The following is a 55,080-nucleotide window of genomic DNA, read 5'->3' on the forward strand; positions in this document are numbered from 1 at the left end:
CTGCTGGCAGCCGCACAGGCCGCCGGTGTGGATAAACTCGTCTTCTCCTCGACCTGCGCGACCTATGGCCTGCCGCAGGCGGTCCCGATGGACGAGACCCATCCCCAGGCGCCGATCAACCCTTACGGGCGCAGCAAGTTCATCGTGGAGCAGATGCTCGGCGACCTCGACGCTCATGAAAACATGCGCTCGGTCGTGCTGCGCTATTTCAATGCCGCCGGCGCCGATCCGGAAGGACGCATCGGCGAGTGGCACTCCCCCGAAACGCATGCCATCCCGCTGGCGATCGATGCAGCGCTTGGACGGCGCGCGGATTTCAAGGTGTTTGGCTGGGATTACGACACCCGCGACGGCACCTGCGTGCGCGACTTCATCCACGTCATGGATCTGGCCGACGCGCACACGCGCGCGGTCCAGTACCTACTCGATGGGGGCCAAAGTACAGCGCTCAACCTCGGCACCGGAGACGGCACCACGGTCAAGGAACTCCTGTCGACCATCGAGGGAGTGTCCGGAAAGACTTTTCCTGTCGAATATGTGGGGAGACGTGAGGGTGATTCGCCTATTCTTGTCGCCGACAACGAGAAAGCCCGTACTGTTCTTGGCTGGCAGCCGCGGTATAATCTGACGGGCATTATCGAAACGGCTTGGAATTGGCATATTTCCGATGGGGGGCGCGAGCGGTCGGCGGCTTAGCTCTCCAACCAACCGAGAGGTGGACCGATGCTAGGTTTTCGGACCAGAAACCCCGACCGGGACCGCGAGACCGACGCAGCCCGCATCCAGAAGCTGCGCCAGGCCCTGTTCGATGTGCGCAGTGAGCTGGAAGGAGAGAAGGTCGGTCTCCAGGGGCGCTACGAAACCGCCTCGGCGGACGCCGCGTTTTCGCAGCAGGCCATGGAAGAGGGCCGCGGCAGTCCCGAGATATCGACCCGCATCGACGACCTCACCACGTCGCTGATCAACTATTCCCGCCGCATCGCCACACTTGACCGGCAGAGCGCCTTCATCGGCGAAATGCTTGTTAAACTGGAGGGTTACCCAGGTGGCGGAGAGGCCCGCCGGCGCCAAGCCGCCCCGCGGGAGGGCTCGGGTTAACACCGCTCATAAAAAGTTACCAGCTTGATAAGAGGATTATGATCGGGCGTCACATTCTGATCTCCTGTCTGGCGTAGTGCAGCGCAACATTCGCACTGACCGAAGACACGGCACCATTGGGTGCAGTCAGGAGACAAGGTGACAGACCGCGTGATTTTTGTACCGGCCGCCCCGGCCCTTTCGATACGTTCCTCCCTTGGGCATTTCTTCGTTGGCGCCTGCGCCATCGTGGCGATCGCGGGTGTGACCACGTCTCCGGCCGGTGCCGAGACCGCCGCCAAGCCGAAATCCTTCGTCGAGAATTTCGACAAGCTCGACCGCAAGCGCTGGTTCATTTCCGACGGCTGGACCAATGGCGACCATCAGAATTGCACCTGGTCCAAGGAGCAGGTCTCGGTGGGTGGCGGCGTTGTCAAGCTCGGTTTCGCCAAGCAGAAGCTGAAGGACCGCGACTATATCTGCGGCGAAATCCAGACCAACAAGCGTTTTGGCTATGGCGTCTATGAAGCACGCTTCAAGGCCGTCCCGGGTTCAGGGCTAAACACTGGATTTTTCAGCTATATCGGCCCGGTCCACAAGCAGCCGCACGACGAGATCGACTTCGAGGTGCTGGGCAAGGACCCATCCAAGGTGCAGCTCAACCAGTACGTCAACGGCAAGAGCGTCGGCGGCGAAAAGTTGGTTGACGTTCCCGGCGGCGCCGAGCAGGGCTTCAACGACTATGCCTTCGTCTGGGAGAAGGACCGCATCCGCTGGTATCTGAACGGCGAATTGGTCGGCGAGGAAACCGACCCGGCGAAACTGCCGAGCCACCCCTCGAAAATCTATCTCAGCCTGTGGGGTAGCGACACGCTGAAAGACTGGATGGGCACGTTTGCCGACCCCGGCACAGGCGTCGCGGCGGAGATCGACCGCGTCGCCTTCACGGCGCCGGGGGAGCCATGCCAGTTCCCGGAATCGGTCGCCTGCAAGGTGGAACTCAACGTTTCGCAGTAGCGCTAGCCAGGCCGTCCGCAAATCACGCCAGCGCGGCCATCTTCGGCATCGCGTCAAATTGCTACATCGCAGCATATTTTGTTGCGATGCAACATGGCCTGTAATAGCCTCCTGTGAGGGGCCAGAGACCAAAGCTTTTATGCTGCACATTCTGTACCTTGTTCATGACCTAGCCGAGCCTGCGGTGCGCCGCCGGGTATTGATGCTGCAAGCCGGAGGCAGCCGCGTCACGCTGGCCGGCTTCCGGCGCGGCGACAACCCGCTGGCGGCGGTCGAAGGGGTGACGCCGCTCGATCTCGGCGCAACGCGCGACGGCAAGTTCGCTCAGCGCCTCAAGGCCGTCGGCCATGCGGCGTTCTCGCTCGCCGCCACGTTGCGCGGCGTCTCCAGGCCAGACGTCATCGTGGCACGCAACCTCGAAATGCTGGCGCTCGCCAACCGCGCCAGCACGCTGTTTGGCGGCGACGTGCCGATCGTCTACGAATGCCTCGACATTCACCGGCTGTTGCTACGCGGCGATGCGGTCGGCAAGACGCTGCGTCATGCGGAGCGACGGCTCGGCCGCAAGGCTCGCCTTCTCATCACCAGTTCGCCGGCCTTCATCGAAAACTATTTCCTGCCTTACGGACAGATCGACACGCCGGTCCTGCTTCTGGAAAACAAGGTGCTGACGCTCGGCCAGAAGATGCACCGGCCGGCGCGGCCGGCCGAGCCTCCCCAGCCGGGTATGCCATGGAAGATCGGCTGGTTCGGCGCCTTGCGCTGCCGCCGCTCGCTGGAATTGCTGGCGCAGTTTTCGCGGCGCATGGAGGGCAGGTTCGAGATCGTGTTGCGCGGCCGGCCCGCTTACACGGAGTTCGCGGATTTCGACAGCTTCGTCGCTGCCGAACCGTTCATGGATTTTCATGGACCTTACCGCAATCCGGAGGACCTCGCCGATATCTACGGACAGGTGCATTTCTCCTGGGCGATCGACTTCTTCGAGGCGGGGCTGAATTCAAGCTGGCTGTTGCCCAACCGGCTCTACGAAGGCTGCCGTCACGGCGCGGTCCCGATCGCCATGCGCGATGTCGAGACCGGCCGCCTGCTGGCCCGCCACGCAATGGGCGCGCTGCTTTCGGAACCATCGGCGGATGCGCTGGTTTCGTTGATCGGCGGCATCAGCGCGGACGCCTATCGCGGCCTTTCGCGTTCGGTGACGGCCGAAGATCCCAAGAACTGGATCTGCGACGAAGACGACTGCCGCGCGCTGGTCGCAAGACTTGCTGCACTGGCGGGCGGACCGCGCCAGGCCGCACCGATCCAGGTGGCGGCATGACAGAAACGAGGACAATCCCGATGGGCTCCGACAATTCGGCGAAAAAGCGCAGCATGGTGATCGTTCCGTGCCTCAACGAAGCCAGCCATATCGGCATGCTGATCGAGCGGCTGGGCGGTGCGGTCGAAGCGCTCGACATGCAGCTGATCGTCGCCGATGGCGGCAGCACCGACGGCACCAGGGAGATCGTCCGGCGCATCGCCGAACGGAACCCCCGCGTCTTCCTGCTTCACAACGACAAGAAGATCCAGAGTGCGGCGATCAATCTGGCGGTCGAGGAATTCGGCGACGGCCACGACTATTTCATCCGCATCGATGCGCATGGCGACTATCCCGCCGACTATTGCGAACGGCTGGTCGAGGAGGCGGTCGCCACGGGCGCCGACTCGGTCGTCGTGGCGATGGCGACGGAAGGCTTCGGGCTGTTCCAGAAGGCCACCGCCGTGGCGCAGAACTCGCCGCTCGGCAATGGCGGCTCGAAGCACCGGAAGGGGGCGGCGGGCCACTGGACCGACCATGGCCATCATGCGCTGATGTCGATCGCCGCTTTCCGCGCCGTCGGCGGTTACGACGAGAGCTTCAGTCACAACGAGGATGCAGAGCTGGACTACCGGCTCTGCGCCGCCGGTTTCCGCATCTGGATGACCGACAAGACGGTGATGACCTACTATCCGCGCGCTTCGGTCGGCGGGCTGTTTCGCCAGTATCTCAATTATGGCCGCGGCCGCGCCAAGAACATCCTCAAGCACCGGGCTGTCCCGAAACTGCGCCAGATGGTGCCGCTTATGGTGGCGCCGGTGGTGGCGGGCGCCTCGCTCGCCGTGCTCAGCTGGGCGGCTTTCGTGCCTGTCGGCGCCTGGATGGCTGCCTGCGTCGGCTACGGCGTCTGGATGGCCGTCGGTCACCGCAATCCCTACGGGCCGCTGGCGGCCTTTTCGGCGATGGTCATGCACTTCGCCTGGTCGGCGGGATTCTGGATGCAACTGCTCGATTTCCGCAGGCGGGAAACCACATGACCGGCATTTCCAAACGCCAAGCCACGGGGCTGCGGGTCGACATCGGCATCTGCACCTACCGCCGCGCCGAACTTGACGACACGCTGCGCTCGGTGGCCGGCCTCAAGGCGCCTGTGGGGGTGACGGTCAGGGTGATCGTCGCCGACAACGACGTGGAGCCGAGCGCCAGGCAGCGTGTCGAACGGGCGCGCGCCGATGTGCCGTTCGAGATCGTCTATGTGCATTGCCCGGCATCGAACATATCGATCGCCCGCAATGCATGCCTCGACAATGGCAGTGGCGATTTCCTGGCCTTCGTCGATGACGACGCGACCTGCTCGGCCGAATGGCTGTCGGAGCTGCTCGACACGGCCGAAGAAACCGGCGCCGATGCGGTGCTGGGCCCGGTGCGCGCGCTATATTCCGACGCCGCACCCGCCTGGATGAAGCAGGGCGACTTCCATTCGACGCGCCCGGTCTTCGTGGGCGGCGAGATCCGCACCGGCTATACCGGCAACGTGTTGCTGCGGCGCACCGCGAAAGCCATTGCCGGCCGGCGTTTCAACCTGTCGCTGGGCAAGACCGGAGGCGAGGATACCGAATATTTTTCCCAGCTGCATGAAGCCGGCGGCCGCATCGCCTTCGCGCCGGAGGCCTGGGTGTTCGAGCCGGTCGCCGACGACCGAGCACGGTTTTCCTGGCTGACCAAGCGCCGGTTTCGCGTCGGCCAGACGCATGGCCGGCTGCTCGCCAGCAAGGTCTCGGGAGCGGCTGTCGCGCGGGAGTTCTGCCTTGCCGGCGGCAAGACAGCCTATTGCCTCGCGCTCTCGGCGCTGACGGCGTTTTCGCCCAGCCATCGCAACCGCTACCTGCTGCGCGGTGTCATGCACGCCGGCGCGGTGAGCGGGCTCGCCGGGATGAGCGAAATCCAGATGTACGGCCAGTTGGGGTCCACCACGCGATGAGCGACCAGCAGCCCGATGTGACTTTCGTCATCGCCGCCTACAACGCCGAGGCGACGATCGCGCGCGCCATCCAAAGCGCCTTGGCCCAGCAACGCGTCAGCGTCGAGGTGATCGTTGCCGACGACCGTTCGAGCGACCGCACCGCGCAAGTGGCAAGCGCTTTCGGTGATGAGCGGGTTCGGGTGGTGACGCTGCCGCAAAACCGTGGACCAGGCGGCGCCCGTAACGCGGGCTTTGCCGCGGCGCGCGGGCGCTGGATCGCGGTGCTCGATTCGGACGATACGGTGCGCCCGCACCGTCTTGCCGCGATGATTGCGCGAGCTGAAGCGGCCGGGGCCGAAATCGCCGTCGACAATCTGAAGGTGGCGAAGGACGGCGACGCGTCGCGCGCGACGATGTTCCCCAAAATGCTGCTGGCCAGGTATCCCGAAATCACGCTCGCGAATTTCATCGCCTCCAACATCATGTTCGAGTCGACGTTTTCCTTCGGTTACATGAAACCGATCTTCCGCCGGCAATTCCTCGAAAGGCACGGCCTGCGCTACGACGAGACGCTGCGCATCGGCGAGGATTATGTCCTGCTCGCGTCGGCGCTGGCGAAGGGTGGCCGCTGCGTCGTCGAACCGGAAGCAGGCTACGTCTATCACATTCGCGACGGTTCGATCTCCCGGGTGCTTGAGCTTCGTCATGTCGAGGCGATGCTCGCAGCCGACGCGGCCTTTCTGCGCGACCATCAACTCGACGCGGCGGCACGTGCGGCACAGGCGAGGCGAACGCGAAGCCTCGAGGAGGCAGCGTCGTTTCTGACGCTTGTCGATCACCTCAAGGCGCGTTCACCGCTGAAGGCAGTAGCAACGGCCCTGCGCGACCCGGCGGCGCTACGGCATCTGAAGATGCCGATCGCGGCGCGGCTGCGGCGGCTGGCGCCACAGCTTTCGGCGAGGAAACAAAACCACCAGGCCGGATGACAGCCGGGAAACGGAAATTGGGCGGGTATAAAATCTCAACAGGGATGTGTGCGATGAAAAAAGTCAGAAAAGCAGTGATACCGGTGGCCGGACTTGGCACCCGCTTCTTGCCGGCGACCAAATCGATGCCGAAGGAGATGTTGACGATCGTCGATCGCCCGGTGGTGCAATATGCCGTCGACGAAGCGCTTGAGGCCGGCATCGAACACATCGTCTTCGTCACCGGCCGCAACAAGACGGCGATCGAGGACTATTTCGACATCCAGCCGGAACTTTTCGGCACGCTGACCCGCTCCGGCAAGGTCGAGCAGCTCGCCTCGCTGGAAACGATGCTGCCTCAGGCGGGCTCGATGAGCTACACCCGCCAGCAGTCGCCGCATGGGCTGGGCCACGCCGTGTGGTGCGCCCGCGACATCATCGGCGACGATCCGTTCGCACTCTTGCTGCCCGACATGGTTTCTTTCGGGCCGCGCGGCTGCCTTGCCGGCCTGATGGAGCTCTACGACAAGGTCGGCGGCAGCAACGTCATCGCGGTGGAACAGTGCGATCCGATGGAGACCGGCAAATACGGCATCGTCGGCAAGGGTGCGGCGGTCGGCAACGGCTTTTCGGTGATGTCGATGGTGGAAAAGCCGGCGCCTTCGGCGGCTCCCTCCAATTTCTACATCAACGGCCGCTACATCCTGCAGCCGGAGATTTTCGATATTCTGGGCACCCAGGAACGCGGCGCCGGAAACGAGATCCAGCTCACCGACGCCATGCTGAAGCTTGCCGCCAAGCAGGAGTTCTTCGCCTATCCCTACGAGGGGCGCACCTTCGACTGCGGCTCCAAGGAGGGGTTCATTCAGGCGAATGTGGCATTTGCGCTGGCCCGCAGCGACATCGGTAGCCTGGTGATCGACCCGATCAAGGAGATCGTTTCGTCCTACGAGAACCGCAGGCAGGCTGCCTGATCGGCGAATATCCTGCGGCTTCAGGACGGCCGGATCCGGCAACGAATCTTCCATTTTGAAGCTGCGAACGCATTGTCGCCCCATCGTCTTGATAGGGCGACACCGCGTTTCATGAAAGCGCCAGCCCGAATGGCGGGCAAAAATAAAGAAATTCGGCGAGATCGATGAACCAAAGAAATCTTCCCCTCAACGGCAGACTGGCAATCCCGTCCGCCGGCAATGGAGACCCTGACGGGTTCATCGATCTCGAGCGGCTGTTCCAGATGGCGATGCGGCGCGCTCGCGTCGTTGCGCTCTGCGCCGCCATCGGCGTGGCGCTTGGCGTCGTCTACCTGATGTTCGCCGCGCCCAGCTACACCTCGGGAACGCGGATTCTGCTCGACGAAAACCTGACCAAGTTCGCGCAGGAAGAGGCCGCCACAGCGGCCAGCAACATGAAAAGCGACGCCAATCTTTTGACCGAGGTGGAAATCCTGAAGTCGACGCGGCTGGCGCTGGTGGTGGTCGACCGCGAAAAACTCGACGACAACGAAGCCTTCATGAACCCTCCGCAATCGCCGATCGGCTGGTTCAAGTCGCGGCTGAAGGCGGTGGTCGGGCTGTTCGACTTCTGGGCGCCGGAAGTCTCGGAAGCGGCAATCAAGAATGGCCGCAGGGCCAAGGCTGCCTCATTGCTGCAGCAGGGCCTCAATGTCGAGCGGGTCGGACGCAGCTTCGTCATCGACGTATCGTTTTCCTCGCATGTCCCGCAACTCGCCGGCAGCATCACGCGCGCCTACGCCAATGCCTACCTTTCGGACCAGCTCGACGCCAATTTCGACGCCACGCAGCGCGCTACCGTGTGGCTGCAGGGGCGGCTGACGGAACTGCGCGAAAATTCGCAGGCCGCGGCGCTCGAGGTCGAACAGTTCCGCGCTGCAAACGGCCTGACGGCGGCGCGCGGCGAGCTGATTTCAGAACAGCAGCTGGCCGACCTGAACAGCCAGCTCATCCTGGCCCAGGCCGATACGGCGAGTGCCTCGGCGCGTTACACCCAGTACAAGTCTATCGTCGACAGCGGTGCGGCCAACGCGGTCAAGAATGCCACGATCTCCTCGAAGGAGGTCGGCAATTCCGTCATCGACGCGCTGAAGACGCGCTATCTCGGCATCACCAAGCGCGAGCAGGAGATCAGCAACCGTTTCGGCGAGGATCATGAGCAGGCCGTCAGCCTGCGGCGCGAACAGGAGGATGTGGCGCGCCAGATCTTCCAGGAGCTGACGCAGCTGACCGAGAGCTACCGCAACGAATTCGAGGTGGCTCAGTCGCGCGAGGCGTCGCTGCGCGAGAACATCAAGAAGATCGCCGGCCAGACCTCCGAATCCAGCCAGGCGCTGGTGCAGTTGCGCGATCTGGAGCAGAAGGCGTCTGCGCTGAAGACGCTCTACGAAACCTATCTCGCGCGTTACGAGGAAGCCTCCCAGCAGCGCTCCTTCCCGATCGCCAAGGCGCGTGTCATCTCCGAAGCCGGCGTTCCGACATCGCCATCCAGCCCGAAGAAGTCGATGGTGCTGGCGTTGTCGATGGTGCTCGGCCTGATGGCCGGCGCGGGCATTGGCGCCTTGCAGGAGTTTCGCGAACGCTTCTTCCGCCTCGGTGAGGAAGTGCGCGACCAGCTTGGCCTGAAATTCCTCGGCTACCTGCCCATCATCGGCGGCTCCGCGCTGGAAAAGGCGAGGAGCCAGAGGCGGGAAGCGGTTGCCGCAGGCGACGACGAGCCGGCCTTCAAGAGCATCATGCGGGTGGCGATCGACGCGCCCGGCTCATCCTTCGCCGAAACGCTGCGCAATGCGCGGATCGCCGGCGATGTCGTGCTGCAGGGCAAGGCCAGCAAGGTCATCGGCATCGTTTCCGTGTTGCCGCATGAAGGCAAATCCACGGTCGCCGCGAATTTCGCGGGGCTGCTTGCCGCCAACGGCTCGAAGACGCTGCTGATCGACGGCGATTTACGCAATCCGGGCCTGAGCCGGATGCTGTCGACAGAGCCCGAGCAGGGGCTCGTCGAAGCGATCATGGGCGAGGTGCCATGGCCGAGCGCGGTGAAGGTCGACCGCAAGACGCGGCTGGCGATCCTGCCGGCGCTGGTGCGTGGGCGCATCTCCCACACCAGCGAGCTCCTCTCCTCACCGGGCATGCGCAAGATCATCGAGAACGCCCGCGAAAAATTCGACTACATCGTCGTCGACCTGCCGCCGCTGGCCCCGGTGGTGGACGCCAAGGCATTCGCGCATATGGCCGACGGCTTCATCTTCGTGACCGCATGGGGCGCGACGCCCCGGGCGCTGGTGCGCGCCGTAATTCAGGCGGAACCGCAGATCGCCGGGAAGGTCCTGGGCGTGGTGCTCAACAAGACCGACATGAAGCAGCTCGGTCGCTACGGTTCATTTGGCAGCTCCGAGCAGTATATCGAAAAATACGCCGGCTATTACGTCGACAAGTCGGCGATAGCAGCCAAGAGCTGAACTACATCGCGTCGCGCCGAATGGGATTCGGCGGCCACGCTGTAGTTTGTTGTTTGTGCATGTCGTTTCTCCCGAAACCGGGGACACTTTCGGGCGACATGCATTAGCCACCGTCACACCGTGAGAATGCGGCCCTTGTTGCCCCAGATGCGGGCAGCGCTCAGCCGCCCCGTCCGGTAGGCGCCGGTGTCGAGGTTGAGGCGCCGGCCCTCCAGCCGGGCGCGTTCGACCGGCGTGTGGCCGTGCACGACCCACTTGTCGAGCAGATGCGCGTTGTCGAGAAATTCCGAGCGGATGAACAGGAGGTCGTGATCGACCTGCTTCTTCAGCTCCACGCCGGGCCGGATGCCGGCATGCACAAACAGATAAGCCGGTGAATCCACGAGGATGGGCAGCGACCGGAGAAACGCCATATGCGTCGCCGGGATGGCGGCGCGGATCACTTCGACCTGCTCGTCCGGCGAGCAGACGCGGCTCAGGTGATCGTAGTCGATGCCGTAGGACCGCAAGGTTGTGTCGCCACCCATATCGTTCCATTCGCGCAGGCTCATGCTGCGGTCCAGCGCCTCGAGCATCATCAATTCGTGATTGCCGGCGAGACAGATGCGCTCGAACCCCTGCGGTGGTTCCGTCAGCAGATGATCGACGACCTGTGATGATGCAGGCCCGCGGTCGACGTAGTCGCCCAGCATGATGATCAGCTTGCGCGCCTCGATGCCGGCGGCGTCGGTGGCAATCCTGCTCTCGAGCGCCAGAAGCTCGTCATGGCAACCGTGCACGTCGCCAATGGCGTAGACCGCGAGGCCGGTCATGTCGAGTTGCAGCCGCGCCCGTCTGGAAGGCGCCGACGACCTGTCTCGTTTGAGGAGGCCGGACAGTTTCTTGATCAAGAAATGCTTCTCCTGGCAAAACGCCGATCCCTCCCCGCAAGCCTTTTATGACAGCCGGACGCGCACCGGTAGGGTGGCCGTCGAAATCGCGGCGTCGCAGAAAAAGAATCAGCCGGCGCAAGCGCCGGCTGATTGATCTTCAAGAAGAGGATTTCGGCAATTATCCGACATGCGCCGGCGGTTCGATCAGCTTGCGGTAAAGATGCCAGGTCGCATGGCCGAGGATCGGGATGACGACGGCAAGTCCGGCAAACACCGGAATGGAGCCGATCACCAGAAGGGCGGCCACGATCAGGCCCCAGATCGCCATGGTGACCGGATTGGTCATCACCGCCTTTGCCGAAGTGTAGATCGCGTCATAGGCGCCGATGTCACGGTCGAGCAGGATCGGAAACGCGATGACGGTGGTGGCAAGCACCACGATGGCGAAGATCAGGCCGACAAGATTGCCGACGATGATCAGCATCCAGCCGCGCTGGGTGCCGAGCACTTCGCTGATGAAGCTGCTCAGCGATTCGGGCGGTGTCGGGCCGAAATACCACTGGTAGATGCCTTGCGCGGTCAGCAGCCACGCGACGAAAATGGCAAGCAGGAACAGCCCGACCGCGGCGATCGACGGCAAAGCCGGCGATTCCCGCACCTCCAGGGCATGCCACCACGAGGTGTCGAGCCCGGCCTCGCGCCGGCGGCTGATTTCATAAAGGCCGAGGGCTGCGAAGGGCCCGAGCAACGCAAAGCCGGACATCAGCGGAAACAGCAGCGGCAAGGCGTTGTTGCCCGACGTCCAGGCGGCGAGAACGACGCCGACCAGGGGATAGATCACGCACAGGAATACGTAATGGGACGGCTTTTCCCAGAAATCGTCGAACCCCTTGTGGAGCGCGTCGATCAGATCGGCGACGCCGATTTTGCGCACCTTGGGGTGGGCCAGCGTGTCGCCAGCCCCTGCAATCACGTGAAAGCCTGCCATGACCATTCTCTCCTTAGGGTTGGAGCGGTCGCGAGCCACGCCAAGCCGTCAAAAACGGCCGGGTCACGCGGAACGCGACCTGCATTGCAAGGGCGATGATACACAGTCCGAGACAATTTGTCGCGCCTTTCGGCGACCTCTCGCGAAGCCAGGTGATCGCGACAGGCCGCCGGCAAAAACACGCAGCTTTGGAGCGAAGTTTGTTAGAGCAGTTCCGGTTCCTTCAGAACCGGTAACTCGCTCTAACTATTTGTTTAGGAGCATTTATGCGGACGCCAAATGATTCCATTTGGCTGCAAAATGCTCTAGCCGACAGTCAAACCGGAACGACGTGCAGGTCGCGCGGCAGCGACGAGAGGATTTCGGGGCCGTCCTCGCGCAGGATGACGATATCCTCCAGGCGGATGCCGAAGAGGCCGGGCAGGTAGATGCCGGGCTCGATGGAGAACACCATGCCTTCCTCCAGCACCGTCTCCGACGTCGCGGTGATGTAGGGCGGTTCGTGGCCGTCGATGCCCATGCCGTGGCCGGTGCGGTGGACGAAATATTCGCCGTAGCCTGCGTCGGAAATCACCTTGCGCGCGGCCGCATCGACATCCCTGGCCTTGACGCCGGGGCGTGCCGCCTTCAACGCCGCCTGCACCGCGCGCTCGACGATGGTGTGGATCTGGCCGTAACCCTCGGGCGGGCGCCCGACCGCCGCCATGCGGGTCATGTCGCTGGGGAAGCCATCCTTGCGGCCGCCGATGTCGATCACCACCGCGTCGCCCTCGGCCAGCTTGCGTTCGCCGGTCTGATGGTGCGGAAAGGCGCCGTTCGGACCGGCGCCGACGATCCAGAATGCCGGTGCGGCTCCTTCCGACGAGAAATGCGCTCGGATTTCGGCGGCAAGCTCACGCTCGCTCATGCCCGGCCGGATCGAGGCGAAAGCCTTCTGCATGGCGCGGTCGGCGATCGCGGCGTTCATCTTCAGCCTGGCGAACTCGCCGGCGTCCTTGCGCATGCGCAACGCCCCGATTGTGTCTGCGGTGAAAGCGTGTTGCACACCCGGCAGCGCGCCGAGCAGCAACAGCGCGTGGTCGGCGCGCATGGTCTCGTCGAGCGCCACTTTCGCCACGCCGAGCGCGTCGATGTCTGCAAGCGCCGCCGCCAAAGCGGCGTCCGGCCCGTCGGCGTCGTCCCAGTTGTGGAAGGAGATGTCGGTCGATTCGCGCGTGCCTTCGGCGTTCAGCGCCGGCATCAGGAACGTCTCCTTCTCTGCCGCGATTAGCAGCAGGCAGGGCCTCTCGTCCGGATGCGGATGGAACCCAAGCAGCCAGTCCATATGCGAGCCCGGCGCTATGGCGACGAGCCCTGTTTCGGTCGCCTGCATGCGGGTCCGCAACGCGGCAAGACGTTTCTGGGTGTCGGCGGCCATCGGCAAGCTCCTGTGGAATTTTCTGCGGAAGGCTTCGCTCAGGCGGCGAAGCGGAAGGACGGGCTTCTCCTTAAAACCTTGGTCGCGCAGCGCACAGCCCCCATGGCGACCGTCAGCTTGGTCCAGCCATGTGCCGGCACCGGCTCGAAGCCGAGGCCCCGCCAGAGTGCGGCATTCTCCGCGTCGAAATCGGCAAGCGCAGGCTCCGCATCGGCATAATGCGGCAGCCAGACCAGCGGCCGCGACCGCCCTTTCCGTATCTCGTTCTCGAGCACGATATTGTTGTAGAGCCGCGCTCTCAATTGCCGGTCGCGGATCGCTGGCACGAACGGCACCGGGTTGCGCTGAACCGCGAAACCGAGGAACTCCAGCCGTTCCGCGGTCTGGCCGAGCCGCTTGCGTGTGGAACCGAATTCCTCGGCGCGCCCTCCCGGCCCAAGCATGGCGTCGGCCACCAGGATCAGGGGCCGCCCATCGGCTGATTTTTGCCCGGTGAGCGCGACGAAGCGGTCGATATGGCCGCCATACTGGCGCATCCGGTAGGGATCGTTCCAGGCGCCGGCGCGGGGCGGCTCGCGTGTCGGTGCACCGTAACCGTAGCCCGCGACATGAAGCGGCCGGCGGTCGATGGCCGACAGCCTCTCAAACGCCAATTCGGTGCTCTTCTCGCGGTCGATGATCGCCTGGGTCAAATCGATACTGTCCTGGCCGGTCAGCCGGAAGTCCGGCCCGACCAGAAGGTTGCCGCCGGCAAGATGCATCGCCGCCCGCTCGACTGGAACGCTGGTGGCGCGAGACAGCCAGGCGGCATGGTCGCCTGGATTCTCACAATCCTGCTGCAGATATCTCGCGCCGCCTTCGCCGTGGACGACAAGCAGCGGATCCTGCATCCAGAAATCCGCGGTGTCGGCCGCAGCACTCAGGCCCGCCTCGACGAACACCGTGCGGCAGGCAAGGCCGAGCCCGTCCAGCCAGCGCTCGATGTTGCCGCGTGTCGCCGCTGTTCCCAGCACATGCAGGGCCACATCTTCCGGCAGCGTCCTTGCAAATTTGCCGAGCGCTGCGAGCAGCGCGCCGAGCAACGGATCGCCCCCGAAGCAGCCCGGCACGACGGCGATGGCGATCTCCTCGATGGCGCCGCCGCAATCCGCCACCAGCCCTTCAGGCGCAAGCTCGCCTCTCATCGCCGCGCGATCCGGCGTGCCCGGACTTCGTCCTTGAGGTTTTCGAGGAAGGGCGTGCGCGCCAGGCGCGCCGGCGTGATCGCATGGGCGGGGCGCGCGATGCTCCCGTCACGCAGCGCCGCCAGCAACTGTCGCGCATCCGCCTGTTTTTGCGAGCGTTTTTTCGCTTTCAGAATGTGTTTCAGTTCGTCGCGCCGTTCTTGCGCCAACGCTGTTGTCAAAAGAATCGTCGACCAGCTGCGGCGGCTGAAATGGAGCGCCGACGCCGACGCTCCCAAAAGGTCGCTTTCGGCGGCCGGGATCACGCCTTCTGCCGTCAGCGCCTGCAATGTCGCCTCGATATCGACCAAGGCCTCGGTCAGCGGCCGGAAACCCATTTCGGCCGGCGCGTGGGTCACCGCGACATCGGCGTCGGCGCTGCGCGCGCCGCTGCGGTATTCCTCATAGATCCTGCCCACCCCGACCATGCCGAAATCGGCGCATTCGGCGGCGCGCAGCGCGCCCATGCTGGCGGCGCCGGAAACGGCGACGCCCAGAGACAGCGCGTAGAGAATTTCCTTATGCCAGACCGAAGGGGCGTTCTCGAAGAAGCCGTCGATCAACCCGATCTGCGATGGCTTCTCCAGGGCAGCGGCAAGCAGGTCGCCGCAGGCGGCCGGCGGGCGCATGTCGAAGCCCACGAGTTCGTCGGCCGCGAAGCCATACAGGCTGGGACCGGCAAACACGACGACGCTCATGCCTCGTCCTCGAGCAGCCGGGCGATCATGCCGGCGTCGGCCGTCACCAGCCCGTCGTCGAACACCGCCATCAGGCCGGGAACAAGCACTTTCACCACATGCACGCCCTCATTCCCGCCGGAGAGCGGGAATATGAACACGTCTTCGGCGCCGGCCGCGCAGACCAGTTCGGCGGCAGCGTCGAATGTGGGCGCTTTGTTGGCCGGGAAGCGCGTTGCGAAAGCGCCGATCGACGGCGCGTCGGCCGGCGGTGCCGAAATGGTGCGGGCGAACGGCGCGTAGTCCGGCAGGTCGATGTCGTCGCGTGCGCCGGAAATGTGGGTCAGCCGCGACTGCACCGCCTCCAGAAGCGCTGCGAGCGCTGCCTCATGCGCGTCGAAGCGGCAGCCGAAACCGGCGGAATAGCGGCTGCCCGGCCCCTTCTCGCCGGCCACGTCGCGCGGGATGAAACAGCCGGCGACCGGCAGCGGCACTTTTCCGGAAAGGTCGAAGAACAGCGGCTCGAACCCTGCCGCCACGCATTTCGCGACCGCCGCGTCGAGGCCGGCATGGCTTCCCGGATGGTGGCGCAGCGGCCGCGCGAAACCGTCGAGCGTGCCGAACGCCTCCAGCGGCGCCAGCCCATCGTTTTCGACCGCCTCCAGCAGCGCATGCAATGCCGCCCGCTCGAAGCCGGTCGAAGCGCCAAGCCCGATCGAGGAGATGCGGAATGCGTCGCGATCCCATGGCGCATCGATGCGCATGTCGAGGCCGACAAGCTCATAGGGCGCAAAGACGCGGCCGCCGGTCTTCCATGATTTTCCTGGGACCCAGGCGCGCTCGCGTTCAGGGTCGAACGCGTCGAAGAGGCAGCCGCTCAGCCGGTCGAGCGGGACCGCCTGCTCACCGGCACCGGTAAGTTCGGCCAGCGAACAATAGCGCTCGACCAGCCTCTCCGGCCGTTCGGCGATAGCCGATTCCGCGGCTTCCATCACCGCCGAGATGCGCGCCTGGTCGTGGGTCAGGCCCTTGCCCTGGTTGAGCGCCAGGGTGCGGGAATTGGGCTGCACGGCAAACCAAACCGGAAGGCCGATCGTATCCAGCCCGGTCAGGTCGCCGACGCGGGTGATGCCGAGTTTTCTCAGGAATTCGGGCGCAAGACACCGGGCGACCGCATCAGCCAGCAATGTCATGCTCTCCATTCATGAAAAGGACGCGGCTTGGCCGCGTCCTTTTTACTATCATGCAAGGCTTCCGCTCAGTCCAGAAGCGCCTCTTCCAGTTCCGGCGTGGCGCCCTCCAGCTTGGCCAGTGCACCCTTGATCGGCTCGACCCTAGAGCGAATCGACTGATAGAGATCATTATCGACATCGGCGACGAAGCAGAAATCCGCTTCCGAGATTGTCGTGCCGGCGGCGATCGCCATGCCGAGCGAATCGAAGAAAGCGTCGTCATCCGGCATTGACGCGCCGCTGACCTTGCCGAGATCTGCGATCTTCTTGGTACGGCTGGCTAGCATACCGAACACTTCGTCGTAGCTCATCTTGCGCGCCTGCCCGTAGTCCTCGATCGCCTTCCTGGAAATGCGCACGATCTTCACCGGGTTCGTCTTGATCATGACGATCCCGCTGTCGCGGTCGCCGATCACGTACATCTTTGCGTGGTTCAGAATTTTGTTCACGATTTCATGCCTCCTCTGCCTCTCCGGATCGGTGTGGAACGTGCCTAGTTTCGGTGTGAAATTTCAAACAAAGTCATACAGAACGCAGAAACGTGTAGGCTAGGCTCGAAAACCATCGGTTGCAATAGCAAACAATGCGCGCGGTCGATGCCGCGCCCATCGTCGTGGTGAAGTTACTTCACTTGTCGAAGTCGGCTTCCTCATCACCCGAGGGGCCGGTGTTCAGTTTGATGAGTGCATCCTTGATTGGGTGGAGTTTGTGGCGAGTAGATTGATAAAGCTGATTTTCAATGTCAGCCACGAAGCAGAATTCCGCATCGGAAATGGTTGTACCGCTAGTTACCGTCATTCCGAGTGTCTCGAAAAAGTCAGAACCTTCGGGCACCGGTGGCGGATTGGCTTGAGCCAGATTGATGATCTGCCGCGTACGGGCTGCGAGCAATCCAAAGATGTCTTCGTACGACCTTTTTTGCGACTGAGCGTACTGCTCGATCGCAGCTCTCGTCAAACGCACGACCTTCACCGGATTTGTCTTGATCAGGTACAGCCCACTTTTGCTGTCGCCGATAACAAAAATTCTTGCATCACTCATGTAATTTTCCCCGCTTATTTGATCCCCGCCATCCGGAGACCTTCCAGAAACAGTTCCCTGTCGGCTTGCAATTTGAACGGTGGTATATCCGCTAACGAGTGCGCAGTGCTGCCGGGATAATTCTCTATTATTCTCTTGCCGTATGCCTCGGCCTCGGAAATATTCCCGGAAAGTGCATGACATGCAGCAAGCAACCGGATAGCCGACTCATCCGATTTCATTTGGCCGCACATTTCTATGGCACCACGGAATTCCCGTCTGTTGATCAGAATACTTGCACCGGCCCACCAATAGTGATCCGGCGCCAGCGGATTAAGTTCGATGGCCCGTTCAAAACGCTCCCAGCCGGCATCCGCCTCGCCCATCAGTGAGAGGGCGTCTGCATACTGAACGAGGAAATCCGGAGCATGCGGCGTGAGCGTTTCGGCAATGGCAAAACTTTCGGCCGCACCGTCGAAATCGCGCTGGTAGAGCGCCACCACGCCATCCATCCAGTGGCCGGCGCCGGCGCCGGGATCGAGCGAGACGGCGGCGGCCGCCTCGGCGCGCGCCTTCAACAGCAGGTCCGGGTCGTTGCCGCCGAGCATCAGCCATTCCAGGTGGAAGGTCTGCGCGATCTTGGCCCGCGTCGCGGAAAAATCCGGATCGGTAGCCGCGGCGTCGCGAAACGCCGAACGCGCGCGCCTGAGGCGCGGCAGGTCGCAATTCTGCAGGCTGATCTGCCCTTCGAGATAGCGCAGATAGGCGGCGCCGTCGTGCTGGCGCCGGTTGTCGTCCAGCCGGTCGCGTTCGATCGCATGCGCCATCGAGGCCGCCGTCTGGTGGGAAAGCAGGCGGAAGGCAAGCGCCAGCTTCTGGTCGTCGGCCGGAAACTCGCCGGCCCAGATGATTTCGCCGCTGTCGGCCCTGGCCAGCCGGCATGACAGCGTGCTGGTGCCGGGGATCAGCATCGCGCTGACCGCATATTGCGCATCGACCTGGCGTAAATCCGCCGCGCCGCCGGGTTTGACGATCTGGAAACTCGAATGCGGCGCGATCACCCTGAAAGTGCGATAGCGCGACAGCTCGTTGGCAACTTCGCGCACCAGTGCCGGGATCAGCTCGGAACTCGCGCCCACGCGCGGCAGTTCCGGCGGCAGGAAGGCGACACGCGGCTGGGAATTGGAGCTGCGCTCGGGAGACACCACCGGCTCGCTGTGGGAGTGCGCGGCGGCGAAGATGCGGCGCGCCACAGCCGCCGTTTCGGCCGAGGGCTGCGCGGAAAACTCCCGCTTCAGGAGATCGGTGAGATTGTCATAGAGACGCCGCGCCTCGTCGAACATGCCGTTGCGGCCATAGGCCTCGATGAGCGTGCGATAGGTCTGCTCGCGCTCGGGCTCAGTGGCCAGCGCGCGCTCCGCGATGGTCCTGAGATCGGCCTCCTTGGCGCGCCCGTAGCGGGTGATCTCCAGCAGCGCCGTCGCAACTGTCGAAAAGAAGCGGTCCTTCAGCTTGGAGCGTTCGCTGAGCAGCCACAGTTGAAACTCGCCGTTCGCATCGCTGCCTCCGGCAAGCAGCTCGCCGTCGAAAATCTCGATCGCCTGCATGAGGTCGGCGACAGCCTGCGATTGCTGCAGCTTGAGGAAGGCCGCAAGGTCGGAATCTTCCGCGCCTGGGCCGGCTATCAGCAGCGGCCCCTCGCTTTCGAGCAGCGGACGCTCCGGCGGCCAGGCACGGCGAATGCGCACCAGAAGCTGGCGAAGATTGGCGAAAGCCTCGTTTTCGCCGGTGTTTTCCCACAGCAGCGAGGCCGCCTTCTGGCGGGTCAGGCGGCGCGAGGGCGACAACAGCGCAAGCGCGATCAGCTGGTATCCCTTGGCAGGAAAGGCAAAGCCCGCCTGCGGCCTGTTCGCAGCCGGAAGCCCAAAAAGCTTCAGCAAAAATGCCCGCCCATCCTGCATTTCGAACCGGTTCTGGTTATGTGAAGCTAGGACGATTTCCCGCCCGCCGCTTGCCGGCGGTAACCAGTGTAGTCGTTCCTCGTCCGTTAAAAAAGCCATTCGACAACTCAACCCGGAACTGAATTTTTCGCAATGCCGACTGCCGGTAGGGAAGGGTCGGAGTCACGAACGTGTCACGTCGGTTGGCGTGTTTCTCAGCCAATCCGTGACGGCGGGCGAAAGTTCGCCTGCGCCCTATTGCGCGGGTCACGGCAGGGAGTGGGAATGGGTAGGGAGGTTCTGGCGCTGGCATGCCCCGATTGGCGCGAGGCATCGCTTGCCATCGATGCGCGGAACGGCGAAATCGCCTATGCCAACTGGCGTGCCCTTGCGCTGCTCGATGCGCGGGCGCCGATCAGCGTCTTCGGCAACCGGCTGATTTTCACTGATCCGCGCCACAACCAGCAGTATTTCACTGGCCTCGAGAAGCTGAGGACATCGCTGTCCGAGGAAGAGGTGTTCATCATCACCGGTCATAAGGAAGCCGACTGGTTCGCGGTCACCATCCATAACCCGCAAGGCCTCTACCGCGAGGTGCTGCACCGCTCGCTGGAAGCGGCTGGCACGTCGCCGGACATCATCTTCGTGGAAATAGGCCGCACGAAGCAGGCGGCGAGTGCCGCGCAGATCGCCGCCTTCTCGGAAGCGCTGAAACTGACACCGGCCGAGGCCGAACTGGTCTTCCTGCTGGCGCAGGGCCAGACGCTCGCCGACATCGCCGAACGGTGCAAGGCAGCACTTTCCACCGTCCGCCAACGGCTGAAGGCGGTGCTGGCGAAATCCGGCTGCCGGCGTCAGGCCGACCTCGTCCGGCAGATCGTCTCGCTCTGCTAAGCATTTTGCAGCCAAATGGAATCATTTGGCGTCCGCATAAATGCGGCAAAACGAATAGTTAGAGCGGTTCCGGTTCTTTCGCTCTAACAGCGCCTGCGACGACCAGAAAACCTCAGTTCGAATAGCGACGGCGAAACGCGGCGGTCGTCCTGTCGGGCACCGGCTCGACATAGCTTTCGGACTTGTGCGCATCGTGGCGTGCGACGGCGCGGCGAACCAGCGGCGCGACGCTGCGGCCGAAACCCGCCAGTTCCTCGGCCGTCTCGAAGCCGTGCAGGTGAAAATCGGAAACGCCGATGTCGACGTAATCCAGGAACGCTAGCGCCACCTGTTCGGCGGTGCCGACGATGGTCGTTGCAGCGGGCTGCGAGGCTGGCGATGGGGCCGTGGCCTGGAGGCGAAACCGTTCGGGATTGGTGCCGCCCATGAAGGGATCGGCAGCGATGAAGCCCGGCCGTCGCTGCCCGTTGCCGGCCGTGCGGTCGAGTTTCGCCCACGCAGCCTCGCGTGTTGCCGCCACCACCGGGCGCAGCGGATAGGAGAAACGGATCGCGTCGGCGCGGCGATGGCAGGCGGCCGCGGCGCGAACCCGCGCGATCGTCTGGCGCGTTTCGTCGACTGTCGCGGCCGGCAGGGCGAAGATATCGGCATGGCGCGCGGCGACCTTGATCGCGGTGCCGGAAAGGCCGGCCAGCGAGAATGGTATGCCGCCGCGCTGGAACGGTTTTGCCGCCGTGAAGGCGCCGGAAACGCTGTAGTGGCTGCCTTCGTGGTCGATGGGCTTTTCGTTGGTCCACAGCCGTTTCAGGAGCACCAGATATTCGTCGACCCGCGCCAGGCCCTCTTCATGGCCCTCGACGCCATCGATCCTTTCCGGCTGGAACTCGACCGCGACCCGGCCACCGCTCAGCTGGTCGAGTGTCGCGAGGTGCTGGGCGGCGACTGTCGGCGCCACCGCGCCGATGCGGTGATGGAGGAAGACGCCGAGGCTCGCGGTGCTGTGAACGATGAAGGACGCCAGCGCTGCGATGTCCTGGCCTGCCGCCAGGCCGCCGACCGCCAGCCTGTCGATGCCGGACGCCTCCGCGAGCTGGGCAAGCCGGCGAAGACCCTCACGGTCTATCGCGGCGTCTGCTTCATTTTTGGAAAGCGAGAGGTTTGCGGTGTGTCCGATGAATTCGATATGCATTGCATTCTCCTCCATTTGGGCTTCGCCCGGTGCGCTGCCGCGCTTGGCACCTCTGTCGCCGGCCCTGCGATACGCAGCGGCCGAAGGCCTCAGTGGCCGATCAGCCCGAACACCAGGGCCGCTGCAAATCCGATCGCCAGCAGGAAAGTCAATCTGCAGGCGGCGTCGTGCAGGGTGGAAACGCGGGAGCGGGCCGCAACCGGACGCCGGGTAGTCGTGTGGGAAAGAAACGCCATAAGCACCTCCGAACTCCCTTTAATCTACCAATTTAATAGACATTGTCGATTTCAAAATTCGCGGCCTCTCCGGTAACCCATTCCTCGGGGAGAGCAATGCACGGAAATGGAATCCGCCCCGGACCGGTTTTCGGCGTGGGGCGGATCGGCAGTTTTAACGGAATCAGCGCTTCAGGTTGACTAGGATGACGCCGCCGAGCGCCAGCACGCCGCCCAATATTCCAACCGCGCCGGGAACCTCGCCAAGCCACAGGAAGCCCATCAGCGTGGCCACCGGCGGCACGCAATACATGAAATTGGAGGCACGCGAGGCAGGCAGGCGCGACAGCACGATGGCCCAGGAACCGTAGGCGACGAGGCTTGGCACGATGCCGAGATAGACTGCGGCAAACAGCGCCTCGCTGTTGGCGGCCGCCAACTGGCTCAACCCGTTGGGCAGCACGGGCGACAGCGCTATCGCACCGATGACCATGTTCCACGCCGAGACCGTGAGCGCCTTGTGACGCTTGAACAGGGGCTTTTGGACCACGGTGCTGAAGCTGTTGCAGAAGGCGGCGCCAAGCACGAGGAGCGCGCCGTAATCCACCTTCAGCCCGCTGCCTTCACCGAGCGCGATCAGCCCGATACCGGCGAAGGAGACCAGGGTTCCAATCCAGGCAAGCAGCGGAAACCGTTCGCCAAGCAGCATCATGGCCAGTGCGGCGGTGATGATGGGATTGACGTTGATGATGAAGGAAGCAGCGCCCGCCGAGACGGTCATTTCGCCGAAATTCAGCAGCACCGTGTAGAAGCCGACAAAGACGATACCGCCAAAGGCAAAGCGCCAGATTTCATGAAGCGCCGGCAAGGCCGGACGCGTGACGGCGAGGAAAAGGGCTGCCGGCGCCGCGGCGATGGCAAAACGCACGGCGCCGAGTTCCGCCGGACCGAATGCGGTCAGTCCCGCCCGGATCGCCGGGAAAGCCGAGGCCCATGCGATGACCGTCACGCCGACGGCAATGGCGGTCGCCATGTCGAACGACCGTGCGTCTGGCGAAACTGCGGCGGCATTTGCGGTCATGGAAATCGTCCTCGAATGTCGATTTCCGGACTAGGCGCTCCGCTGAGCTGTTTGACAATCGATTAATTCGATGCTCAGCTGTGAACATGGATCACACCTCCTCACCAGTCCTGCCGCTCGAAACATTGCGCGCTTTTGAAGCCGCGGCGCGCACCGGAAGCTTCTCGTCCGCGGCCGAAAAGCTGAACGTCACGCATGGTGCGGTCAGCAGGCAGGTCGCCAAGCTGGAAAGCTGGCTGGGACTGCGGCTGTTCGACCGCCGCGCCCGCGGCGTGGCGCTGACCATCGAGGGTCAGCGGCTGTTCCAGCGCACCTCCGAAGCGTTCGCGCTGATCGCCGATACGTCGGACCGCTGGAGCGAACCGCGCGGCGCGGCCGTCGTGCGGGTCAGTTCGATCCCGTCGGTTTCCGGCCTGTGGCTGATCCCCCGTCTGTCGCGCTTCGAGGCAGGGCCGACACCGCTCAGGATCATCCTGCATGTCGACCACCGGCAGACCGATCTCGGCGACGAGGGCATCGATCTGGCCATCCGCTGCGGTCGCGGTGCGATCCCCGGACGCATCTCGCTGAAGATGTTCGAGGAGTGGTGCTTTCCGATCGCCTCGCCGGGACTTGCGGCAAAGATCGGCGACGGCCCGCCGGCTCGGCTGCTCGACCATCCGCTGATCCATGATTCCGACGCGTCCGGATGGCGGGCATGGTTCGCGGCCCACCAGATCGACTACCGGCCGAGGCCGCAGGACCGCCGATTCGAGGATTACAATCTGGTGCTCGACGCGGCCACCCATGGCCTCGGCATCGCACTCGCCCGGCCGCCGCTGGCCGAAGAGCTGCTGATGGCGGGCCGACTGGCCAGCGTCGATGCAAACACTGTGCTCAACCCGGTGTCCTACTGGCTCGACCGCCCGGCGGGCCAGCCGCGCCAGGCGGCAATGGAGCTGGCGCGACGGATCGGCGCCGAGGCGGGCCTCGACCCGCGCAAGCTGGAGAACTTTCTCACCACCGGCTGACAGCCAGCTACTGCGGGTGCCGCACGCGGATCGCGTGCGACGCATCGGGCGGCCGGTCCTTGCCAACCGGCTGCCCAAATTTTTCTAATGGCTCATGCCAACTATCATCGTTTGTCGCGGCCGCCGGGTAGCGATATCAAAATGACGTTCACCTTGCGATTAAGTCTTTGTAATCGCTTCATTCTGAGGATCGTCATGAAGAAATTCCTGCTCCTTGCATCCATCGCGGCCTTGCTTGCGCCGGGCTCGATGCCGTCGGTTCATGCAGCCGCCGCCCTCACCATTCCCGGCGCCTGGGAAGAGCCTATCGAGCCGTTTCGCATCGTCGGCAACATCTATTATGTCGGCACCAGGGGATTGGCCGCGTATCTGATTGCCGACGGCAAGCAGGCGATCCTGCTTGATGGCACCCTGCCGCAAAATGCAACGCTGATCGAAGAAAGCATCGGCAAGCTGGGTTTCAAGCTCGGCGACATCAAAATCATCCTCGCCAGTCATGCGCATCTGGATCACGCCGGAGGCCTGGCGAAACTGAAGCGCGACAGCGGGGCCATCTTCTATGCCAGCGCCGGCGACCGCCCGGCGCTGGAGAGCGGCAGACACGATGGCGAGACGAACTACGCGCAAGGCGTTTTTCCGCCGGTCAAGGTGGATCGCGACCTGAAGGACGGCCAGGCCGTCACGCTGGGCGACATCCAGCTTACAGCGACGCTCACTCCCGGTCACACGAAAGGCTGCACGACCTGGTCGATGTCGGTGACCGAAAACCAGCGCGTGCTGCAGGTCGTCTTTCCCTGCAGCCTTTCGGGCGGCGGCAACATACTCGTCGGAAACAAAGCCTATCCCGGCATCGTCGACGATTACGAGAAGAGTTTCGCCAAGGTGGATGGGATGAAGGCCGATATCGTGCTGACCAGTCACCCCGAGGCGGCAGATATAATCGGCCGTGCGAGTAGGCAACAAGCTGGCGATGACAACGCGTTCGTCGATCCCGATCTGTTGCAGACGATCGTCGCCAAGTCCCGTGCCGATTTCAAAGTCGAACTGGCGAAGCAGCAAAAGAAGAAGAAACGAAACTAGCCGGGGCTGGTCCGGATCTACGCCGCGATCCCCGCCCCTGCCGCCAGCCGCTTGGCAAGGCCGGCGCACTGGACGCGGATGTCGGGTATGGCCTCGATCTCGAAAAAGGCGCCACGCGTCAGCGGCCCGATCGCAAACAGGCGCTCCGACGGCTGGCCGTCGGAGCCGACGATGGCGCATTGAGGCGTAACGTCGAGGCCGATGCGCAGCGGGTCCGGCCTCGCCAGGCCGCGATCGATCAGCGAACGCACGATCGGATTGGACCCTGCGGCAAGATCGGTGGTGATGCCGGTGCAGTCGTAGATACGCGCCACCGAAATCGTCTCGGTCCGCGGCCCGTGGCGGCGGCGGATCGTCGCTTCGAACCCGTCGCCCCGCCGCTTCGCCTCGACCAGCTTGCCGGCGACGAGTTCAAGCTCGCCTTCTGCCACGGCGCGGATAACACGCTCGTGCAGTTCCGGCGGCATGCGGTGGCGGTGGATGTCCCACCAGGCGCGGGTATGGTCGATGAAGCGGCGTCTAGCGCTGTGCGGCCAGCTCTGCCAGATGCGCTGGTTGAATGGCCGGATGCCGTCGACGACATCGCGCCAGTCGCCGCCATTCCTTTCGGTGTCGCGCACCAGCCGGCGAAACCAGCGCACGAAGTAGGAAAGGTCGGTGCCCAGCGGCACATCGGCGGCATCCAGCCGGATCGGCTTGCCGGCCTGGTGGATCGACGGCACGAGGCCGCGCCGCGACAGGGCGACGATCCGGCCGCGGTGCCCGCTGGCGGTCAGCGACAGGAAGGCGTCGACCATGCTAAGGCCGGTGCCGAGGATCAGCACCGTGCTGTCCGGGTCGACCGGCGTATCGTCCGGTGATCCCGGCCGGACGGCGAGCGCCTTCTCCACGGAAGGCTGCTCTTCGTGGCCGACGGCGAGCACGGCAACGTGCCCCACGACACTGGCGCCGTTGGCGAGCTTGACATCGACGCCGGCCGCGGTGGTCGTCACCGAAACGCATTCTTCGGAAAGCAGATGGATGCGGTCCTGCCCGCCGTCGCCGCCGCGCAGGTCGGCAAGCACTGTCGCCAGATATTCGCCATAGAGGCTGCGCGGTACATAAACGCGCGGGTTTTCGGTTGTCGCCAGGCCGCGCCCGATCAGCCAGCGCAGGAAATGCTCGGGATCGTCGGCATAGGCGCTCATGCCGAGCGCGCTGACGTTGAGCAGGTGATCCGGCAGCGCGGTCGAATAGGCGACGCCCTGTCCGAACACCGGCCGCTTCTCGATCAACGTAATGCGAATATCCGCATCCCGGTTGCGCAGCAGATGCGCCGCCAAGAGCACGCCGCTAGCGCCACCGCCGATAACGATGATCGCCAGCCTTGTCGAGGCGCGTTCATTCATCGTCCGCACCGGCCTTGTGGAGTGGAGGAAAGCTGGCGGTCAGATCTGGTACTTTATTCCAGCCAGCATGTCGTCGTTGGCCGCGTCGCGCATCTGCGCAAGGCTGCGGTTGTCGAGCACCTCGGCGATCGCCTGGCGCACTTCCAGCATCATGTGACGGACTTGGCATGTGGCCTCATCGCAATCTTCACATGGTTGATACTGCGTGCGGCTCGCGCAGGGAATAGGGGCGAGCGGTCCGTCGAGGACGCGAACGACGTGGCCGATCTTGATCTCGGCCGGCAAGCGGGCGAGCCGATAGCCCCCGTCCTTGCCCTTCCGGCTCTGGACAAAGCCGGCATTGCGCAATTCGCCGAGAATGGCGTCGAGAAACTTCTTGGGGATATTGTTGGCGACAGCGATGTCGTTGACGAACGCAAGTTGTCCGGCTGGCAATTCCGACAGATGCACGAGGGCCTTGAGCCCGTATTTGCCTTTTTTAGTGAGCATGCTCGAGACAGTTCATGTGACCTGCGACCAAGACGCCTGTGACGACCGTTTGTGCGCAAATGATGGCGGAACGCACGCTCCAGATCGCCATGGTTACCGAAAATTTGCTCCAGCGACATGGTATTAATGACCAAACTCGTTGATTTTTCGTCACTTTTTCGGCGCGAACGCGGCCAGAACCCGTTCCGCGTCAGCCTAATGGACGATAACAGCGCTGGCTTGGCATAAAATTCCGGCCTTGACCCCTAAAAGGCGGTCAGCTTTTTACCCAAACGACAATCAGGAGCAAACGGCGGGATGTCAGGCGCCGGACGCCGACTTCGAGAAGATGCGGGCGCGGCGTATCTGCACGAAACCGCGGTCGTTCGACCCGACCTCGGTCTCCGGCGGCACATCGAGTTCAAGCGCGTGCTCGCTCTCGGTCAGGGCAAGGATGCGCCGTGCATCCGGCCGGTCGATGACGCGAAGCACCCTGGCGGCAATGCCGCTGCCGGTGTTGCTCCATTCGAGGTCGCCGGGACGCAGGTAGACTTCCGCCGGGCCGTCGGCAAGATCGGGCGCCGCAAGCTGCGTGCCGCCGAGATCGGCCTTGCCGGACAGAACCTCAGCCGGCAAACGATTGGCGTCGCCGAGGAAGGAAACGACAAACGCCGAGTTCGGCGCGCGGCATACCTCCTGCGGTGTGCCCTGCTGGACGATCCTGCCCTCGTTTAGGATCACCACGCGGTCGGCGAGGTCGAGCGCCTCTTCCTGGTCGTGGGTGACGAACAACGTGGTGATGCCGAGCTCATCATGGATTTCGCGCAGCCAGCGGCGAAGATCGCGCCGCACGCTGGCATCCAGCGCGCCGAACGGCTCGTCGAGCAGCAGCACCTTGGGATCGACGGCGAGTGCGCGCGCCAGCGCCACGCGCTGCCGCTGGCCGCCTGAAATCTGCGACGGAAAGCGTTCGCCGAGCCCCTCCAGCCGGACCAGCCGCAGCAACTCGCCGACGCGGGTCGAGATTTCAGCCTTTTCCCGCTTCACCTTAGAGACCTTCATGCCGAAGGCGATGTTCTCAGCAACCGTCATATGCGGAAACAGCGCGTAATGCTGGAACACGAACCCGACGCCACGGTCGCGCACCGGAATGTCGGTGGCGTCCTCGTCACCGAAATAGATGTGGCCGCCATCGGCATATTCGAGGCCGGCGACCATGCGCAGGATGGTCGTCTTGCCCGAGCCGGACGGCCCGAGCAGCGCCAGGAGCTCACCGCTTTCGATGTCGAGCGAAACGCCGTGCACGGCGCGGAACGTGTCGAACGTCTTGACCACATTGTCGAGGCGGATTTTCACTTCAGCGTCTCCGCTTTCAAGGTTTGGGGTGCGGCGAGCGTCGGCCGCCCTGCCCGTCCGGCGCCCTGGCGCTCCAGCAGCACCTTGGCGAACAGGGTGACGACGGCGAGCAATGCGAGGATCGAGGCAGCCGCGAAAGCGCCCGCCGTCTGGTAGTCGTGGTAGAGCAGTTCGACATGCAGCGGCAGCGTGTTGGTCTGGCCGCGAATATTGCCCGACACCACCGACACTGCGCCGAACTCGCCCATGACGCGGGCGTTGCACAGCACCACGCCGTAAAGCAGCGCCCAGCGCACATTGGGCAGCGTCACCGAGAAGAAGGTGCGCCAGCCGCTGGCGCCGAGCGAGGTCGCCGCTTCCTCGAGATCGCGCCCCTGCGCCTGCATCAGCGGGATGAGTTCGCGCGCCACGAAGGGAGCGGTGACGAACATCGAGGCAAGCACGATGCCCGGCAGCGCAAACAGGATTTTCACGTCGGCGGCTTCCAGCGCCGGGCCGAACAGCCCCTGCAGGCCGTAGACGAAGAGATAGGCGACGCCGGCGACGATCGGCGAGATCGAAAACGGTATCTCGATGACGATCAGCAGGAAACGCTTGCCTCGGAAATCGAACTTGGTGATCGCCCAGGCGGCGGCGACGCCGAACACCGTGTTGACCGGCACCGCGATCAGCGCGGTGACGACGGTCAGCATGATCGCATGGCGCGTGTCCGGGTCGGCGATGGTGGCGAGGAAGACGCCGATGCCGGCCGAGAACGCTTGCACCGCGATGACCAGAAGCGGCGCCACCACAACCAATGCGGTCAGCGTCAGCACCACCGCGAGCAAGCAGCGGCGAAAGGCCGGATGGTCGCCGACGCGCGGCGGCTTTTTCTTCTGGGCCATCAGTTCCTCGCCGTGTAGCGCAGTGCGCGCGCCTGCAGGAGATTGGTGACGGCCAGCATCATGAAGGCGGCGATCAACAGCACCGAGGCGATCGCGGCGGCGGCCTGGTAGTCGTATTCCTCCAACCTGATGAAGGCGAGCAGCGCGGTGATCTCGGTCGACATCGGCTGGTTGCCGGCGATGAAGATGATGGCGCCGAACTCACCCAGGCTGCGGGCGAAGGAGAGCGACAGGCCGGCCAGAAGGGCCGGCGCCAGCAGCGGCAGGATGACCCGCATGAAGATCGAGCCGTCGCTGCCGCCGAGCGATTGCGCCGCTTCTTCCAGGGCGGGGTCGAGGTCCTCCAGCACCGGCTGCACGGTGCGCACGATGAAAGGCAGGCTGGTGAAGCTCATGGCGATCATGATGCCGAGCGGCGTGTAGGCGACCTTGATGCCGGCAAGGCCCGCCACCGAGCCGAACCAGCCGTTCGGCGCGAACAACGCGGTGAGCGCGATGCCGGCCACCGCGGTCGGCAGCGCAAAAGGCAGGTCGACCAGTGCGTCGATGAAGCGCCGTCCCGGGAAACGATAGCGCACCAGCACCCAGGCCAGCGCCATGCCGAAAACCAGGTTGAAGGCGGTGGCGGCAAGGGCGGAAAGCACGGTGACGCGGTAGCTCGCCACCGCACGGTCGGAGGAGACGATGCGCCAGTAATCCTCGGGGCCGAGGCTGGCCGCCTTGAACACCAGTGCGCCGAGCGGCAGCACGACGATGATGGCGACGTAGACGAGGGTGATGCCAAGCGCCAGCGGCAGCCCGGGCAGGACGCGGCGGCGGGTCATGACGAACGGTCTACGCGGTTGAGGGCTCCCAAACAGCGAAGCGCTCTACGTTGCCCCCCTCTGTCCTGCCGGACATCTCCCCCACAAGGGGGGAGATCAGCCTTCATCGAGGCTTTCGAAAATTGTCGGCGTCTCAGAACGGACGACAAGATAGATGACAGCCAATCTCCCCCCTTGTGGGGGAGATGTCCGGCAGGACAGAGGGGGGCAGCATGGAGCACCACGGTTGGTTATACCTGCAATATCAAAACGAAAACCGGCGGGCTCATGCCCGCCGGCCATCAAGCCGAAACGAAGCGTCAGGTCAACGCGAACCGTAGATCTGGTCGAGCAGCCCGCCCGAGGCGAAATGTTCCGCCTGCACCTTGGGCCAGCCACCGAAGACGTCCTCGACGGTCACCAGGCGGACCTCCGGAAATTTGTCCTTGAAGGTTTCCGCCACCTGTTCGTCGCGCACGCGGTTGCCGTGCTCGGCCGCGATCTTCTGGCCTTCCGGCGTATAAAGGAAGTCGAGATAGTTCTTGGCGAGATCGCGAGACTGGTGCTTGTCGACCACCTTGTCGACGATGGCGACCGGAAATTCCGCCAGCAGGCTGACCGACGGCGTCACCGCCTCGAACTTGTCCTCGCCGAACTCCTTGCGGATGCCGGTCGTCTCGGACTCGAAGGTGATCAGCACATCGCCGATCTCGCGCTCGACGAAGGTCGTCGTGGAGGCGCGGCCGCCGGTGTCGAACACCGGAACATTGTCGAAGAGCTTGGTGACGAACTCCTTCACCTTCGCCTCATCGCCCTTGAAGGCCTCCTTGGCGTAGGCGGTGGCGGCCAGATAGGTGTAGCGGGCGTTGCCCGAGGTCTTCGGGTTGGGGAAGATCACCTTGACATCGTCGCGGACCAGATCGCCCCAGTCCTTGATGCCCTTCGGATTGCCGGCGCGAACCAGGAAGGACGGCAGCGAATAGAAGGGAGATGACTTGCTGGCGAATTCACCCTGCCAGTCATCCGAAACGAAACCGTTCTTCACCAGGAAGTCGATGTCGGTGATCTGGTTGAAGGTCACCACGTCGGCTTCGAGGCCTTCGACGATGGCGCGCGCCTGCTTGGACGTGCCGGCATGCGACTGGTCGATGGTGACGCCCGGATGGGCTGCGATGTAGGCCTTGTTGACGTCGGCGAACAGTTCACGCGCCACGTCGTAGGACGCATTGAGTAGCTTGTCGGCCGACCACGCGGAGACCGGCGCTGCCAGCAATCCGACGAGCGCTGCGCCGGCGATAAGGAGACGTTTCATCTTGAGAAAACCCCGCAATTGAAATTCTGCGGCGAAGCTAGTCTGGCGGACGGTGAAACGACGAGGCATGCGGCTGCCTCGTTTTGAAACTATCTAGAATATTTTCTTATCAATTATTGCCAATTCGGAAAACGAATCCGAGCCGACGATGGAGCGACAATATCTTTCTAAGCCGCGCGCCTTCCCGGCCGCAAAAGGGGCCGGGAAGGCGCCGTTTCAGGCCACGGCTGCCTTCTCGGCGCGCAGCAGCATGCCGAAAAGGTCGCGCGGCTCGTCGGGATCGGCCAGAAGGTCGAGCTCGCCGTAGAGCCCCGTGCGCTGGAGCTGGTCGCGCACGTAGCGCAGCGCCGAAAAGTCCTCGATGGCGAAGCCGACCGAATCGAACAAGGTGATCTGCCTGGTGTTGGTGCGGCCCGCCGTCTTGCCGGTCATCACCTGCCACAGTTCGATGATCGGGTGGTCGGCGTCGAGCTGCTGGCTTTCGCCCTCGATGCGCGTCTGCGGCGGATATTCGACGAAGATGCTGGAGCGCAGCAAGATGTCGCGATGCAGCTCGGTCTTGCCAGGGCAGTCGCCGCCAACCGCGTTGATGTGCACGCCCCAACCCACCATGTTGTCGGTGAGGATCGTCGCGGAGCGCTTGTCGGCCGTGACCGTGGTGATGATTTCGGCGCCCTCCACGGCTTCCTGCGCGCTGGCGCAGATCTTGATGTCGAAGCCGAAGCCGGCGAGGTTTTTCGCGCATCGGTGCGAAGCCTCCGCGTCGATGTCGTAAAGGCGCAGCCTGTCGACGCCGAGCAACGCCTTGAAGGCGATCGCCTGGAATTCCGACTGGGCGCCATTGCCGATGATGGCCATGCAGCGGGCATCCTTCGGCGCCAGATATTTCGCGGCGACGGCGGAAGTCGCGGCGGTGCGCAGCGCCGTCAGGATGGTCATTTCCGAAAGCAGCATGGGGTAGCCGCTGCCGACATCGGCGAGCACACCGAAAGCGGTCACGGTCTGGAGACCTTCACGGGTGTTCTTCGGGTGGCCGTTGACATATTTGAAGCCGTAGAGCTGGCCGTCGCTGGTCGGCATCAGCTCGATCACGCCGTCCATGCTGTGGGAGGCGATGCGCGGCGTCTTGTCGAACAGCTCCCAGCGGCGGAAATCCTCCTCGATATAATCAGCGAGATCGACCAGAAACTGGTCGACGCCGATCGCCAGCACCAGCTTCATCATATGGTCGACGCTGACGAAAGGAACGATGTTGAGGTTTGCCGTCATGGTCAGTAGCTCCGTGTCGGGCGGTCCATGATCCGCCGGCCCATCAGGCTTGCGGTCAGGTCGACCATGAGGGTAGCGGTGCGGCCACGCTCGTCGAGGAAGGGGTTGAGCTCGACCAGGTCGAGGCTGGTGACGAGGCCGCTGTCGTGCAGCATCTCCATGACCAGATGCGCCTCGCGGAAGGTAGCGCCGCCCGGAACCGTGGTGCCGACCGCAGGCGCGATGGAAGGATCGAGGAAATCGACATCGAGGCTGACATGCAGCATGCCGTTCTCCGCGCCGACGCGCTCGAGGAATGCGCGCAGCAGGGGCGCAATACCGTGTTCGTCGATCATGCGCATGTCGTGCACGGTGACGCCCGCCTTGCCCAATGCGAGCCTTTCGGCCTGGTCGACGCTGCGGATGCCGAGCGCGCAGATGCGCTTGGGATCGACCTGCGCCTTCAGGCTGGGGAAGTAACCCTCGAAGCCTGCCTGCCCGCTGGCATAGGCCAGCGGCACGCCATGCAGATTGCCGCTGGCGGTGGTGTCGAGCGTGTGGAAATCGGGATGCGCATCAAGCCATAGCACGAAAAGCGGCCTGCCCAGATCGGCCGCCCGGCGCGCGATGCCGGCCAGCGTTCCGGCCGAAATGCTGTGATCGCCGCCGAGGAAGATCGGCATGGCGTCGGCGCTCGCCGAATAGGCTGCTTCGGTGAGCGCCTCCGTCCATGCGGTGATCTCCGGCAGCGCCTTCAGCGCGGCATTGCCATGCGTGACAGTGCGGAATGCGGCGGGGGTGACAGTGCCGAGGTCGGTCAACGTGTGCCCGAGTTCGGTCAGCGCCGACGCCAATCCCGCCGTGCGCAGTGCGCTCGGCCCCATGTCACAACCCATCCTGCCGGAGCCAGCCTGAATCGGCGCTCCCAATATCGTGCAATGCATAGCCACATCCCGCTTGAGAATTGAAGCGGCATTCGACCCTGAATCGCTGGCGGAATGAACATATCAAATTGGCAAATCTATCGAAATGGCTTATCAATACGGCGGTATGGTTTTCCATTATGAGAGATCATGGACGCCCTCGACGAACAGTTGATCACCCTTCTGCGCCATGACGCGCGGCGCAGCATCTCCGATCTCGCCATCGACGTGGGTGTGTCGCGGGCCACCGTCCGAGCCCGCGTGGAGCGCCTGGAAAAGACCGGCGTGATCATCGGCTACACGGTGATCCTGCGCACCGACGCCGTCGACCAGAGCGTGCGTGGCATCATGATGGTGGAGATCGAAGGCCATGCGGCAGACCGTGTGATCCGCGCGCTCGGCGGATTTTCGGAGGTGTCGACGATCCACACCACCAACGGCCGCTGGGACCTGGTGATCGAACTCAGCACGCAGACACTGAGCGAGTTCGACGCGGTTCTGCGGCGTGTCCGGCTGATCCCCGGCATCACCGGCAGCGAAACCAGCCTGCTTCTGGCGACGCCGCGCAGCACCAGGGCGCGGCTTTGAACAGAGAACGCGGCGATTAGAGCATTTTGCGGGCAGGTGGAATCAAACCTGAATGCATTCCGCTCGAGGGGGTGCTGAGGTTCAGGTCAGGCCGAGGCGAAAATGGTGGATTTCGAGAACCGGAGCGCAGCGTACATTTGGGTACGTGAGCACCGGAAGCGCAGAAAGCCGCCATTTGCAGACCGGCATCACCTGAATATCAATAGCCCTAAGCGGGGTAGTCGACCCTGACGAGATAAAGCCCGTCCGGCGGCGCGACCTGTCCGCAAGCCGCGCGGTCGCGAGCCTCAAGCGCCTCTTTCAAGTCGGCGGCGGTCCAGCCGCCCTCGCCGACGCGCTTCAGCGAACCGACCATCGAGCGCACCTGATTGTGCAGGAAGGAACGCGCCGAGGCGCGTATCTCGACCGCATCGCCCGAGCGCATGACGTCGAGCCGCTCCAGCGTTCGCACCGGGCTTTGCGCCTGGCACTGGGTCGACCGGAACGTGGTGAAATCGTGCCTGCCGATCAGAATTTTCGCCGCCTCGTGCATGGCTTCTGCATCGAGCCGCTTCGGCACCCACCAGGCCTTCTTCCGTTCCAGCGTCAACGGCGCCCGCCGGTTGACGATGCGGTAGAGGTAATGGCGGGCGGTCGCTGAAAAGCGCGCGTCAAAATCGTCTGATGCAAAGGAAACAGCGGTTATCGCCACCGTCTCCTTCGCCACCTGCAGATGCGCGTTGACGGCATCGCGCACCTTGTCGACCGGCCAGTTCCTGTCGAGATCGACATGGCCGACCTGGCCGGTCGCATGCACGCCGGCGTCGGTACGCCCGGCGCCGCGCAAGGTGATATCCTCGCCGCAGAAAGCCTTGAAGGCCTGCTCGAGCGCCGCCTGCACCGAATGATTGCCGGCCTGCCGCTGCCAGCCGGCATAGGCGCTGCCGTCATATTCGATGTCCAGGCGATAGCGCGGCATGCGGCGTCGCTGATCGAGCGGCTAGGCAGCGAGCGCGGAACTGAACGCCGAGGCGTAATCCAGCCTGCCGGCTGCCGGCGCCTCGCCCCAGGCCAGCGCCTGCAGCGCCACGCCCTGGTAGGCGCTTTCGAACCCTGCCGCGCGTTCGTGGGTGTAGCCGAAACGTCCATAATAGGCGGGATCGCCCAGCACCACCGACAGCGTCTCGCCGGCATCCTTCAGCCTGAGATGCGCTTCGCGGATCAGCGCGCCGCCGATACCGGTGCCGTGGAACGACGGCTCTACAGCCAGCGGCGCCAGCGCGACGGCGGCAAATTTCTTACGGCCCTCGGTGACGTAAAGGCGCGAAAACAGGATGTGGCCGACAACCTGGCCTTCTTCCTCGGCCACCAGCTCGACGATCGCATCGCCGTCCGTGATCAGGGCGTCGACCAGCCCGGCTTCCGACTCTTGCCCGAATGCATGTTCCTCGACGAGGCGGATCGCCTCGCGGTCCCTGGGCGTCGCCGCCCTTATCGACATCATGCTCATGACAGTCTCATTCCTTTTTCCAGTTTCGTACCGCGCAGGAACTCCTGTGCGCTAGCGGGCCTGCCGCCCGCCCGTTGAACTTCGACCAGCCTGACCGCGCCATTTCCACAGGCGACCGTCAGTTGGCCATCGATAATCTCCCCGGGATTTCCGTTCCCATCGGCCAGCGTTGAACGCAGGAGCTTCAGGCGCTCCGTCTTGCCGCCGGCCTCTATTTCAGACCACGCGCCCGGAAAGGGCGACAGTCCGCGAACATGGTTATGCACATCCTTTGCAGGAAGGCTCCAGTCGATCCGCGTCTCTGTTTTGTCGATCTTCTTGGCATAGGTAAGGCCGACAGGGGCCTGCGGCACCAGCGTCATCTCGCCGCGCTCCAGTTCTGCCAGAGCCTCGACCATCAAACCGGCGCCCGTGTCCATCAGGGCGTCATGCAGTTCGCCGGCCGTCATGTCGGGTTCGATCGCCACGCGGCGGGTCATCGCCACCGGGCCGGTGTCCAGCCCTTCCTCCATCTTCATGACCATCATGCCGGTCTCGGCATCGCCCGCCATGATGGCGCGCTGGATGGGAGCCGCCCCCCGCCAGCGCGGTAGCAGCGAGGCATGGCCATTGTAGCAGCCGAGCCTGGCGCCTTCGAGAATGGCTCTGGGCAGGAGCAGCCCATAGGCGACCACGACGGCGACGTCGGCATCCAGGTCACGGAAAGCCACCTGCTCCGCCTCGCCCTTCAGCGATACGGGTACGCGCACCTCGACGCCGAGCCTTTCGGCCTCGCGCTGCACCGGCGACGGCGTCAGTTCCAAGCCGCGCCGGCCGGCCGGCCGCGGCGGCTGCGTGTAGACGGCGGCGATTTCATGCCCGGCCTCGGCGATGGCGCGAAGCGTCGGCACCGAAAAGTCCGGCGTTCCCATGAAGATGACGCGTAGGGGCATTGTCTTCCCGATTTCAGCTGGCTTCGGCGCGATGCGCCGTTTACGCCACCGGTTCAAACGGGTTTACGAGCTTCAGGTCAAGCCCGCCGGGCTTTACCCCACCATGCGGGTCGGCGGCTTGTCCTTGGCGAGCTTCTTGAATTTCTTCATCACCATGTCGCGCTTCAGCTTCGAGATATGGTCGATGAACAGCACGCCGTTCAAATGGTCGATCTCGTGCTGCAGGCAGGTCGCCATCAAGCCGTCCGCCGCGATCTCCTGCGCCTTGCCGTCGCGGTCGAGATATCTCACCCTGACCGACGCAGGGCGCTCGACTTCCGCATAATAGTCGGGAATGGACAGGCAGCCCTCCTCGTAGACCGAACGTTCGTCCGAGCTTTCGAGGATTTCCGGATTGATGAAGACATGCGGCGCCGGTTCTTCGCCCTCCTTGGCGAGGTCGATCACCAGCATGCGCAGCGGCTCACCAACCTGGATCGCTGCAAGGCCGATGCCCGGCGCATCGTACATCGTGTCCAGCATGTCGCCGGCAAATTTGCGCAGTTGGTCGTCGACCCGCTCCACCGGCTTGGAAACCTGGCGCAGGATCGGATCGGGAAGAATGATGAGCGGCTTGATCGACATGACGCTCACCTAAGATTTCCTGACAAAAGCGTCAACCGGCCCGAGTGTTTGCTGTTCACGTTTTGATCTGTCACGGCAGGCCGAATCGGCTATGCTTGAGCAATGAACGATATTTTCTCCATCCTCGCCGAACCGGTTGCCCGCCTTGGCGCCACTACTGTCACGCTCGGCCAGATGCTGGGTTTCATCGCTGTCTTGTTCGTGACCTTGCTGGTGGCGCTGGTCGTGGCGCTGTGGCGCGCCGCCAAGGCGCGCGCGGTTGCCGCCACTGAGGCCGCCGACCACGCCCGCGACACCGAAGCCCGCATGGCCGGCATCCTGCAATCGCAAGCCGAGATGCAGGGGCGACTGGGTGCGGTCGCCGAAGTGTTCGGCGCGCGCCAGGCCGAGCTGACGCAATCGATCGGCCAGCGCCTCGACGCCATGACCGGCCGCCTCGGCCAGACGATGAGCGAGCAGACGCGCTCCACCCATGAAAGCCTCGCGAAACTGCAGGAGCGGCTTGCCGTCATCGACACGGCGCAGACCAACATCCAGTCGCTTGCCGGGCAGGTGGTGCAGTTGCAGGCGATCCTTTCCAACAAGCAGACGCGCGGCGCCTTCGGCCAGTCGCGCATGGAAGCGATCGTCGCCGACGGCCTGCCGCACGGCGCCTACGAATTCCAGGCGACACTGTCCAACGGCAGCCGGCCGGACTGCCTGGTCAAGATGCCCAACGACACGCCCTCGCTGGTGGTCGACGCCAAGTTTCCGCTGGAAGCGTGGAACGCCATCCGCGCCGCAGAAGGCGAGGCCGCGCAGAAACTTGCCGCACAGGCGTTTCGCCGCGATGTCGAAATCCACATCCGCGACATCGCCGACAAATATCTGATCTCCGGCGAGACCCAGGACACGGCGTTCATGTTCGTACCGTCGGAATCCGTCTTCGCCGAGATCCACGAAAATTTCGAAGCCATCGTCCAGCGGGCGCACCGGGCCCGCATCGTCATCGTGTCGCCGTCGCTTTTGATGCTGTCGATCCAGGTCATCCAGGCGATCCTGAAGGATGCCCGCATGCGCGAGCAGGCGCATCTGATCCAGGGCGAGGTCGTGCGCCTGATGGAGGACGTCTCGCGCCTCGACGAGCGGGTGCGCAAATTGCAGAACCATTTCGGCCAGGCGTCGCGGGATATCGACGACATCCTCGTCTCGTCGTCCAAGGTCACCAAGCGCGGCCAGAAGATCGAGGCGCTGGAGTTCGGCGCCGCGCATCCGGAGGGCGAGGATCCGCAGCGAGGCGCCGCCGCGAAGATCGAGACGGTGCGCGCAGCCGACTCCAAGACCGGGCAGTTACGGCTGCGAGTTGTGGAAGAAACCGAATAGCACAGCGGCAATGCTGGCGGTGGTCAGCCGCATCCCTCTCAGCCGGGTTCGCCCAACGGTTTCTGCAGCAACCTTCCAGGCTGCCGTTCGGCCATAGCTGCACTCTTGATCACGCGACTACACAAGGCCATCACGTTGCACACATGGGAACGTGTTTGGCCTGTGATCGCCCGCTTTCCTACGCTCCGGACACGCGAACGGGCAGAGCGTCTCGTCGCGTCAACCACTCAAGTCTGGGAGGACCTAGCATGAGGACGATCATCACCGCCGCGTTTGCCGTCATTGCCCTCGGCGGCATTGCCTATGCCGGCGAAATGGAAGGAACAGTAAAGGAAGTCGACAAGGAAAAACACATGATCATGCTGGAAGACGGCATGTCGGTCACCACCAACATGGACGTGAAGCTCGATGGCATCATGGCTGGCGACAAGGTCAAGATCACCACAGACGACAACAAGATGGGCACCAAGGTCGAGAAGATGTAATTCGTCTCACCACACCGGCCGGCTTTCGCTGTTGCGGAAGCCGGCCTTTTCGTCTGGACGGCGCAGCAAATGCCTCTTGAACCGGCGAATTTATTGGGCATGATTCGTTTCGCCAATCGGAGGAACGAATCATGGCAAAAGGTGCGATGAAACCGAACAAAGAGGCCAAAAAGCCGAAGAAGGATGCCAAGAAGCCCGCAGCGGCTGCCAAGGCGGCTCCTGCTGCGGCGGCAAAGAAGGCGAAGTAACGCCGGCGGCCTCAAACACAAGCAGTCTCGTCCGGTCGCGAGACTTGCGACCGGATTTTTTATTGAACGGCCGGCCACCTGTCCCATATATCAGGCGCAAGGACGGCCTTGCGTTTCCCAACATCCGGCCGGGACGACCCGCCAAGAAAGCGAGTCTCATCATGGCCTGGATTTATCTCTTTTTCGCGGGCGTCTTTGAAATCGGCTGGGCGATCGGCCTGAAATATACCGCCGGCTTCACCCGTCTCACGCCGACCCTGCTTACCGTGGCGAGCATGATCGTCAGCCTTGGCCTGCTCGGTCTGGCGCTGAAGACGCTGCCGGTCGGCACCGCCTATGCCATCTGGACGGGCATCGGCACGGTCGGCACCGCGCTCCTCGGCATCTGGCTGCTCGGCGAACCGGCAACCGCGGCGCGGCTTGCCTGCATCGCGCTCATCGTTTCGGGCATCGTCGGGCTGAAACTGGTCGCCTGAAACGCCAAAAACACCGCGGCCGACTGGCAGCGGTGTTCCAATTCGAAAATCATTGACCTGGAACGGCGGTTACTTGCCGCCGAAACCCGGAGGTACGCGGCCGACACGCGCCTTGCGGGCTGCGTAACGCGCATCGCGCTTGGCCTTGCGCTCGGCCTCGTCGGCCAGCAGGCGCGAGATGCGCTCGTTTTCCTCGGCTTCGCGCTGCTTGGCTTCGGCCTGCGCGGCTTCCTCGGCGGCGATCCGCGCGGCTTCCGCGGCGGCTTCGCGCTCGGCGCGCTCTTTCGCTTCGCGGGCAAGCCGCTCCTGCTTCTGCTTCAGCTTCTCGGCTTCGCGGATCGCGCGCGCCTCGAGGATCGCCTTGCGTTCAGCCTGCTTGGCCAGCACGGCCGGATCGTCCGCCGCAGGCTTGGCCTTGAATTTTTCGAGCATTGCCCGCTTCGCTTCGTTCGCCGCACCGCGGCGTTCGAAAATGTCTTTTTCCCTGTAGATAGCCAAATCTCAATTTCCCTAGAGTCATATCGCGACGCTTACATACGCGCGGAAGCCAAGAGTTCAAGCGCCAAATCAGCACAGCTGCCATGATTTCAAGTGCTGTTGCGATCCGGAAACGCCGGCAAGCACCCCGGCAAGACCGAAATCGATATGCACTGTTCACAGGCTGGCATCTGGAAGCCGCCTCTTGTCGACGCTACCTGTAGCGCCAACCACCAATCAGGACGAAACAATGGAACTCGGCCTCTACACTTTCGCCGACGTCAGCCCGATGCCAGGAGCCGACGCGATCGACCCGCACCGGCGGCTGCGCAACCTGATCGAGGAAATCGAACTCGCCGACCAGATCGGCCTCGACGTCTTCGGCCTCGGCGAGCATCACCGCCCGGACTATGCCGCTTCCGCGCCGGTCGTGGCCCTCGCGGCGGCCGCCGAACGCACCAGCCGCATCAAGCTCACCAGCGCCGTCACCGTGCTTTCTTCGGACGACCCGGTGCGCGTCTTCCAGCAGTTCGCCACGCTCGACCTGTTGTCCGGCGGCCGCGCCGAGATCATGGCCGGGCGCGGCTCTTTCATCGAGTCGTTCCCGCTGTTCGGCTACAACCTTGAGGACTATGACGAGCTCTTCGCCGAAAAGCTCGACCTGCTTCTGGCGCTGAACGAGAGCGAGCGCGTCACCTGGTCAGGCAATCACCGCGCCGCGATCAACGACCGCGGCGTCTACCCCCGCCCCTATCGCGGCAAGCTGCCTATCTGGATCGCTGTCGGCGGAACGCCGCAATCCGTGGCCCGCGCCGGCGCGCTCGGCCTGCCGCTGGCGCTCGCCATCATCGGAGGCGAGCCGGCCCGTTTCGCGCCGCTCTTCGACCTCTACCGCGAGGCCGCCAGGCGCAGCGGCCAGGATCCGCAAAAACTGGCGACCAGCATCAACGTCCACGGCTTCGTCGCCGAAACCACCGACAAGGCGGCCGACGATTTCTACGGACCGCAGGCCGAGGTGATGAACCGCATCGGCCGCGAACGCGGCTGGGGGCCGACTAACCGTGCCCATTTCGACCAGGCGCGGTCGCCGCGCGGCGCGTTGTTCGTCGGCGATCCGGAAACCGTGGCCGAAAAGATCGTCGCGCAGCACAAGATTTTCGGGAACGACCGCTTCCTCCTGCAAATGGCGATCGGCACCATGCCGCACGACAAGGTCATGAAGGCGATCGAACTCTACGGCACCAAGGTCGCTCCGATCGTGCGCAAGGAAACCGCGGCTCCGGCAGTCGCGGCGCAGTAATGCGCCGCCAGCCGGTGCATTAGAGTAAAGCAGCGTTCGCTACTCTTCACGTCCGGCGTCTGGTTTGCGTGAGCGTCGGCGCGTTCCTATATCGGGCGGGCAAGCCCTGGAGCCCGCCAATGATCCCCCTTTCCGTACTCGACCTGTCGCCGGTGACCGAAGGCAGCGACGTCAGCCAGTCGCTCCGGAACACGCTCGACCTGGCGCGCCATGCCGAACGCCTCGGCTACAAACGCTACTGGCTTGCCGAACATCACAACATGCCGGGCATCGCAAGCGCCGCCACGTCTGTGGTCATCGCGCATGTCGCCGGCGGCACCTCGACCATCCGCGTCGGCGCCGGCGGCATCATGCTGCCCAACCATGCGCCGCTGGTGATCGCCGAACAGTTCGGCACGCTCAACGCCCTCCATCCCGGCCGCATCGACCTCGGCCTTGGCCGCGCGCCCGGCACCGACATGGGCACGGCACGCGCACTTCGCCGCAATATGGACGCCGGCGTCGACAGCTTCCCGCAGGATGTGGTCGAGCTGATCAACTATTTCCGCGCCGCCGAACCCGGCCAGCGGCTGCGCGCCGTGCCTGGCGAAGGACAGGACGTGCCGGTCTGGATCCTCGGCTCCTCAACCTACGGCGCCCAGCTTGCCGCCATGCTCGGCCTGCCCTACGCTTTCGCCTCGCATTTCGCGCCGGCCGAGCTGGAACATGCCATCGACATCTATCGCTCGCGCTTCCAGCCGTCGGAACAACTCGACGAGCCCTATGTAATGCTCGGCCTCAACGTCTTTGCGGCGGAGACCGACGCCGAGGCGAAGCTTTTGTTCACCTCGCTACAGCAGGCCTTCGTCAATCTGCGCATCGGCCGGCCCGGCAAGCTGCCCCTGCCGGTCGAAAACTACGACGAGCAGATCGACACATCGGCCAAGGTGATGCTGGAGCATGCGCTCTCCTGCGCCGTCGTCGGCTCGCCGGAAACCGTGCGCCGCGGGCTCGACGCCTTCATCCGCCGCACCGGCGCCGACGAGTTGATGATCACCGCGCAGATCCACGATCATGCGGCGCGGCTGCGCTCCTTCGAGATCCTCGCCAACGTGCATCGGGAGCTGGTGGCGGCGGCCTGATCTTCCCTCGCCCCGTTTACGGGAAGAAGGGAAACTACCGCATCGCTTCCACCAGCCCCTTGTCGGGAAAACATGTCGCCGCCTCGCCGTTCTTGGCCTGCCAGGCGCCGATCGAGCGGCGGGTCTTGAAGCCGGGCAGCCCGTCGGCGCCGCCGACATCGTAGCCGCGCTTTTCCAGCCCGCGCTGCAGGGCGGCGACATCGGAACGGTAGAGGCCGCCAACCTTGCCCCATGTTCCGGCGAAATCCCTGTCGCCATGCGCGATGCGGTCGGCGCCGTGGCCGATGAACAGCGCGTAGAGATCGCTCTCATTATACTCTTTCAGAACGTAGAAATTCGGTGTCACGATGAAGGCTGGGCCGCTGCGTCCGGCCGGCATCAGCAGGAAGCCTTCGGCGCGCGCCTCGCTTGCCGGAAACGGCTTGCCGTTGACGCGTGAAATCCCCATCGCCGTCCATTCCGAAATGCGCTTGCCCTGGTCCGGCCCTTCCAGCGCACAGGAAACGCCCTCCGGCACCGTCACCTCGAAACCCCAATCGCGCCCCTTCACCCAGCCGTAATCAACGAGATAATTGGCGATGGAAGCCAGCGTGTCCGGCGTCGAGTTCCAGATGTCGGCGCGGCCGTCGCCGTCGAAATCGACGGCATGCTTGAGGAACGAGGTCGGCAGGAATTGTGGCTGTCCGAGCGCACCGGCCCAGGACGATTTCATCGCCTGAGGACTCGCCAGTCCCCGCTCGACCATCTCGAGCGCGGCAAGCAGTTCGGTGCGGAACATGTCCTTGCGGGTTGCAAGAAACGCCTTTGTGCCAAGCACCTCGAAAGCGTCGTAGGGGATTTTTGCCGTGCCGAAGCCGGACTCGCGTCCCCATATCGCCACCACCACATCGCCGGGCACGCCGTAGCGTTTCTCGATGGCGGCAAGCGTCCTGGCATTTTGCGCGGCGCGCGCACGGCCGCCGCCGGTGACAGCGCCGATCTTGCCGAAATAGCTGCCGGGCGAACCGAATTCCGCCTGGTGCTGCTTCTTCGGTGTCGTCGGCTTGGCGCCGGGCATCACGAGGTCCGGCAATTTCAGGTTCGGCTCCACCCCATCGAAAGCAGTGTCGAACGTCTTTTTCGAAATTCCCTTCGATTGCGCTTCCGGCCACAAATCGTTTTCAAGCCAGGTACGGAACTGGTCGTCGATCTTTGCGGCGGAAGCGGGCGCGGCGAGCGCCATCGACAGGCATGCGAGCATGACCAGCGGCAGTGTTCTGTGGCGCCCCCCTCTGTCCTGCCGGACATCTCCCCCACAAGGGGGGAGATTAGATTGAGGCGTTCGTTTCGCCAGTTTCCATAATCGAAGAAGAAGCCGCGAGGTCGAAACTGCCGATCTCCCCCCTTGTGGGGGAGATGTCCGGCAGGACAGAGGGGGGCAACGTAGAGCGGTGCTCATCAAGTATTCCCGTTTCGCAGATAACCTCTAAAACGCGGTCCGCGACTTGAGCGCCGCCGCGAGCGTTCCCTCGTCGAGATAATCGAGTTCGCCGCCCACCGGCACCCCATGCGCCAGCCGCGTCACCTTCACCTCGAAGCCTTCCAGCTGGTCGGTCAGGTAATGCGCCGTGGTCTGGCCCTCGACGGTGGCATTAACCGCCAGGATCACTTCGGCAACACCGCCTTCGGCAACCCGCGCCACCAGTTGCCTGATGTTCAGCTGGTCGGGCCCGATGCCGTCGAGCGGCGACAGCGTGCCGCCGAGCACATGGTAGCGGGCGCTCATGGTGCCGGCCCGCTCAAGCGCCCACAGGTCCGCGACATCCTCGACGACGATCAGGATGGCGCCGTCGCGGCGCGGATCGGTGCAGATCGTGCAGGGGTCGCTGGTGTCGACATTGCCGCAATTCGAGCAGACCCGCACCTTTTCGACGGCCTCGGCCATGGCGCCGGCCAGCGGCGCCATCAGCTGTTCCTTCTTCTTGATCATGTGGAGTGCTGCTCGCCGCGCCGAGCGAGGCCCGAGCCCCGGCACCTTGGCCAGAAGCTGGATCAGACGTTCGATTTCGGGACCGGCGACTCGCTTCGACATCGGTTTGGTTTAGGATTTTTCCGCCGCGAAGGGAATTGCCGGCGCTCCCCGCGGTTACATCAGACGGGATCGCGCCCCCTTGCGTGATCGAATATCCACCGGCGGAAAGCCAGCACCCCCGGCTGCTCCCGGCGTCCAGGGGCGGTCGCCAGCCGATATTGCAGGTCGGAGACGACGCTTTCGGTGAAGCAGCGCATCAGCCGGCCGGCCAGGAGATCGTCGGCCACCAGCGAACTGCGCACCAGGGCAAAACCCAGCCCCTGCCGGCAAGCGTCCAGCATTTCCGTAAAAGTCCGGTAGCTGGGGCCGCCATCGAAATCGATCGCATCCCTGGCATCCCCGCGATCTCCATAGAGTTCGGCGTGCCAGCGGCGCCAGTCGAGCATCGTGTGGCGGGCGCCGTCGTAACGCAGCAATGGCGCGACCAGCATCGCATCCCGTTCCGGCAGGATGCGGAAGATTTCGGGCGCGCAGACCGCGAACTCCTCGTCCGTTGTAAGCTGTTCGGTTCCGTCTTCCGCCACCCCGCTCAACCGGATCGCGACGTCGATATCCTCGTCGGCCAGTCCGGCGCGCCGGTACTGCACCGTCACGCTGACATCGATGTCGGGATGGTTATTGCAAAAGTCGATCAGACGTGGCGCCAGCCATTGCGCCGAAAATTCCGGCGTTGTCGAGATGCGCAGTTTCGGGTTGCCGACCGAACGGCGCGCGCGCTCCAGCGCCCGTTCCAGATCTTCGAGCGCCTGAACGACATCGGGAAGAAGCCCCTGCCCCAGCGCCGTCAGTTCGACGCCGCGACGGTCACGCACGAACAGCCGCCCGCCGATCCACGCTTCGAGCTGTGCGATCTGATGGCTGACGGCTGTCTACGTCACAGCCAGCACGTCGGACGCGACCGTGAAGCTTTTCGCACGCGCCACGGCGACGAAGGCGCGCAATGTCTGCAACGGCGGCAGCATACTGGGCAATGTTTGCATGAAAATTCCTCATGCACAGGCTGACGATTGTTCGTTTTACGTCACTCGATCATGCCAGCAGACTGGTATTCATGGAAGAACTCTGGTCCACGGTCATGAGAAAAATTTCTGGAATTCTGCGTCTGACGCGACGTTTTAAGTGGCGCCGCAAGACGGCCGGTTCGGCTCCGCCGGCCTGGCTCGGCGACGATGTCGGCCTCAAGCACAAGCCGACAAGGCGTTCCTGGCATGACTATCTCTAAGGGAGCGTTGGCAGCTAAGACTGTCAGGTCCCTCGATCCGGCAGTTTCAGTTCCCGCAAGGGTGAGCCGCCGTCGATGAACAATCGCCCGCCGGGGACGAGAGCTGCGGCGATGCGCGGGAGCGCCTTGGCGCCTGCCGAGGGATGGCGTCCGTCGAGCGCGCCGACGCGCACGGCAAATGCGATATCGAATGGCGCCTCGCCCGCTTCGAGGACGAAATCCTCGGCGGCGACGCAGCGCAGGCTGAGCCGGCCGGCAGCGATCAGCTCGGCCGAACCGTCGCGGGCCTGGCCGATGGCCTTTGCCGAGCGATCGATGGCGAGGATATGGCCGTTTCCGATCCTGACTGCCACCGCACGCGCCGCCGCCCCCGGTCCGCAGCCGATCTCGAGCACGCGCATCCCGTCGCGCAGCGGCAGCGCTTCGACGATTTCGGCAAGGCGTGGCGAGAGGTCGGCGCTCACAGCGGCACGTAGTCGATTTCGGTGAAGGCGGCGACTTCCGGCACCCAGCGGTCGCGCACGAAGGCGACATGGTCGGGATGATCGTTGTAGCCGGAATAGGCGGCCTGGTCGGCGAACTCCATCGAGAAGCCGAAGCGATAATCGTTCTTCGGGCTGACCTGGCGCAGCTGTTCGAATTTCTGGACGCCGGGAATGGCTGCGAGCACTTTCGCCGCCGCCAGAAACGCGGTTTCTTCGGAAGATCCCTCCCTATGCCTCAAGCGGAATGCGACGGTGTGCCTGATCATGGTTCCTCGCTGCACGATGGAAAATCTCAGGCGCTTTCGGCCCAGGCGCGGATCAGCGCGTGGGCGATGGCGCCTTTCGGCGGTGTGAAGATGCCGTCCGGGTGCCTACGGTCGAGGGCGGCCAGCGCTTCGTCGCGCGAGAACCAGCGGCAGGCCTCCAGTTCGGCATCGAGGGTGATGTCCTCGTTCAGCGCTTCGCCGAAACAGCCGATCATCAGCGAATAGGGAAACGGCCACGGCTGGCTGGCGTGATAGACGACGCGGCCGAGCCGGATGCCGGCCTCCTCGAACGTCTCGCGCCGCACCGCATTCTCGATCGTCTCACCCGGCTCGATGAAGCCGGCAAGTGCCGAGAACATGCCGGGGCCGAAATGCGGCCCGCGCCCGAGCAGGCATTTGTCCTTTGTCACCGAAAGCATGATGGCGACGGGATCGGTGCGCGGGAAATGCAGGGTTTCGCAGGCCGGGCAGAAGCGCTTGTAGCCGCCGGCGCGCATCTGCGAAGGCTGGCCGCATTTGCTGCAGAAACGGTGCGAGCTGTGCCAGGCAAGCAGCGATGCCCCTTGCGCCAGCGCGCCGAGGTCGGGTGCGGCGAGCAGCCCCTGGATATAGACGGAGCGGTAATCGATCGCCTTGATGCCGTCGGGCAGCTGTTCGGGGTCGAGCCCGGCGGGCGCGGCCAGCACCGGCCCTTGCGGCGTCTCGCCAAGCAGCACGGCGTGTTGCAGCTTCGCGCCCAGCGCCGAAGCGTCTGCAACCGGGTAATAGGGCTCGAAGCCGGCGCCGTTGACCTTGAGATGGATGCGGCCGGCGCGCATCAGGAGAACACGCACCCGGGGATCGGCGAGCGCCCGTTCGACGCAATCGTCGGTGCGCTTCTCGGACTGCCGGTCGATCAGGTTGCCGGCAAAGCCGACAGACTGGCTGGGCTCGTGCAAAGGAGCGTCGAACAGCGAAAAACTCATCTATTCCTCGTGCCGGAAGGATGGGCTTACAGCGCCGCGCGGACCTGCTGGGCGAGGCGGTGCAGGTCCTCGCGCCGGTAGGGTTCGCGCATGCCATAGCCCCAGACGGGACCTGGCCAGCCCGCATCGCCTTCGCTGCGCGCGATGACATGGACATGGAGCTGGCGCACGATATTGCCAAGGGCGGCCGAATTGATCTTGGTGCAGCCGGTCATTTTCTTGAGGCCCTGCGCGACCATGTTGGTCTCGAAGGTGAGCATCGCCTGGTCGAGCGGCGTCAGGTCGTGGATTTCCTCGACGCCCGGTCGCTGCGGCACCAGCAGAAGCCAGGGCCAGCGCTTGTCGTTCATGATGCGCAGCTCGCACAAGCCAAGCCACATGACCTGCTCGCTGTCGGCCTCCAGCTTGCGGTCGAGCTCAAATCCGGCCTTCTGGCCCGGCAGCATTGGCGTTTCCCTCGATTATAGGTTGAGGCTAGAGTGCCGGCCCTTTGCCTGCAAGCGATTCATTGGCGCTTGGCGTTCGGGACTTGCAATCTCGGCCGCAATCCCCGATATGAAACGCGGGAGGTTGGTGGTGGACGATCCACTCGCCAACCGGGTCAGGTCCGGAAGGAAGCAGCCCTAACGAGCCCGGAACGGGTCATTGTTCCAGCCTCCCACCTCTTCCCATTCGCCCCGATTGCCGGCCGCGTCATTGACGGCGCCAGACGATGCGGGCGAAACTCTTTTCGAGGAATCGGCCACCGGACCTGGCCGCTGGAGCAGACGGGCGGATGAGCGAAGCCGGAAACATCGACAAGGGCAAAGCCGGCGGCGCCTACCGGGTGCTCGCCCGCAAATACCGCCCTTCCGATTTTGCCGGCCTGATCGGTCAGGAGCCGATGGTCCGCACGCTGACCAACGCCTTTTCCGCCGGGCGCATCGCGCAGGCGTGGATGCTGACCGGCGTGCGCGGTGTCGGCAAGACGACAACCGCCCGCATCCTTGCCCGCGCGCTGAACTACAAGACCGCCACCGTGAACCAGCCTTCCGTCGATCTCTCGGTGCCGGGCGAACATTGCCAGGCCATCATGGAAGGCCGCCATCCCGACGTCATCGAGATGGACGCCGCCTCGCACACCGGCATCGACGACATCCGCGACATCATCGAGCAGGTGCGCTATGCGCCGGTTTCGGCCCGCTACAAGGTCTACATCATCGACGAAGTGCACATGCTGTCGACACAGGCCTTCAACGGCCTGTTGAAGACGCTGGAAGAGCCGCCGCCGCATGTGAAGTTCATCTTCGCCACCACCGAAATCCGCAAGGTTCCGATCACCGTTTTGTCGCGCTGCCAGCGCTTCGACCTGCGCCGCATCGACGCTGCGGTGATCAAGGGCGACCTCGCCCGCATCGCCGGGCTGGAGGGCATCGATGTCGAGGACGAGGCGCTGGCGATGATCGCGCGCGCCGCCGAAGGCTCGATGCGCGACGCCCAGTCGATCTTCGACCAGTCGATCGCCCATGGCGCCGGCACGGTGACCGCCGAGGCGGTGCGCTCCATGCTGGGTCTTGCCGACCGCGCCCGCATCATCGACCTGTTCGAGAACCTGATGAAGGGCGAGGTCGGGGCCGCACTCGACGAATTCCGCGCGCAATACGACACCGGCGCCGACCCGGCGACCGTGCTCACCGACCTTGCCGAATTCAACCATCTGGTGACCAGGCTGCGTTTCGTGCCGTCGGCCGCCGACGATGCGTCGCTGTCGGAAGACGAACGCCGGCGCGGGCTGGAGTTCGCCCGGTCGCTGCCGGTAAGGGTGCTGTCGCGCACCTGGCAGATGCTGTTGAAGGGTATTCCCGAGGTGCAGGCGTCGAACCGCCCGGTCAGCGCCGGCGAGATGGTGCTGATTCGCATCGCGCACGCCGCCGACTTGCCGACGCTGGACGAAGCGCTGAAAACGCTCGACCAGGCCGGCAACGCACCGACACAGCGGCCTTCGCTGCGCGCGCCTACAGTTCCCGCGGGTGGCGGGGGCAATGGCGTCAGCGCCACGGCGCAGACGCGGATCGCGGCAGGCGCCGGCGGCAGCTTCCAGACGATGCGGTTGGTCGAGACGCAGCCCGCCGTCGAGCCGGTCGCGCCACCGCAGCCCGAGCCCGTCACTGATGCGCCCGCCGTTTCGATCCGATCGCTGGCCGATATCGCCGCCCTTGCCGACCAGAACCGCGACATGGCGTTCAAGGTGCTGATCAAGCGCTGCGTTCGGCCGGTCAAGATCGAGAATGGCCGCATCGACGTCAGCCTCACGGCGGAGGCGCCGAAGACGCTCATCAGCGACCTCAACGCCAATTTGCAGAAATGGACGGGACGGCGCTGGATCGTTTCGGTTTCGCGCGAGGAAGGCGGCCAGACGCTTTCCGAGATGGAGACCAGCCGCCGCGAGACGGCCTTCAGCGACGCCCGCGCCGACCCGACGGTGGCGGCGATCCTCGCGCGCTTTCCCGGCGCCAAAATCATCGACGTGCGCATTCCCGACGCGCCGGAAGCTGCCGAGGACGACCAGCAGGCGCCGGTCGATCCGGCTGCCGACGACGAAGACGAAAACTGATTTTGTTCCTGGTATAGGAGACGACGATGAAGGATCTGCTCGGCCTGATGGGCAAGGCGAAGGAGATGCAGGCCAAGTTTCAGGCCATGCAGGATGAGATCGCCACGCTCGAGGCGACCGGGCAGGCCGGTGGCGGCCTGGTGCAGGTGACGCTGACCGGCAAGTTCGAGATGAAGTCACTGAAGATCGACCCATCGCTGTTCAAGGAAGACGAGGTCGAAATCCTCGAGGACCTGCTGCTGGCCGCCCACAACGACGCCAAGGCCAAGGTCGAGACGGTGATGCAGGAAAAGACCAAGGCGCTGACCGCCGGCCTGCCGATCCCGCCGGGCATGAAGCTGCCGTTCTAACGGAACAGGCAGTAGCAAAGAGCCGAGGTCCTTTCCGACTTCGAGCCATGCGTGACGGGGCAGCCGAAAAAGCGGTTTGCTCAGGCTCTGATGCCGGGCTTTATTCACTGCCTACTGCCCTAAAACCACCACCCCGATCCCGAGGCCCTCGAAAGAATCCATCGCCATCAGCGCGGCGGGGGCTTCGTCGAGGCTGAGACGTTTGCCGACGAGTTTTTCGGGCGCGAGCTTGCCGGCAGCGATCATGTCCATCATGGCGCTGTAGCGGAACGCCTGCATGCCGTGGCTGCCGAGGATTTCCAGCTCGTAGGCGATCACCCGGTCCATCGGAATTTTCGGATGGCTGTGGTCGCCCACCATCAGCCCGACCTGCACATGGCGGCCGCGCCGGCGCAGATTGGCGATGGAATTGAAGCATGTCGCGGGATGGCCGAGCGCATCGATGGAGACATGCGCGCCGCCCTTGGTGATTTCCCGGACAGCCCCGACCACATCCTGCCGGCTCGATGCATTGACGGTGGCGACCGCGCCGATCTGCCTGGCGAAATCGAGCTTGTCGTCGGCGATGTCGACGGCAATCACATTGGCGCCCATTGCCGAGGCGATCATCACCGCCGAAAGCCCGACGCCGCCGCAGCCGTGAACGGCGACCCATTCTCCCGGCCGCACGCGGCCCTGATCGACGATTGCCCGAAACGAGGTGACGAAACGGCAGCCGAGACTGGCGGCGGTAACGAAATCGAGCGTTTCCGGCAGCCGAACCAGATTGGTGTCGGCGAAGTCGACCGCGACATATTCGGCGAAGGAACCCCAGGCGGTGAAGCCGGGCTGGAACTGGTTCTCGCAGACCTGATGGTTGCCGGAATTGCATTCGTCACAATGGCCGCAGCCGCCGACGAACGGCACCGTGACGCGGTCGCCCTCACGCCAGCGTGTCACCCGGTTGCCGACCGCTTGCACGGTGCCTGCAAGCTCGTGCCCGGGCACATGCGGAAGCCTTATGTCCGGGTCGTGCCCCATCCAGCCGTGCCAGTCGCTGCGGCAAAGGCCGGTGGCTTCCACCTTGATGACGACGCCGCCCGGCGACGGGGTGGGATCAGTGACGTTCCGCAGGCTCGGCGGCTGGCGAAACTCTTCGAAGAGGACGGCTTTCACGGCGGTTCCCGGAATGATGGCAGGGCGGCGGGCCGGTGAGCGGCCCGCTGATTGCCATAGCACGTTTTGCCCGGCCAGCGACCTCCGCTGTTTGTGCCAGAAAATCCGCCCCTTGCCGATCTCAGGCGCCGGCCACGGCGCCTTTGGACGGCTGCCTTTCGCTCTCCAGCAACCGATCCAGTTGCGAGAAGCTCGCCTCGACGCCATCGGCCATGCCGGTGGCCAGCGCGCCGTCGCGCGCCTCTCGCGACACGTAAAGAACGGTCTGCGTCAACAGCGTGCGGCCGGCCTGTTCGGTGAGGACGACGGTGTCGATTGCCTCGCCACCGGTCCAGTCCTCGTCGAAGAGTTCGGTGGCGACGATGCGCTCCGGACGGACGATCTCACGGTAGACGCCGCTCATGCCCATCGAGCGGCCGTCGTCATGCACCCAGATGTAGCGCAGCGCGCCGCCGACCGTGAGGTCGATCTGGCATACCGCCAGCTTCCAGCCCTCCGGACCGTGCAGCCAGCGCTTCAGCAGCGCGGGAACCGTCCATGCATCGAAGACAAGGTCGCGCGGCGCCTGGAAGTGCCGCATCATCCTGATCTCACGGTCGCTGGGTGTGGTGACTTCGACTGTGACGAAGCTGTTCATCGGGGCCTCCCTGGCATCGTGTTGCGCGGGACCGGCCTCCGGGCCGTTCCCGCCATCCCATCCGGTTATCCCGCATACGCCTCGCGCAGCGTGGGGATATCGATCTTGGTCATCTTCATCATCGCCTGCATGACGCGGCCGGCCTTTTCGGCATCCGGGTCGCTCATCAGGTCCAGGAGGACGGACGGCGTGATCTGCCAGGAGAGGCCGAACTTGTCCTTCAGCCAGCCGCATTGGCCCTTCGAGCCGCCTTCGGAGAGTTTTTCCCAGTAGAAATCGACCTCGTCCTGGTCCTTGCAGTCGACCACGAAGGAGGTCGCTTCGGTGAACTTGAAGTGCGGGCCGCCATTGAGAGCGGTGAATTCGATCCCTTCGAGTTCGAACGAAGCGGTGAGCACGCTGCCGCCATTGCGCATCGTCTTGCCCTTCTTCGCGTTCTTGAAGACCGAGGTGTAGAAATCGACGGCCTCTTCGGCCTGGGTGTCGAACCAGAGGAACGGCGTAATCTTTTGCATGATTGTCTCCGTTGGTAATCAAAGTTGATATTGCTGTCTTTTTTCGCCCTGCCGACCGAGGACGAACCGTCGATCGGCGATCCGACAGCGGCTCTACCTTTTTTTGCCGGGGGCGGATTTGGAGGGTGGCGTGACGCGCTGAAGCTCGTCCAGCAGCGCGTCGAGGCGCAGGAAATTGCCCTCCCAGATCGCCCGGTAGCGCTCCAGCCATTCATTGGCTTCGGCGAGCGGTTTGGCCTCCAGACGGCACGGCCTGCGTTGCGCGTCACGCCCCCTGGAGATCAGCCCGGCGCCTTCCAAAACCTTCAAATGCTTGGAAATCGAGGGCTGGCTCATGGCGAAGGGTTCGGCGAGTTCCATGACCGTCGCCTCTCCATCGATCAGCCGGGCGAGGATCGCCCTCCGGGTCGGATCGGCAAGTGCGGCGAAGGTCTGGTCGAGGCGTCGGGGGTCCAAGTTTATAACTCCAAGGCTATATAGCTATATGGCTATATATGGGGACGAACGGCGCGTCAAGCGCTGTGCATCGCACCGGTTTTGGAGCGCGCTGCGCCGCGAATCTGAGGGGGTAAAGTTTGGTAAACACATTCTATCTAGACTGGCACAGGGATGGACCCGGCCTTCTTTTTGCCCGAAAGTGTCCCATTCTCGCCGCAACTGAAACTGCTCCCGGAGAGATGATGAGGCTTGTTTCGTGACCGCCGGGAGATGGAAAGCGCCGCTCGTGCTCGGCGTCGTCGTGTCCCCGATCTTGCTCGCCGGCTGCTCACAGAGTACCGGCAAAATGACGGAAGCGATTTCGGTTTCCCCTGTTGCCGCAAAGCCTTACGCAGCATCAGCGCGTGACAGGGAATGCCTGGCGCGGGCGATGTTCTTCGAATCCAACCGCTCCAGCCGCGACGGGCTTGTCGCTGTCGGTTCGGTGGTGATGAACCGCCTGAAATCGGGCAAATATGGCAACACCGTGTGCGATGTCGTCGGCGCCAAGGGCCAGTTCGCACCGGGCGTGATGACCCGCAAGATGAATTCGAAGGCGCTGCCCGACGTGACGGCCGCCGCCGATGCGGTGATCAAGGGCGAGCGTCACCCGAAGGTGAAGGAAGAGGTCATGTTCTTCCACACCGCCGGCCTGAAATTCCCCTACAAGAACATGCACTACGTCGTGGTTGCCGGCGGCAACTCGTTCTACGAGAAGCGCAGCCGCCGCAGGGCGCCGGAACCGGCGGCGCCGGAAACCGCTCAGACGATGATCGCATCGGCCGAGCCCGCCACCCAGCAAACCGTGCTGGCCTCGGCCGAACAGACAATGCTGCCCCAGACGGTGCCGCTGCCGCAGGCAGCACCCGCTCCGCAGCCGCAAATGATAGCCATGGCCGCATCTGCGCCGGCGCCGAAGGGCGCCCGTCTTGCCCGCGCCCCGATGCGGGCGACATTGCCGGCCGATTACGAGCCGGCGGAAATGCCCGCGCCGCAGCAGGCGATGATGTCATTCGACGCAAGCCCGCAGGCCGCTGACGCCATCGGCGCGATGATCCTGAACCAGGACCGGCCGCCCGAATAGCGGCTGGTGGCGGCACCGGTTCAATCTGAACGCATCCCCTGAGGTGTGTTGAGATTCAGGTCAGGCCGAGCCGAGAATGGTGGATTTCGAGAACCGGAGCGCAGCGTACATTTGGGTACGTGAGCACCGGAAGCGGAGAAAGCCGCCATTCGCAGGCCGGCATCACCTGAATATCAGTACACCTAGTCGGCGACCTTCCATTCCTCGCGGGAATCACTCGCGGGATAGACGCCGAGAATGCGCACCTCCCTGGAGAAGAAGCGCAGTTCCTCCAGCGCATGCTTGACGCCCGCATCGTCCGGGTGGCCCTCGATGTCGGCATAAAACAGCGTCGCCGTGAACGCGCCGAGCTGATAGCTCTCCAGCTTGGTCATGTTGACGCTGTTGGTGGCGAAGCCGCCCATCGCCTTGTAGAGCGCGGCCGGCACGTTGCGGACGCGGAAGATGAACGTCGTCATCATCTTGGTGTCGGCGTTCGGGCGGTCCACCCATTGCTTGTTCTTGGTCAGCACGACGAACCGGGTGACGTTGCTGTCGGTGTCCTCGACATTCTCTTCCAGCACGTCGAGACCGTAGAGCGAGGCGGCAAGGCGCGGCGCAAGTGCGGCCATCGACCTGTCCCCGACCTTGGCGACGAGCTTGGCAGCACCTGCGGTATCGCCGGCGACCATCGGCTTCCAGCCGTTCTTGCGGATATATTTCCGGCACTGTCCCAGCGCGTGGATGTGGCTGTGGATCGTCTTGATCTCGCGCCTCTCGACGCCCGGCAGCACCATCAGGTGAAAATGGATCGGCAGGAAATATTCGCCGCTGATGTGCAGCTTCGATTCCGGCAGCAGGTGGTGAATGTCGGCGACGCGGCCCGCGATGGTGTTTTCGATCGGGATCATCGCAAGATCGGCCTTACCGGTCTCCACCGCGTTGAAGGCGTCCTCGAACGTCGCGCAAGGCAGCGGCTCCATGTCGGGAAACATGTTGCGGCAGGCGGTGTCGGAGTTGGCGCCGGGTTCGCCCTGGTAGGAAATCCGGTTGGTGTTTGCTGCCATTTTTGGGCCTTCACTTAGAGACTGTTTTGAAACAGGTCAGGGCGTGGTGAAAATGGTGATTTCGAGAACCGGAGCGCAGCGTACATTTGGGGTACGTG

59 protein-coding genes, 1 other RNA gene and 1 pseudogene (1 of these 61 only partly in view) are annotated in these 55,080 nt (G+C 64.0%); 23 read left to right on the forward strand and 38 right to left on the reverse strand.

Annotation, left to right across the window (positions count from 1 at the left end):
• The 9 genes from galE to F3H98_RS04145 all read left to right on the forward strand — a co-directional run.
• Nucleotides 1–696 carry the 3' portion of a UDP-glucose 4-epimerase GalE gene (gene galE, locus F3H98_RS04105; RefSeq protein WP_149758613.1) on the forward strand. The gene continues 297 nt to the left of window position 1, outside the view, so only the last 696 of its 993 coding nucleotides appear in the window; its start codon lies off the left edge, out of view; its stop codon occupies nucleotides 694–696.
• Between the two features lie 27 nt (nucleotides 697–723).
• Entirely contained in the window at nucleotides 724–1,098 is a 375-nt protein-coding gene (locus F3H98_RS04110; RefSeq protein WP_149758615.1) for a hypothetical protein, read from the forward strand.
• Nucleotides 1,099–1,323: 225 nt separating this feature from the next.
• A complete protein-coding gene (gene exoK, locus F3H98_RS04115) occupies nucleotides 1,324–2,094 on the forward strand; it encodes an endo-1,3-1,4-beta-glycanase ExoK (protein WP_425294815.1) in 771 nt (256 codons plus the stop codon).
• Between the two features lie 139 nt (nucleotides 2,095–2,233).
• Nucleotides 2,234–3,412 (forward strand): glycosyltransferase, encoded by a 1,179-nt coding sequence (locus F3H98_RS04120; RefSeq protein WP_149758617.1) that lies wholly within the window; start codon nucleotides 2,234–2,236, stop codon nucleotides 3,410–3,412.
• Nucleotides 3,413–3,432: 20 nt separating this feature from the next.
• A complete protein-coding gene (locus tag F3H98_RS04125) occupies nucleotides 3,433–4,428 on the forward strand; it encodes a glycosyltransferase family 2 protein (protein ID WP_149759283.1) in 996 nt (331 codons plus the stop codon).
• Nucleotides 4,425–5,372 (forward strand): glycosyltransferase family 2 protein, encoded by a 948-nt coding sequence (locus F3H98_RS04130; protein ID WP_149758619.1) that lies wholly within the window; start codon nucleotides 4,425–4,427, stop codon nucleotides 5,370–5,372. The genes F3H98_RS04125 and F3H98_RS04130 overlap by 4 nt, the downstream gene beginning before the upstream one ends.
• Nucleotides 5,369–6,340, forward strand: coding sequence for a glycosyltransferase family 2 protein (locus tag F3H98_RS04135; RefSeq protein WP_149758621.1), 972 nt, complete (start codon nucleotides 5,369–5,371; stop codon nucleotides 6,338–6,340). The genes F3H98_RS04130 and F3H98_RS04135 overlap by 4 nt, the downstream gene beginning before the upstream one ends.
• Before the next feature lie 53 nt (nucleotides 6,341–6,393).
• On the forward strand, nucleotides 6,394–7,293 hold the full coding sequence (locus F3H98_RS04140; RefSeq protein WP_425294809.1) for a UTP--glucose-1-phosphate uridylyltransferase: 900 nt from the start codon (nucleotides 6,394–6,396) through the stop codon (nucleotides 7,291–7,293).
• Between the two features lie 164 nt (nucleotides 7,294–7,457).
• On the forward strand, nucleotides 7,458–9,794 hold the full coding sequence (locus F3H98_RS04145) for a polysaccharide biosynthesis tyrosine autokinase (protein WP_149758623.1): 2,337 nt from the start codon (nucleotides 7,458–7,460) through the stop codon (nucleotides 9,792–9,794).
• A 113-nt stretch (nucleotides 9,795–9,907) separates the two neighbouring features.
• On the opposite strand, the gene F3H98_RS04150 is transcribed toward F3H98_RS04145, so the two are convergent.
• The 9 genes from F3H98_RS04150 to F3H98_RS04190 form a co-directional block, all read right to left on the reverse strand.
• The gene (locus F3H98_RS04150; protein ID WP_342211599.1) at nucleotides 9,908–10,684 is read right to left on the reverse strand and encodes a metallophosphoesterase family protein; all 777 of its coding nucleotides are present in this window, start codon (nucleotides 10,682–10,684) and stop codon (nucleotides 9,908–9,910) included.
• A 160-nt stretch (nucleotides 10,685–10,844) separates the two neighbouring features.
• Entirely contained in the window at nucleotides 10,845–11,654 is an 810-nt protein-coding gene (locus F3H98_RS04155; protein WP_149758625.1) for a DUF2189 domain-containing protein, read from the reverse strand.
• 316 nt (nucleotides 11,655–11,970) lie between these two features.
• Nucleotides 11,971–13,071 carry a M24 family metallopeptidase gene (locus tag F3H98_RS04160; protein WP_149758627.1) on the reverse strand — a complete coding sequence of 367 codons (1,101 nt, stop codon included), beginning with the start codon at nucleotides 13,069–13,071 and terminating at the stop codon, nucleotides 11,971–11,973.
• A gap of 38 nt (nucleotides 13,072–13,109) precedes the next feature.
• Complete coding sequence (locus tag F3H98_RS04165) at nucleotides 13,110–14,255, reverse strand: hypothetical protein (RefSeq protein WP_149758629.1); 1,146 nt, start codon at nucleotides 14,253–14,255, stop codon at nucleotides 13,110–13,112.
• Complete coding sequence (locus tag F3H98_RS04170; RefSeq protein ID WP_210249659.1) at nucleotides 14,252–14,857, reverse strand: TfuA domain-containing protein; 606 nt, start codon at nucleotides 14,855–14,857, stop codon at nucleotides 14,252–14,254. Before F3H98_RS04170 ends, F3H98_RS04165 begins: the two co-directional genes overlap by 4 nt.
• Before the next feature lie 131 nt (nucleotides 14,858–14,988).
• On the reverse strand, nucleotides 14,989–16,164 hold the full coding sequence (locus F3H98_RS04175; protein WP_188130319.1) for a YcaO-like family protein: 1,176 nt from the start codon (nucleotides 16,162–16,164) through the stop codon (nucleotides 14,989–14,991).
• A 65-nt stretch (nucleotides 16,165–16,229) separates the two neighbouring features.
• Complete coding sequence (locus F3H98_RS04180; RefSeq protein ID WP_149758636.1) at nucleotides 16,230–16,652, reverse strand: hypothetical protein; 423 nt, start codon at nucleotides 16,650–16,652, stop codon at nucleotides 16,230–16,232.
• A gap of 178 nt (nucleotides 16,653–16,830) precedes the next feature.
• Entirely contained in the window at nucleotides 16,831–17,244 is a 414-nt protein-coding gene (locus F3H98_RS04185) for a hypothetical protein (protein ID WP_149758638.1), read from the reverse strand.
• 14 nt (nucleotides 17,245–17,258) lie between these two features.
• Nucleotides 17,259–19,163 (reverse strand): AfsR/SARP family transcriptional regulator, encoded by a 1,905-nt coding sequence (locus tag F3H98_RS04190; protein WP_188130320.1) that lies wholly within the window; start codon nucleotides 19,161–19,163, stop codon nucleotides 17,259–17,261.
• Nucleotides 19,164–19,448: 285 nt separating this feature from the next.
• Here F3H98_RS04190 and F3H98_RS04195 point away from each other — a divergent pair, with 285 nt between their 5' ends.
• Nucleotides 19,449–20,057, forward strand: coding sequence for a helix-turn-helix transcriptional regulator (locus F3H98_RS04195; protein ID WP_188130321.1), 609 nt, complete (start codon nucleotides 19,449–19,451; stop codon nucleotides 20,055–20,057).
• A 112-nt stretch (nucleotides 20,058–20,169) separates the two neighbouring features.
• Here the strand turns inward: F3H98_RS04195 and F3H98_RS04200 are convergent, their stop codons facing one another.
• The 3 genes from F3H98_RS04200 to F3H98_RS04205 form a co-directional block, all read right to left on the reverse strand.
• Nucleotides 20,170–21,246, reverse strand: coding sequence for an LLM class flavin-dependent oxidoreductase (locus F3H98_RS04200; protein ID WP_188130322.1), 1,077 nt, complete (start codon nucleotides 21,244–21,246; stop codon nucleotides 20,170–20,172).
• A gap of 89 nt (nucleotides 21,247–21,335) precedes the next feature.
• Nucleotides 21,336–21,482: a hypothetical protein gene (locus F3H98_RS30965; protein WP_188130323.1), complete on the reverse strand. Its 147-nt coding sequence runs from the start codon at nucleotides 21,480–21,482 to the stop codon at nucleotides 21,336–21,338.
• A gap of 163 nt (nucleotides 21,483–21,645) precedes the next feature.
• Nucleotides 21,646–22,542 (reverse strand): DMT family transporter, encoded by an 897-nt coding sequence (locus F3H98_RS04205; RefSeq protein ID WP_149758647.1) that lies wholly within the window; start codon nucleotides 22,540–22,542, stop codon nucleotides 21,646–21,648.
• 86 nt (nucleotides 22,543–22,628) lie between these two features.
• On the opposite strand from F3H98_RS04205, the gene F3H98_RS04210 reads away from it, so the two are divergent.
• Complete coding sequence (locus F3H98_RS04210) at nucleotides 22,629–23,552, forward strand: LysR substrate-binding domain-containing protein (protein ID WP_149758650.1); 924 nt, start codon at nucleotides 22,629–22,631, stop codon at nucleotides 23,550–23,552.
• 195 nt (nucleotides 23,553–23,747) lie between these two features.
• Nucleotides 23,748–24,632, forward strand: a complete 885-nt coding sequence (bla, locus tag F3H98_RS04215) for a subclass B3 metallo-beta-lactamase (RefSeq protein WP_244621608.1) — start codon at nucleotides 23,748–23,750, stop codon at nucleotides 24,630–24,632.
• 17 nt (nucleotides 24,633–24,649) lie between these two features.
• On the opposite strand, the gene F3H98_RS04220 is transcribed toward bla, so the two are convergent.
• The 8 genes from F3H98_RS04220 to rocF form a co-directional block, all read right to left on the reverse strand.
• The gene (locus F3H98_RS04220; RefSeq protein ID WP_149758652.1) at nucleotides 24,650–26,020 is read right to left on the reverse strand and encodes an FAD/NAD(P)-binding protein; all 1,371 of its coding nucleotides are present in this window, start codon (nucleotides 26,018–26,020) and stop codon (nucleotides 24,650–24,652) included.
• A 39-nt stretch (nucleotides 26,021–26,059) separates the two neighbouring features.
• Nucleotides 26,060–26,509 (reverse strand): RrF2 family transcriptional regulator, encoded by a 450-nt coding sequence (locus F3H98_RS04225; RefSeq protein WP_149758654.1) that lies wholly within the window; start codon nucleotides 26,507–26,509, stop codon nucleotides 26,060–26,062.
• A 300-nt stretch (nucleotides 26,510–26,809) separates the two neighbouring features.
• Entirely contained in the window at nucleotides 26,810–27,844 is a 1,035-nt protein-coding gene (locus F3H98_RS04230) for a sulfate/molybdate ABC transporter ATP-binding protein (RefSeq protein WP_149758656.1), read from the reverse strand.
• On the reverse strand, nucleotides 27,841–28,728 hold the full coding sequence (gene cysW / locus F3H98_RS04235) for a sulfate ABC transporter permease subunit CysW (protein WP_149758658.1): 888 nt from the start codon (nucleotides 28,726–28,728) through the stop codon (nucleotides 27,841–27,843). Before cysW ends, F3H98_RS04230 begins: the two co-directional genes overlap by 4 nt.
• Nucleotides 28,728–29,552, reverse strand: coding sequence for a sulfate ABC transporter permease subunit CysT (cysT, locus tag F3H98_RS04240; RefSeq protein ID WP_149758660.1), 825 nt, complete (start codon nucleotides 29,550–29,552; stop codon nucleotides 28,728–28,730). Before cysT ends, cysW begins: the two co-directional genes overlap by 1 nt.
• Nucleotides 29,553–29,856: 304 nt before the next feature.
• Nucleotides 29,857–30,843: a sulfate ABC transporter substrate-binding protein gene (locus F3H98_RS04245; RefSeq protein WP_149758662.1), complete on the reverse strand. Its 987-nt coding sequence runs from the start codon at nucleotides 30,841–30,843 to the stop codon at nucleotides 29,857–29,859.
• Between the two features lie 216 nt (nucleotides 30,844–31,059).
• Entirely contained in the window at nucleotides 31,060–32,112 is a 1,053-nt protein-coding gene (locus tag F3H98_RS04250) for an ornithine cyclodeaminase (protein WP_149758664.1), read from the reverse strand.
• Nucleotides 32,113–32,114: 2 nt separating this feature from the next.
• Entirely contained in the window at nucleotides 32,115–33,035 is a 921-nt protein-coding gene (gene rocF / locus F3H98_RS04255; protein ID WP_149758666.1) for an arginase, read from the reverse strand.
• 129 nt (nucleotides 33,036–33,164) lie between these two features.
• On the opposite strand from rocF, the gene F3H98_RS04260 reads away from it, so the two are divergent.
• A complete protein-coding gene (locus F3H98_RS04260; protein ID WP_149758668.1) occupies nucleotides 33,165–33,602 on the forward strand; it encodes an Lrp/AsnC family transcriptional regulator in 438 nt (145 codons plus the stop codon).
• A gap of 208 nt (nucleotides 33,603–33,810) precedes the next feature.
• Here the strand turns inward: F3H98_RS04260 and truA are convergent, their stop codons facing one another.
• The 4 genes from truA to def all read right to left on the reverse strand — a co-directional run bounded on the left by truA (nucleotide 33,811) and on the right by def (nucleotide 36,647).
• A complete protein-coding gene (gene truA / locus F3H98_RS04265; RefSeq protein ID WP_149758670.1) occupies nucleotides 33,811–34,560 on the reverse strand; it encodes a tRNA pseudouridine(38-40) synthase TruA in 750 nt (249 codons plus the stop codon).
• Between the two features lie 21 nt (nucleotides 34,561–34,581).
• A complete protein-coding gene (locus tag F3H98_RS04270) occupies nucleotides 34,582–35,091 on the reverse strand; it encodes a GNAT family N-acetyltransferase (RefSeq protein ID WP_149758672.1) in 510 nt (169 codons plus the stop codon).
• On the reverse strand, nucleotides 35,088–36,023 hold the full coding sequence (fmt, locus tag F3H98_RS04275) for a methionyl-tRNA formyltransferase (protein WP_149758674.1): 936 nt from the start codon (nucleotides 36,021–36,023) through the stop codon (nucleotides 35,088–35,090). Before fmt ends, F3H98_RS04270 begins: the two co-directional genes overlap by 4 nt.
• Before the next feature lie 93 nt (nucleotides 36,024–36,116).
• The gene (gene def, locus F3H98_RS04280) at nucleotides 36,117–36,647 is read right to left on the reverse strand and encodes a peptide deformylase (RefSeq protein WP_149759287.1); all 531 of its coding nucleotides are present in this window, start codon (nucleotides 36,645–36,647) and stop codon (nucleotides 36,117–36,119) included.
• Between the two features lie 102 nt (nucleotides 36,648–36,749).
• Between def and F3H98_RS04285 the strand changes: the two genes are divergently transcribed.
• From F3H98_RS04285 to sugE, 3 genes are all read left to right on the forward strand, one after another.
• Complete coding sequence (locus F3H98_RS04285) at nucleotides 36,750–38,009, forward strand: DNA recombination protein RmuC (RefSeq protein ID WP_149758675.1); 1,260 nt, start codon at nucleotides 36,750–36,752, stop codon at nucleotides 38,007–38,009.
• A gap of 248 nt (nucleotides 38,010–38,257) precedes the next feature.
• The gene (locus F3H98_RS04290; RefSeq protein WP_188130324.1) at nucleotides 38,258–38,494 is read left to right on the forward strand and encodes a DUF1344 domain-containing protein; all 237 of its coding nucleotides are present in this window, start codon (nucleotides 38,258–38,260) and stop codon (nucleotides 38,492–38,494) included.
• 409 nt (nucleotides 38,495–38,903) lie between these two features.
• The gene (gene sugE, locus F3H98_RS04295) at nucleotides 38,904–39,218 is read left to right on the forward strand and encodes a quaternary ammonium compound efflux SMR transporter SugE (protein WP_149758679.1); all 315 of its coding nucleotides are present in this window, start codon (nucleotides 38,904–38,906) and stop codon (nucleotides 39,216–39,218) included.
• A 69-nt stretch (nucleotides 39,219–39,287) separates the two neighbouring features.
• Here sugE and F3H98_RS04300 read toward each other — a convergent pair whose 3' ends face one another.
• Complete coding sequence (locus F3H98_RS04300; protein WP_149758681.1) at nucleotides 39,288–39,716, reverse strand: DUF6481 family protein; 429 nt, start codon at nucleotides 39,714–39,716, stop codon at nucleotides 39,288–39,290.
• 229 nt (nucleotides 39,717–39,945) lie between these two features.
• Here F3H98_RS04300 and F3H98_RS04305 point away from each other — a divergent pair, with 229 nt between their 5' ends.
• Together F3H98_RS04305 and F3H98_RS04310 are read left to right on the forward strand one after the other, a co-directional pair.
• The gene (locus tag F3H98_RS04305) at nucleotides 39,946–40,995 is read left to right on the forward strand and encodes an LLM class flavin-dependent oxidoreductase (RefSeq protein ID WP_149759288.1); all 1,050 of its coding nucleotides are present in this window, start codon (nucleotides 39,946–39,948) and stop codon (nucleotides 40,993–40,995) included.
• 119 nt (nucleotides 40,996–41,114) lie between these two features.
• Complete coding sequence (locus tag F3H98_RS04310) at nucleotides 41,115–42,116, forward strand: LLM class flavin-dependent oxidoreductase (protein ID WP_149758683.1); 1,002 nt, start codon at nucleotides 41,115–41,117, stop codon at nucleotides 42,114–42,116.
• Between the two features lie 34 nt (nucleotides 42,117–42,150).
• Here the strand turns inward: F3H98_RS04310 and F3H98_RS04315 are convergent, their stop codons facing one another.
• From F3H98_RS04315 to F3H98_RS32270, 4 genes and pseudogenes are all read right to left on the reverse strand, one after another.
• Nucleotides 42,151–43,356 (reverse strand): lytic murein transglycosylase, encoded by a 1,206-nt coding sequence (locus F3H98_RS04315; protein ID WP_149758685.1) that lies wholly within the window; start codon nucleotides 43,354–43,356, stop codon nucleotides 42,151–42,153.
• A 225-nt stretch (nucleotides 43,357–43,581) separates the two neighbouring features.
• Entirely contained in the window at nucleotides 43,582–44,187 is a 606-nt protein-coding gene (recR, locus tag F3H98_RS04325) for a recombination mediator RecR (protein ID WP_149758687.1), read from the reverse strand.
• A gap of 59 nt (nucleotides 44,188–44,246) precedes the next feature.
• Entirely contained in the window at nucleotides 44,247–44,975 is a 729-nt protein-coding gene (locus tag F3H98_RS04330; protein WP_280177974.1) for a LysR substrate-binding domain-containing protein, read from the reverse strand.
• A pseudogene (locus F3H98_RS32270) lies at nucleotides 44,970–45,041 on the reverse strand (helix-turn-helix domain-containing protein); the annotation flags it as partial. The gene F3H98_RS04330 and the pseudogene F3H98_RS32270, both read right to left, overlap by 6 nt.
• A gap of 137 nt (nucleotides 45,042–45,178) precedes the next feature.
• Here F3H98_RS32270 and F3H98_RS04335 point away from each other — a divergent pair.
• Nucleotides 45,179–45,409: a hypothetical protein gene (locus F3H98_RS04335; RefSeq protein ID WP_149758691.1), complete on the forward strand. Its 231-nt coding sequence runs from the start codon at nucleotides 45,179–45,181 to the stop codon at nucleotides 45,407–45,409.
• 23 nt (nucleotides 45,410–45,432) lie between these two features.
• Here F3H98_RS04335 and F3H98_RS04340 read toward each other — a convergent pair whose 3' ends face one another.
• Genes F3H98_RS04340 through F3H98_RS04355 form a run of 4 tightly spaced genes read right to left on the reverse strand, consistent with a single transcriptional unit; the run spans nucleotide 45,433 to nucleotide 47,571 of the window.
• Entirely contained in the window at nucleotides 45,433–45,873 is a 441-nt protein-coding gene (locus F3H98_RS04340) for an SAM-dependent methyltransferase (protein ID WP_149758693.1), read from the reverse strand.
• Complete coding sequence (locus F3H98_RS04345; protein WP_149758695.1) at nucleotides 45,870–46,160, reverse strand: Dabb family protein; 291 nt, start codon at nucleotides 46,158–46,160, stop codon at nucleotides 45,870–45,872. Before F3H98_RS04345 ends, F3H98_RS04340 begins: the two co-directional genes overlap by 4 nt.
• A 26-nt stretch (nucleotides 46,161–46,186) precedes the next feature.
• Nucleotides 46,187–47,125, reverse strand: coding sequence for an NAD(+) diphosphatase (nudC, locus tag F3H98_RS04350; RefSeq protein ID WP_149758697.1), 939 nt, complete (start codon nucleotides 47,123–47,125; stop codon nucleotides 46,187–46,189).
• A 26-nt stretch (nucleotides 47,126–47,151) separates the two neighbouring features.
• Nucleotides 47,152–47,571, reverse strand: a complete 420-nt coding sequence (locus tag F3H98_RS04355) for an HIT domain-containing protein (protein WP_149758699.1) — start codon at nucleotides 47,569–47,571, stop codon at nucleotides 47,152–47,154.
• Nucleotides 47,572–47,690: 119 nt separating this feature from the next.
• Here F3H98_RS04355 and ffs point away from each other — a divergent pair.
• The 3 genes from ffs to F3H98_RS04370 all read left to right on the forward strand — a co-directional run bounded on the left by ffs (nucleotide 47,691) and on the right by F3H98_RS04370 (nucleotide 50,068).
• An RNA gene (ffs, locus tag F3H98_RS04360) (signal recognition particle sRNA small type) lies at nucleotides 47,691–47,787 on the forward strand.
• 113 nt (nucleotides 47,788–47,900) lie between these two features.
• Nucleotides 47,901–49,718, forward strand: coding sequence for a DNA polymerase III subunit gamma/tau (locus F3H98_RS04365; protein ID WP_149758701.1), 1,818 nt, complete (start codon nucleotides 47,901–47,903; stop codon nucleotides 49,716–49,718).
• Between the two features lie 26 nt (nucleotides 49,719–49,744).
• On the forward strand, nucleotides 49,745–50,068 hold the full coding sequence (locus tag F3H98_RS04370; RefSeq protein WP_149758703.1) for a YbaB/EbfC family nucleoid-associated protein: 324 nt from the start codon (nucleotides 49,745–49,747) through the stop codon (nucleotides 50,066–50,068).
• A 111-nt stretch (nucleotides 50,069–50,179) separates the two neighbouring features.
• Here the strand turns inward: F3H98_RS04370 and F3H98_RS04375 are convergent, their stop codons facing one another.
• The 4 genes from F3H98_RS04375 to F3H98_RS04390 form a co-directional block, all read right to left on the reverse strand.
• On the reverse strand, nucleotides 50,180–51,223 hold the full coding sequence (locus tag F3H98_RS04375; RefSeq protein WP_149758705.1) for a zinc-dependent alcohol dehydrogenase family protein: 1,044 nt from the start codon (nucleotides 51,221–51,223) through the stop codon (nucleotides 50,180–50,182).
• A gap of 121 nt (nucleotides 51,224–51,344) precedes the next feature.
• Nucleotides 51,345–51,860, reverse strand: a complete 516-nt coding sequence (locus tag F3H98_RS04380) for an SRPBCC family protein (RefSeq protein ID WP_149758707.1) — start codon at nucleotides 51,858–51,860, stop codon at nucleotides 51,345–51,347.
• A 65-nt stretch (nucleotides 51,861–51,925) separates the two neighbouring features.
• Nucleotides 51,926–52,375 carry a VOC family protein gene (locus tag F3H98_RS04385; RefSeq protein WP_149758709.1) on the reverse strand — a complete coding sequence of 150 codons (450 nt, stop codon included), beginning with the start codon at nucleotides 52,373–52,375 and terminating at the stop codon, nucleotides 51,926–51,928.
• 93 nt (nucleotides 52,376–52,468) lie between these two features.
• Nucleotides 52,469–52,831, reverse strand: coding sequence for an ArsR/SmtB family transcription factor (locus F3H98_RS04390; protein WP_149758711.1), 363 nt, complete (start codon nucleotides 52,829–52,831; stop codon nucleotides 52,469–52,471).
• A gap of 238 nt (nucleotides 52,832–53,069) precedes the next feature.
• On the opposite strand from F3H98_RS04390, the gene F3H98_RS04395 reads away from it, so the two are divergent.
• Nucleotides 53,070–53,936 (forward strand): cell wall hydrolase, encoded by an 867-nt coding sequence (locus tag F3H98_RS04395; protein WP_149758713.1) that lies wholly within the window; start codon nucleotides 53,070–53,072, stop codon nucleotides 53,934–53,936.
• A gap of 182 nt (nucleotides 53,937–54,118) precedes the next feature.
• Here the strand turns inward: F3H98_RS04395 and F3H98_RS04400 are convergent, their stop codons facing one another.
• Nucleotides 54,119–54,982 (reverse strand): prephenate dehydratase, encoded by an 864-nt coding sequence (locus tag F3H98_RS04400; RefSeq protein ID WP_149758715.1) that lies wholly within the window; start codon nucleotides 54,980–54,982, stop codon nucleotides 54,119–54,121.
• Nucleotides 54,983–55,080 lie beyond the last annotated feature (98 nt).

Source organism: Neomesorhizobium albiziae (genome assembly GCF_900114255.1).
Taxonomy (GTDB): domain Bacteria; phylum Pseudomonadota; class Alphaproteobacteria; order Rhizobiales; family Rhizobiaceae; genus Neomesorhizobium; species Neomesorhizobium albiziae.

Coding starts and splice junctions, on each gene's coding strand:
- truA (WP_149758670.1), bottom strand. CDS start 34,560: ATGCCGCGCTATCGCCTGGACATCGAATATGACGGCAGCGCCTATGCC.
- F3H98_RS04200 (WP_188130322.1), bottom strand. CDS start 21,246: ATGCATATCGAATTCATCGGACACACCGCAAACCTCTCGCTTTCCAAA.
- cysW (WP_149758658.1), bottom strand. CDS start 28,728: ATGGCCCAGAAGAAAAAGCCGCCGCGCGTCGGCGACCATCCGGCCTTT.
- F3H98_RS04270 (WP_149758672.1), bottom strand. CDS start 35,091: ATGAGCATGATGTCGATAAGGGCGGCGACGCCCAGGGACCGCGAGGCG.
- F3H98_RS04140 (WP_425294809.1), top strand. CDS start 6,394: ATGAAAAAAGTCAGAAAAGCAGTGATACCGGTGGCCGGACTTGGCACC.
- F3H98_RS04135 (WP_149758621.1), top strand. CDS start 5,369: ATGAGCGACCAGCAGCCCGATGTGACTTTCGTCATCGCCGCCTACAAC.
- nudC (WP_149758697.1), bottom strand. CDS start 47,125: ATGAGTTTTTCGCTGTTCGACGCTCCTTTGCACGAGCCCAGCCAGTCT.
- F3H98_RS04110 (WP_149758615.1), top strand. CDS start 724: ATGCTAGGTTTTCGGACCAGAAACCCCGACCGGGACCGCGAGACCGAC.
- F3H98_RS04260 (WP_149758668.1), top strand. CDS start 33,165: ATGGACGCCCTCGACGAACAGTTGATCACCCTTCTGCGCCATGACGCG.
- F3H98_RS04380 (WP_149758707.1), bottom strand. CDS start 51,860: ATGAACAGCTTCGTCACAGTCGAAGTCACCACACCCAGCGACCGTGAG.
- F3H98_RS04155 (WP_149758625.1), bottom strand. CDS start 11,654: ATGGCAGGCTTTCACGTGATTGCAGGGGCTGGCGACACGCTGGCCCAC.
- F3H98_RS04120 (WP_149758617.1), top strand. CDS start 2,234: ATGCTGCACATTCTGTACCTTGTTCATGACCTAGCCGAGCCTGCGGTG.
- def (WP_149759287.1), bottom strand. CDS start 36,647: ATGTCGATCAAGCCGCTCATCATTCTTCCCGATCCGATCCTGCGCCAG.
- F3H98_RS04195 (WP_188130321.1), top strand. CDS start 19,449: ATGGGTAGGGAGGTTCTGGCGCTGGCATGCCCCGATTGGCGCGAGGCA.
- F3H98_RS04290 (WP_188130324.1), top strand. CDS start 38,258: ATGAGGACGATCATCACCGCCGCGTTTGCCGTCATTGCCCTCGGCGGC.
- F3H98_RS04250 (WP_149758664.1), bottom strand. CDS start 32,112: ATGACGGCAAACCTCAACATCGTTCCTTTCGTCAGCGTCGACCATATG.
- F3H98_RS04370 (WP_149758703.1), top strand. CDS start 49,745: ATGAAGGATCTGCTCGGCCTGATGGGCAAGGCGAAGGAGATGCAGGCC.
- F3H98_RS04225 (WP_149758654.1), bottom strand. CDS start 26,509: ATGCTCACTAAAAAAGGCAAATACGGGCTCAAGGCCCTCGTGCATCTG.
- F3H98_RS30965 (WP_188130323.1), bottom strand. CDS start 21,482: ATGGCGTTTCTTTCCCACACGACTACCCGGCGTCCGGTTGCGGCCCGC.
- F3H98_RS04385 (WP_149758709.1), bottom strand. CDS start 52,375: ATGCAAAAGATTACGCCGTTCCTCTGGTTCGACACCCAGGCCGAAGAG.
- F3H98_RS04310 (WP_149758683.1), top strand. CDS start 41,115: ATGATCCCCCTTTCCGTACTCGACCTGTCGCCGGTGACCGAAGGCAGC.
- recR (WP_149758687.1), bottom strand. CDS start 44,187: ATGTCGAAGCGAGTCGCCGGTCCCGAAATCGAACGTCTGATCCAGCTT.
- F3H98_RS04305 (WP_149759288.1), top strand. CDS start 39,946: ATGGAACTCGGCCTCTACACTTTCGCCGACGTCAGCCCGATGCCAGGA.
- F3H98_RS04335 (WP_149758691.1), top strand. CDS start 45,179: ATGCACAGGCTGACGATTGTTCGTTTTACGTCACTCGATCATGCCAGC.
- F3H98_RS04185 (WP_149758638.1), bottom strand. CDS start 17,244: ATGAGTGATGCAAGAATTTTTGTTATCGGCGACAGCAAAAGTGGGCTG.
- F3H98_RS04365 (WP_149758701.1), top strand. CDS start 47,901: ATGAGCGAAGCCGGAAACATCGACAAGGGCAAAGCCGGCGGCGCCTAC.
- F3H98_RS04345 (WP_149758695.1), bottom strand. CDS start 46,160: ATGATCAGGCACACCGTCGCATTCCGCTTGAGGCATAGGGAGGGATCT.
- F3H98_RS04210 (WP_149758650.1), top strand. CDS start 22,629: ATGGATCACACCTCCTCACCAGTCCTGCCGCTCGAAACATTGCGCGCT.
- rocF (WP_149758666.1), bottom strand. CDS start 33,035: ATGCATTGCACGATATTGGGAGCGCCGATTCAGGCTGGCTCCGGCAGG.
- F3H98_RS04165 (WP_149758629.1), bottom strand. CDS start 14,255: ATGAGAGGCGAGCTTGCGCCTGAAGGGCTGGTGGCGGATTGCGGCGGC.
- F3H98_RS04220 (WP_149758652.1), bottom strand. CDS start 26,020: ATGAATGAACGCGCCTCGACAAGGCTGGCGATCATCGTTATCGGCGGT.
- F3H98_RS04125 (WP_149759283.1), top strand. CDS start 3,433: ATGGGCTCCGACAATTCGGCGAAAAAGCGCAGCATGGTGATCGTTCCG.
- F3H98_RS04355 (WP_149758699.1), bottom strand. CDS start 47,571: ATGCTGCCGGGCCAGAAGGCCGGATTTGAGCTCGACCGCAAGCTGGAG.
- F3H98_RS04145 (WP_149758623.1), top strand. CDS start 7,458: ATGAACCAAAGAAATCTTCCCCTCAACGGCAGACTGGCAATCCCGTCC.
- bla (WP_244621608.1), top strand. CDS start 23,748: ATGAAGAAATTCCTGCTCCTTGCATCCATCGCGGCCTTGCTTGCGCCG.
- F3H98_RS04205 (WP_149758647.1), bottom strand. CDS start 22,542: ATGACCGCAAATGCCGCCGCAGTTTCGCCAGACGCACGGTCGTTCGAC.
- sugE (WP_149758679.1), top strand. CDS start 38,904: ATGGCCTGGATTTATCTCTTTTTCGCGGGCGTCTTTGAAATCGGCTGG.
- F3H98_RS04400 (WP_149758715.1), bottom strand. CDS start 54,982: ATGGCAGCAAACACCAACCGGATTTCCTACCAGGGCGAACCCGGCGCC.
- fmt (WP_149758674.1), bottom strand. CDS start 36,023: ATGCCCCTACGCGTCATCTTCATGGGAACGCCGGACTTTTCGGTGCCG.
- F3H98_RS04130 (WP_149758619.1), top strand. CDS start 4,425: ATGACCGGCATTTCCAAACGCCAAGCCACGGGGCTGCGGGTCGACATC.
- F3H98_RS04175 (WP_188130319.1), bottom strand. CDS start 16,164: ATGACATTGCTGGCTGATGCGGTCGCCCGGTGTCTTGCGCCCGAATTC.
- F3H98_RS04315 (WP_149758685.1), bottom strand. CDS start 43,356: ATGCTCGCATGCCTGTCGATGGCGCTCGCCGCGCCCGCTTCCGCCGCA.
- cysT (WP_149758660.1), bottom strand. CDS start 29,552: ATGACCCGCCGCCGCGTCCTGCCCGGGCTGCCGCTGGCGCTTGGCATC.
- F3H98_RS04160 (WP_149758627.1), bottom strand. CDS start 13,071: ATGGCCGCCGACACCCAGAAACGTCTTGCCGCGTTGCGGACCCGCATG.
- F3H98_RS04245 (WP_149758662.1), bottom strand. CDS start 30,843: ATGAAACGTCTCCTTATCGCCGGCGCAGCGCTCGTCGGATTGCTGGCA.
- F3H98_RS04285 (WP_149758675.1), top strand. CDS start 36,750: ATGAACGATATTTTCTCCATCCTCGCCGAACCGGTTGCCCGCCTTGGC.